The organism is Mycoplana ramosa (genome assembly GCF_041930185.1).
Taxonomy (GTDB): Bacteria; Pseudomonadota; Alphaproteobacteria; order Rhizobiales; family Rhizobiaceae; genus Mycoplana; species Mycoplana ramosa.
Genome location: NZ_JBHEEW010000009.1, coordinates 168723 through 223882 on the forward strand (window position 1 = coordinate 168723; position 55160 = coordinate 223882).

Sequence of the window (55160 nt, forward strand, 5' to 3'; positions counted from 1 at the left end):
TGCACCTGACCGGCACCGGGCTGACCCATCTCGGTTCGGCGGCCACGCGCGATGCGATGCACAAGAAGGTAGGTGAGGCGGCCGAGGAGACGCTGACCGACTCGATGAAGATGTTCCGCATGGGGCTGGAGGGCGGCAAGCCGAAGCCGGGCGAGAGGGGCGTCCAGCCGGAATGGTTCTATAAGGGCAACGGGACGCAGGCGGTCGCGCCGGGCGCAGCGCTGACGTCGCCCGCCTTCGCCGAAGACGGCGGCGAGGAGCCGGAAATCGCCGGCATCTACGTCATCTCTTCGAAGGGCACCCCGTTCCGCCTCGGCTTTGCCGTGGCCAACGAGTTCTCCGACCACGTCACCGAGCGGGTGAACTATCTCTGGCTCGCCCACTCGAAGCTGCGGCAGGCGAGCTTCGGCCCGGAGATCCGGATCGGCGAAGCACCGGACGACATTCGCGGCTTCTCGCGTATCCTGCGTGACGGCAAGGTGCTGTGGGAGAAGCCGTTCCTCTCCGGCGAGGCGAACATGTCGCATACGTTCGCCAACCTCGAATACCACCATTTCAAATACGCGCTGTTCCGCCAGCCCGGCGAGGTGCATGTTCATATGTTCGGCACGGCGACGCTGTCCTTCGGTGATGGCATCCGTACCCAGGAGGGCGACGTGTTCGAGATCGGCGCCGATGGCTTCGGCTTGCCGCTGCGCAACCCCCTGGCAATTGCCAGGGAAGACGAGGTCGAAATTCGTCAATTGTAATCAGGTGGGGCCGGCGCTTTCGTGTCGACCCGCTCCGATGACAGGAGGCATGCCCATGACCATCCACCAGAACCTGATCGCCGGCGAATGGGTCGGCACGGACGCGGTGAAGAACATCAACCCGTCGAACACCAACGACGTGGTCGGCGACTATGCGCGCGCTTCGGCCGAGGACGCAAGGGCGGCGATCGCCGCCGCCAAGGCCGCCTTTCCGGCCTGGTCACGCTCCGGTATTCTCGAACGCCACGCGATCCTGAAGAAGACCGCCGACGAGATCATCGCCCGCAAGGACGAGCTCGGTACGCTGCTCGCCCGCGAGGAAGGCAAGACGCTGCCCGAGGCGATCGGCGAAACCGTGCGCGCCGGGCAAATCTTCGAGTTTTTCGCCGGCGAAACCCTGCGCCTTGCCGGCGAGGTGCTGCCGTCGGTCCGCCCGAACATTGGCGTCGAGATCACCCGCGAGCCGGTCGGCGTTGTCGGTATCATCACGCCGTGGAATTTTCCGATCGCCATTCCCGCCTGGAAGATCGCCCCGGCGCTCTGTTACGGCAACACCGTCGTCTTCAAGCCGGCCGAGCTGGTGCCGGGCTGCGCCTGGGCGATCGTCGACATCCTCCACCGCGCCGGACTGCCGAAGGGCGTCCTCAACCTCGTAATGGGCAAGGGCTCGGTCGTTGGACAGGCGATGCTCGACAGCCCAGATGTGCAGGCGATCACCTTCACCGGCTCGACGGTAACCGGCAAGCGGGTCGCCGCAGCCTCCATCGAGCATAACCGCAAGTTCCAGCTGGAGATGGGCGGCAAGAACCCGTTCGTCGTGCTCGACGACGCCGATCTCACCGTCGCCGTCGAGGCCGCCGCCAATTCCGGCTTCTTCTCGACCGGCCAGCGCTGCACCGCGTCGTCGCGGCTGATCGTGACTGAGGGCATCCACGATCGGTTCGTCGCGGCGCTCACCGAGAAGCTGAAAAACCTCGTCGTCGACGACGCGCTGAAGGCCGGCACCCATATCGGCCCTGTGGTCGACGCGTCGCAACTGAAGCAGGACACCGACTACATCGAGATCGGCAAGCAGGAAGGGGCGACACTCGCCTATGGCGGCGATCTCCTCAAGCGCGACAATCCGGGCTTCTATCTGCAGCCGGCGCTGTTCACGGACGCCACGAACGACATGCGCATCAGCCGCGAAGAAATCTTCGGGCCGGTCGCCTCCGTAATCCGTGTGCGGGATTACGACGAGGCGCTGGCGCTCGCCAATGACACGCCGTTCGGGCTCTCCTCCGGCATCGCCACCACCAGCCTGAAGCACGCCACCCATTTCAAGCGCAATTCGGAGGCGGGCATGGTGATGGTCAACCTGCCGACCGCCGGCGTCGACTTCCACGTTCCCTTCGGCGGTCGCAAGGGCTCCTCCCACGGCCCGCGCGAGCAGGGCCGATACGCCAACGAATTCTATACCACGGTCAAGACCGCCTACACGCTGGCCTGACCAAGTGCGCCGGCATTGGCCGGGGCGTCTTACGCAAGGACGACAGGAAATGACGAAGAAAGCTGAATGGCCGCGCAAGCTGCGCTCGCAGGATTGGTTCGGCGGGACCGGCAAGAACGCCATCATGCACCGCTCCTGGATGAAGAACCAGGGGTTGCCGGCGGATACCTTCGACGGGCGGCCGATCATCGGCATCTGCAACACCTGGTCTGAGCTGACGCCATGCAACGCGCATCTGCGCGACCTCGCCGAACGCGTTAAGCGCGGCGTCTACGAGGCCGGCGGCTTTCCGGTCGAATTCCCGGTCTTCTCCTGCGGCGAGAGCACGCTGCGCCCGACGGCGATGATGTTCCGCAATCTCGCGGCGATGGACGTCGAGGAGGCTATCCGCGGCAATCCGGTCGACGGCGTCGTGCTGCTCGGCGGCTGCGACAAGACCACGCCGAGCCTCTTGATGGGCGCGGCTTCGGTCGACATTCCGGTGATCCTCGTCTCCGGCGGCCCGATGCTGAACGGTAAGTGGCGCGGCAAGGATGTCGGCTCGGGCACCGCCGTCTGGCAGTTCTCCGAGATGGTGAAGTCCGGCGAGATGACGCTGGAAGAATTCATGGATGCCGAGCAGGGCATGGCCCGCTCGGCAGGCAGCTGCATGACGATGGGCACGGCCTCGACCATGGCCTCGATGGCCGAGGCGCTGGGCATGACGCTGCCCGGCAATGCGGCGATCCCCGCCGTCGACGCCCGCCGCCGGGTGATCTCGCAGCTGTCCGGTCGGCGCATCGTCGACATGGTCAAGGAAGACCTCAAGCCATCCGACATCCTGACCAGGCAGGCGTTCGAGAACGCCATCCGCGTCAACGGCGCCGTCGGCGGCTCGACCAATGCCGTCCTGCACCTACTGGCGCTTGCCGGTCGGGTGGGCGTCGACCTGACGCTCAACGACTGGGACCGACTCGGGCGCGACGTGCCGACGATCGTCAACCTGCAGCCGTCCGGCAAGTACCTGATGGAAGAGTTTTATTATGCCGGCGGCCTGCCGGTGGTCATCAAGGCGGTCGGCGAGATGGGGCTCTTGCACAAGGACGCCATCACCGTCACGGGCGAAACGATCTGGAATAACGTCAAGGATGCGGTCAACTACAACGACGACGTGATCGTGCCGCGCGAAAAGGCGCTGACGAAGTCGGGGGGGATTGCCGTGCTGCACGGCAATCTCGCGCCGAAGGGCTGTGTGCTGAAGCCGTCCGCGGCCTCGCCGCACCTGATGCAGCACAAGGGCCGCGCCGTCGTCTTCGAAAGCATCGAGGACTACCACGCCCGCATCAACCGCGACGATCTCGACATCGACGAGACCTGCATCATGGTGCTGAAGTATTGCGGGCCGAAGGGCTATCCGGGCATGGCCGAGGTCGGCAACATGGGACTGCCGCCGAAGGTGCTGAAAAAGGGTATCACCGACATGATCCGCATTTCCGATGCGCGCATGTCGGGCACTGCCTACGGCACCGTTATCCTGCACACCGCGCCGGAAGCCGCCGACGGCGGACCGCTGGCGCTGGTCGAGAACGGCGACATGATCGAGGTCGACGTTCCCGCCCGCACGATCCACCTGCACGTTTCCGACGAGGAACTGGAGCGTCGCCGCAGCGCCTGGGTCAATCCGGTCAAACCGCTGGTCGGCGGCTATGGCGGCCTATACGTCAAGACCGTGATGCAGGCCGACACCGGCGCCGACCTCGACTTCCTCGTCGGCGCACGCGGGGCGGGCATCCCGATGGACCGCGACAGTCATTGAGAACAGCGGCGGATTAAGGGACGCGCTGGCCGCGTCAGCGTCCACCTGCCTGGTGATTTTCGCGTCGACCCCGTTGACCGGCTGACCATCGCCACGGCCCGCGAACTCGGCGCGATGCTCTTGACCGTGGATCGCGAAGGGGGCCACGTGGTCGCAAAGCACAGCGCAATAGCGACCGCCGCCGCGAACGTGCCATTCGATCTTTGCCTAGGTTGCCGATGCGCCTTCAGCCGGCTACCCGCAACCGCGTTGAACCTGAGCATCAGGATTATTGCTTTGACCGCGGTGCTGGCCGGGCCTATCGGTCGTCCCCCGTGCGAATGATCTGCCCACCGGAGTTCCCATGTCTCTCGACCGTCTGGCTCCGGCCATCTTCGTCCTGCTCTGGTCGACCGGCTGGGTGGTGGCGAAGTTCGGCGCCATCTACTCCGATCCGCTGACCTTCCTCTCCGTGCGCTATGCGGTCGCGGCGGTGCTGTTTGCCATGCTCTGCCGGCTTGCCGGGGTACGGTGGCCGCAGGACCGCGCGACTTCTACCTGGCGGCGGTCTGGTGGGCGGTGGGGCAGGGCGTGCCGGCGGCGCTGTCCGGCATCATCGCGGCGCTGCAGCCGCTGATGACCGCACTGGCGGCGCCCTACATGATCGGCGAGCGGCTGTCGCCGATGCAGAAGATCGGAATCGTGCTGGGCTTTGCCGGCGTGGCGATCGCCATCCTTCCGAAGTTTTCCGGCGTCGGCGGCGCCGATATTCCGGCCCTGGCGCTTGTCGTCAACATCCTTGGGATGACCTCGGTGACCTACGGCACCATCTACCAGAAGCAGCACCTGCATACCGGCGACATCCGCGCCATTGCCATGCTGCAGTACCTCGGGGCGCTGGCCGTAACCCTGCCGTTCGCCTTCCTGCTGGAGCCGGTCGAAATCCGTCTGTCCTGGGGTTTCATGGCCCTGCTGGGCTGGTCGGTGCTCGGTATCTCGATGGGGGCGGTGATGGTGCTGCTCTACCTGATCCGCAGGGGCCAGGTGTCGCGCGCCGCCTCGCTCATCTACCTCGTGCCGCCGCTTGCCGCGATCGAGGCGGCAATCGTCTTCGGAGAGGAACTGACGGTGCCGATGCTCGTCGGCACCGCGATCGTCGTTGCCGGCGTCTATCTCGCCAATCGCAAGGAGACGCGAGCAGCGCCCGCCGAATAGAGGGCATCTTGCCAGATACAAAAATGGCGGGCCGAAGCCCGCCATCGTCATGCACGACAGAAGCAAATCTACGCGTGTTCGCGGCGCTGGCCGTTCGGCCGGCGCGACTGGCTGCGATTGCCGCCATTGCTCGGTCCGTTGCGGCCGCCACCGTGGTTGCGGTTGCGGTGATCACCCTGCTTCTGGGCGGGGCGGCCGGGGGCGTGCCGGTTCGGCGCGCCGTCATGAGCGGCGAGCTCGCCGCGATCCTGGCGCGGCTCGTGCCGCTTCTGCGGACGGTCGGAGAAACCACGATCGACAATCTGGCCATCCATTCGGGCGGCGGCAGGACGTTCGCCACTGCGCTGCTGGCCATTGGCGCCGCGTGCGCCCTGGCCCTGCGGCCGGGGCTGGCGATGCTGGCCGGCGTTGCGCTGGCCGCCGCCATTGCCGCCGCGACCCTTGCGCGACTTGCCGCCGGGACCTGGCATGTCGGCCGGGGCCTCGCCGCTGGCAACCGCAATCGAAATGCCCATCAGCCTTTCGATATCACGCAACAGGCGAATGTCGTCGGGTGCGCAGAAGGCGATGGCAATGCCGTCACGGCCGTTGCGGGCGGTGCGGCCGATGCGGTGGACATAGGCGTCCGGTACTTCCGGCAGGTCGTAGTTGTAGACGTGGGTGACGCCCGGAATGTCGATGCCGCGGGCGGCAACGTCGGTCGCCACCAGCACGCGGATCTCCCCGTCGCGGAACGCCTTCAGCGCCCGCTCGCGCTGGCCCTGACTCTTGTTGCCGTGGATGGAAGCCGCCTTGAAGCCGACGTGGTCGAGATGCTTCATCAGCTTCTCGGCGCCGTGCTTGGTGCGCGAGAAGATCAGCGACAGGCCGTCCGGATTGTCGGTCAGGGTCTGCTTGAGGATCTGCGTCTTGTGGTCCTTGCCCGGGACGAAGTGAACATACTGCTCCACCTTGTCGGCGGCCTTGCCGGGCGGCGTCACTTCGACCTTCATCGGGTTGGTCAGGTATTCGCCGGCAAGTTCGGCGATCAGCTTCGGCATGGTGGCGGAGAACAGCAGCGTCTGCCGGTTCTTCGGCACCAGCTTGGAAATCTTGCGCAGGTCATGAATGAATCCGAGGTCGAGCATCTGGTCGGCCTCGTCCAGGACAAGATAGCGGCCCTGCGTCAGCGTCACCGACTTGCGGGCGACGAGGTCGAGCAGGCGGCCGGGCGTGGCGACAAGAATGTCGGTGCCGCGGCTTAGCATTTCCGATTGCTTGTTGATCGAGGCACCGCCGACGACGGTGACGACGCGCAGCGGCGTCTTCTTGACGAAATCGCGCAGGTTGTCGGCGATCTGGTTGACCAGCTCGCGAGTCGGGGCAAGCACGAGGGCGCGGATGTTGCGCGGATCGGGGCGGCGGCCCTCGGCGAGCAGGCGCTCGATCATCGGCAGGCCGAAGGCTGCCGTCTTGCCGGTGCCGGTCTGGGCCAGGCCGATCAGGTCGTTGCCGGCGAGTACCAGTGGGATCGCCTTTTCCTGGATGGGGGTGGGCTTGTCGAAGCCGAGCGCAGCAAGCGCGTCAAGGACGTTCTTCGACAGGCCGAGGTCATGAAAAGTGGTCAAGTCAATATGCCTTTCGGGGCGCCAAACGCGTCAGCCGGACAGGCACCATGCCGATCCGGTTTCGTCTGGCGTCAAGAACCCCGCGTGATTTGGGAACTTGTGGTTGATAGAGGCGTGTGGCGCAGTCTTCCACGCGGTGGCGGAACAGTTCACTTGCGCGCATCCTTCTTCAGCGATCCAATCGGGGATATCGCAGGGCTCGCTCACGCGGCGGCCGGAAGGCAACGCAGATTTCCATGTCGTGGTTTTGGGCTGGAAAGTCAAGCGCTAGTTTTCGCAGGTGCAGCATCTTTGCATGGCCGTAGCTGGAGGAACGCCGGCCAAAAACTCGCGTTTGCATCAAGACGACACACCGCATCGAGATGTCAGAAGACCGCGGACAGGACGTCGCGGTCAGGATCCGCAAGGAGTGGTGAACGATGACAAGCACTTGGATTCTCGCCGCCGATGGTAATCAGGCCCGCCTTTTGAAAGGCATCAACTTCCTCAAGGATGGGCAGAAAAGCCCGGAGCAGGAGATTTTCCGGAGCGAGCCGAAACGGACACAGGACATCATGAGCGATCGGCCGGGGCGCAGCTATTCGTCGCACGGACCGGGGCGCTCGGCGATGGAATATACGAGCGATCCGGTGCGCGACGAACAGCAGCGCTTTACCGCCGAAGTGGCGGACAAGTTGGAGTGCTATGCCGAAGCTGGCGCCTTCGATCGTCTGATCGTCTGCGCAGCGCCGCAAACCCTTGGCGCCTTGCGCTCGATGCTCGGCGCCAGGTGCCGGGAAAAGACAACCGCGGAGATCGACAAGGACTTCACGAACCTGCCCACGGAGAAGCTGCTTTCGTCCGTGCGTTCGATCATGTTCGAGTAGCGGCTACCACCTTTGCCTGAGTTTCGTTGGGTAACGAAGCTTGCTATCGTCTCGCAGCCCTTTCGGGGAGGCCACGCATGCGCCTGCATCATGTCTTTATGCTGTTCTTGTTGTCTCTTGGTCCGGTCGGCATTGCGCAGGCGGAAACGCCTGTCGAGCGGGGCAAGTATCTCGTGCAATTCGGTGGCTGCAACGATTGCCACTCGCCGGGATATTTCTTCGGCAAGACGACGCCCGAGACTTTTCTTTCCGGGTCCGATGTCGGCTTCCAGCTGCCACAGGGAACGTTCGTCGGCCCGAACCTGACGCCGGATGGCGAAACGGGGCTCGGGAAGTGGACCGAGGCGGAGATCGTCACCGCCCTGCAGACAGGCGTCAGGCCCGATGGCCGTGTGCTTGCTCCGATCATGCCCTGGCACGCCTTCGCAAAGCTGACGAAGCAGGATGCCGCAGCGATCGCCGCGTTCCTGAAATCCATGAAACCGGTTCGCCACCAGGTTCCCGGCCCGCTTGGTGTCGGCGAGAAGCCAACCTTCCCGGTGATGACGATCATTATGCCGGAAGGCGCGCCGTCCCAATCGAAGTGAGCGGTCGCGGTCGCGCTCAGGAGGCTGTCGGCGCGCCGATTTCCTCCTTGCGTTTGGAGACGAACGTGGCGAGCTCCTCCTCGATCGCCGGGTCCAGCAACGGCCGCTCGTAGGCGTTCAGCTTCTCCTGGTACACCCGGTTGGCGTGGTCATAGGTGGTTGGGCGCCCCGCTTCCGACCACGCCTCATAATTGCGCCGGTCGGAAAGGATCGGCGAATAGAAGGCTGTCTCGCACCGGACCAGCGTGTGTGGCATCACGAAATAGTGCCCGCCGGGGCCAGCCTCGCGTATGGCGTCGAGAGCCAGCGCATCGTTGCTGGTGTCCAGCGGCCGGAGAAACTCCGCCACCATCTGCAGCATGTCGACGTCGAGGATGAACTTCTCGAACGACGCCGTAAGCCCGCCTTCGCTCCAGCCAGCGGCATGCATGATGAAGTTGCCGCCCCCCTGGGTCAGCGCCCAGAGCGAGAAAGCCGATTCATAGGCGGCCTGGGCGTCGAGCGCGTTGGAGGCGCTGGTGTTCGAGCTGCGATAGGGAATGCGGTATTTGCGCGCCAACTGGCCACCGGCGATCACGGCCTGCATATATTCCGGCGTTCCGAACGCAGGGACGCCGGTTCGCATGTCGACGTTGGATGTGAAGCCGCCATACATGACCGGCGCGCCCTTCCGCACCATCTGCGTGAAGGCCAGCCCGCACAGTGCCTCGGCGTTCTGCTGGGCAAGTGCGCCGGCAATCGTCACCGGGGCCGTGGCGCCCGCAAGCGTGAACGGTGTGACGACGACCACCTGGTTACGCGAGGACATCTCGATGATGCCCTGTAACATTGGCTCGTCGAGGCGCAGGGGGGAGGACGTGTTGATGTTGGTAAAGACCGATGGCTGCTGCTCCATCTCTTCCATGGTGATCCCGCGCGCGATGCGGGCGATCTCGATGCCGTCGATGGTGCGCTGGCGGTCGAGCGGGTAGACGTGGAACACCTTGTCGGTCAACGTCACCAGGTCGGCCAGACAATCCAGGTGGCGCACCGAGGCGTGCAGGTCGACCGGGTCCACCGGATAGCCACCGGTCGTGTGGATCACGTCGTAGCACTGGGCAAGCTTGACCAGCTTGCGAAAGTCCTCCTGGTTTCCGGCGCGCCGGCCGCCTTGCCGATCGGTCACGAATGGAGCGGAGGCGACCGGTGCGAAGACGAGGTTGTTGCCGCCGATCTCGACGTTGCGCAGCGGATTGCGCGCATAGATCGTAAAGTCCGGCGGCGCGGAGGCGATCATCTCCATGATCAGCCCGCGATCGAAGCGTACGCGATCGGTGCCGGGCGTCACATCGGCGCCGGCCGCTCGCATTCGCTCCCTGGCCTCCGGCAGGATGATGTCCATGCCGATGTCTTCGAGGATGGTGAGCGATGCCCTGTGGACGGCCTCAAGCGCATCGTCGGAAAGGACGGTCGATCTCGTCGTCGCGTTGGTGATGTTCAGGTATTTCGCACTTCCGGACGCCTTGCGCTGGCGCTCGGAAACGCGGTTCTGGCGTCTGCGTTGCCTGGCCGTGGAATCCGACCCCTGCTGTGCGAGATGCAGATCCAGATTTACAACGTCACCCATGGTGTGGTCCCGATTGTCCATTGATACTGGATATCCTGTCACACGAAAGAGGCAAGCAGCCGGTCGTTTGCGACAATGAAACGTGCAGACGGACATGCGTTTTGTCAGTTGTGTGACGCTTCCTCGCAACCAGTGGACGATCTGCAAGGTTCTCTTAACTATCTGTTCAAATTGTGCGTGCTAACTCGGCCAATGGGAATTCCCGCCCCTGTTTGAGAAGCGTCAGAGTGGCTGAAATACAAGACGATTTGCTGTTAGCCGCCTGCGAGCGGATTCACTCGCAGACATCACCGGCCTACATCAAAGGCAGCGAGATGCGCTACCTCGCCGTCAACGCCGCGTTTTGCGAACTTTTCAACATCGGCCAGGAAACAGTCGTCGGACTCAGCGACGAAGAGATCGGTAAAGGCGACGGTCACCACGATAGGCACGAGCATGAGCGTCGCTGCCTTGTATTCGGCAGCGACGAGACGGTGCGCTACTGTCATGCGCAAAGCGGCCAAAACTTCATCATCTCGATGCGGCGCCAGCGCATTTCCGCTGAGCTGTCCGTCCTGATCGGCACGTTCATTCCGGCCCACGGCACGCTTGCCGTTCGCGCCGATGCACTCGCCCATGGTGCCGGGATCTCCTTCAGCGGCAATTCGGCGCCGGAAGGACGCGACAAGAGCGTCACCGGGTCGGAACCCGTCGTGGCGGACCCGTCCACCCAGGAAGCGTCGGCGGAGCATGTTCTCGACGCCATCGGAACGGGTGTCGCGATCTTTGACCGAGCCGGGCGCCTGACGCACGCCAATCGTGTCATGCGCGAATTCTACCGGGCCCTTGTCGGTGACGTCCCGGATGCGGATCTCGACATCCGCCGGCTTCTCTGCGCCCTCCACGAGGTGGAGACGTCGGACGATGATCCGGTGGAACGCGAAAGCTGGATCGAGCAGCGCCTTGCCGAATACGAGTTGCCGCTGTTCGAGCGCGTCAGCCGGACGGTTGCCGGCGGGTGGATGCGGCTTGTGACGCAACGTCGTCCCGACGGCACGCTCGTCGCCCTGCGCTCCGATGTGACCGCGCTGAAGGAAAACGAGGCGCGGTTGCGCCAGCAGGGCCAGGAGATCGCCCTCTACCGCGCGCTTCTCGACGAGTTGCCGGTGGCGACCTACGTGCGTGACGAGAAACAGCAGTTGATGTTCGCAAACCGGGTCTTCCTCGATCTGATCGGGTCGACCGCCGCGGACATCATAGGAAAGACCACGCTTGAGATGTTTCCCCTTCAAGGTGAGCAGCTTCACGCCGAAAACCAGAGGGTGCTCGACACCGGCGAACTCATCGAGTCCGAGTTCGATTTCCGGCGGCCCGACGGAACGATCGTGCCGACCATTTCTCGGGCCTACCGCGTCACCTCGGCCGACAATCGCAATTATCTCATCAGTTCGATCACAGACACGACGCTTCTCAAACGGCGTGAGGACCAGTTGATCGAAGCCCGTCAGCAGGCCGAGGCGATCAAGTCGGATCTGGAGAGCATTGTCGCGTCGCTTCATGTCGGGATCGTCGTCGTCGATGAAAACTCGACGATCGAACTGGTGAACGAAGCATTCGAGAGCCTGTGGGATGGCGATCTGCCGCCGCTGCAGCAAAGGCCGATCGCCGAATTGCACCGCTTCAAGCGCGAGCATGGCGAGACGATCGAGGCTCAAGCGGGCGTCTGCGACACCGACCACGAGTCTTGGCTGCGCAGCGTGCGCGACGGCCGCTTCCCCACCCGCGAGGTGAGTTATGCCAATGGGCGCACGCTGATCGAATCCGGCCAGCCCATATCGGGCGGCCGCTGCCTGCTGACCTATATCGACATCACCGAGCGACGGGAGCGGGAACGCGAGGTGCTCCAGACGCGCAGCGCGCTGGAAGAGGTCGGCAGCCTGGTGAAGGACGCCATGTCGGCGATGGGCCAGGGTCTGCTGATCATCGACAACGGTCGCATCGAGCTTGCCAACGAGGCGCTGATTTCGATGTTCAGCGCGCCGCCCGCCTTGCTTCAGCCGGGGGCTCCGATTGCCGACCTGATCGAGGACAGTGCCCGGCGAGGCATCTTTGGCTACATCGGTGAACAGCGGGTGGAGGCGCGCGACTTCCTCGCTACATTGATGAGAGACCGACCGATGCCGATCGTCTTCCGCAGCGGCCGGGGCATTTGGCTGCAAATGGAAGCGCGGCCCACCGAGCACGGTCGCATCGTTCTCGTCTATTCCGACATCACCGAGCTAAAGGCGCGCGAGGACGAGTTGCGCCGGCTTGTCCTGCGGGCTGAAACGGCCGACAAGGCGAAGTCCGAGTTCCTTGCCAATATGAGCCATGAGATCCGCACGCCGATGAACGGCGTCCTCGGCATGGCCGAACTGCTGGCGAAATCCGACCTCGACACGCGTCAGAAGACCTTCATCGACATCATAGTGAAGTCAGGCAATGCGCTCCTGACGATCATCAACGACATCCTCGACTTTTCCAAGATCGACGCCGGACAGATGAGCCTGCGCAAGGCGCCGTTCAATCTGGTGGAGGCCGTGGAGGACGTGGCGACGCTGCTTTCGTCGAAGGCAGCGGAAAAGGATCTTGAACTTGTCGTGCGCGGCGCGGCCGACATTCCGGTCGTCGTTGTCGGCGACGCCGGGCGGTTCCGCCAGATCGTAACCAACCTCGTCGGCAATGCCGTGAAGTTTACTGACGTTGGCCACGTTCGGATCGACATGTCGGCGACCGGAATTGAGGACGGCAAGGTCGCGATCACGCTGCGCGTCGAGGATACCGGTGTCGGCATTCCCGAGGACAAGCTGTCGGCGGTGTTCGAGAAGTTCTCCCAGGTTGATGCGTCTTCCACCCGGCGTCACGAGGGGACCGGGCTCGGCCTTGCGATTACCGATGGGCTGGTCACGCTTTTCGGCGGATCGCTTTCAGCGGAAAGCGTAGTCGGTAAAGGCTCGGTGTTCACCGTCACGCTTCCGATGGAGGTCGAGCACGCAGATGCATTGAATGTCGCGGTTCCAGTCAACCTCCGCGGCGCCCGGGTGATCGTTGTTGATCGCAACGAGGCCACCCGAAGCGTCACTCGCGAGCTGCTGACGGAATGGGGCTTCGACGCTACCGCAATTGCCGATGCCGAGGAGGCGCTTGCACTGCTCTCCGCAGCCAGCGCAATCGATATCACCGTGGAGGCGGCGATCGTCGACAAGAGCCTGCGTGATGCCCAGGGGCGTAATCTGATCGAGGCGATCCGCCAGGATTTCCCGTCGACCGCGCTGATCGCACTTTCCGCCCTGGGAGCACCGGCACAGGACAGCGGCCTTGATGGCCTCGAGATCGACGCTCATCTGATGAAGCCGATTCGCGCGGGGCTTTTGCGCGAAACGGTGTGCGAGGTGATACGCACCCTTCGCCATCGCCAGCAGAGGCCTGCCGGCGCAAACGGGCCGCGGGCTGACGGTTCGTCCGTCATCTCCCTTACGCGGCCTATCGCCGCCTTGGATGCGGAACCGATCGACGTGCTGGTGGCCGAGGACAACGAGGTCAATCAGATCCTTTTCCGCCAGTTGCTCGAGGCTTCGGGTGTCAGCTACACGTTGGTGGCCGATGGCGAGCAGGCCGTCGAATGCTTCAGGACGCTGAAGCCGCGCATGATTTTGATGGACGTGTCGATGCCTGTCATGAACGGGCATCAGGCGGCGCGTGCTATACGCCGAATCGAGGCGGGAACCGGCGAACGGGTGCCCATCGTTGCGGTCACGGCGCATGTGCTTGATGGTGATCGCGAAGCCTGCCTCGCGTCCGGCATGGACGATTACCTGGCGAAGCCGATCAGCACCGACAGGTTGGAGGAGATGGTGCAGCGCTGGCTGAAGACGGACAAGCGCGACGCCAGAGGTTCGACCCTGCACTGATCCCTGCAGCATCTCTCCCGAAAGTGGAAACCGATTTCGGGAGAAATGCGAAAGAGCAAAGCCCTCAAGCGTAGCGAGACCGAAAGATCGAGACGCGCTCTACGTCTACCGGCGCCGCCCGCACAACATCTCGCGCTTGCCCGCAAAGCCGGGCCGCCGTTCCACCTCGAAGCCGGCAGCAGCGAGGTTGCGCCGGACGAAGCCGGCGGCGGCATAGGTGGCAAAGGTGCCACCGTCGCTCGTGTGGGCAAACACCTGCTGCATCAGTTCAACCGACCACATGTCCGGGTTGCGCGACGGTGCGAAACCATCGAGATACCAGGCGTCAAAGGAGAACGGGCTGTCCGCAAGCCGTTCGAGCGCCGCACCGCAAACCACGGTCAGCCGCGTCTGTTCATCGAGAACGAGGGCAATTTCACCTTCGTCCGGGGGCGAATCCGGCCACAGCGAGGCAAGGGTCTGTCGCTCCGGGTCGATCTCCGGCCAGTGCGAAAGCGCACGGTCGATGGCAGCGCCTGCGAGCGGAAAGCGCTCGAACGAGACGAAATGCAACAAGCCATTGGCCGGCCGGGCAGCGCGCCATTGCCGCCAGGTCTCACACAGGTTGAGGCCGGTGCCGAAGCCGAGTTCACCGATGACGAAGTCGCCACCTTCGGCCCAGCGTTGGGGCAGGCCGTTCCCGTGGAGGAACACGTGGCCGCATTCCAACCGCCCATCCGTGCGGCAATAAAAATGATCGCCAAAGGCCTGGGAATAGGGCATATCGCCCTCGTGCCAGTCCAGCGTCAATCCGTGCGCCGCGGAGGCGGTATCAGGAGCGTTCTCAGCCATGCCAACAGTCGATAGTCGCGCGCGCCCCGCCGGTCAACCGACACCGGACGTGCTGATCGTCGGCGCCGGGGTCATGGGGCTGTGGGCGGCGGTCATGGCGGCCCGTGCCGGCCATTCCGTGCTCGTCCTGGAGCGCGACCGCGTGGGCGCCGGCGCCAGCGGCGGGCTCCTCGGGGCATTGATGCCGCACCAACCGGATCGCTGGAACGCCAAGAAGCAGTTTCAGCTTCAGGCACTGGTCTCGCTGGAGGCGGAGATCGCGGGACTGGAAGCAGCAAGCGGGCTTTCTGCTGGCTATCGCCGGACCGGGCGCCTGATACCACTCGCTGCCGATCATCATCGCGCGCGTGCGCTCAAGCATGCCCAGGATGCGGCCGCAGCCTGGGCCATCGACGGAAAGCGCTTCTCGTTTGCCGTTCGCGACACCGGCCCGGTGCAGGGCTGGCCCGCCGCCGCGGCGATGCCGGCGGGCGTCGTGTTCGACAGCCTTTCCGGCCACATCTCGCCGCGCCGCTATCTGCACGTGCTTCGTGCCGTCTTGGCGGGGATGCCGCGGGTGGACATTCGGGAGGGAGCGAACGTCGATTCGATCGACCCGGCGACCCGCACGGCACTGCTTGCCGATGGCGGGCGTATTGGTTTCGGCCATGTCGTTCTTGCCGCTGGTGTTTCCACTTTCGACCTCTTTTCCAGCCTAGGGCTGGCGCCGGCGCGCATGATCGGAACCGCCGTCAAAGGGCAGGCAGCGCTTTTCCGGGGCGACATCGATCCGGGCCTCCCGATTGTCTTTGACGGCGGCATCTTTGTCGTTCCGCATGAAGACGGCTATTGCGCCGTCGGCAGCACCAGCGAGGACAGCTTCGACGATCCCATCTCCACCGACAGCCTCCTCAACGACGTCGTCGCCAGCGCCTATCGCCTGGCGCCGGTTCTGCGCACGGCCACGCTCGTCGAGCGCTGGGCCGGCTTGCGACCGAAGGCGATCGGGCGGGATCCGATGATCGGGCGGCACCCGGATTTTACCGCGGTCAGCCTGATGACCGGTGGATTCAAGATTAGCTTCGGCATCGCCCACGAACTGGCCCGCCTTGTCGTCGGGGAGATCGGCGGCAGCCAGGTAGAGCTGCCGCCGTCCTTCAAGGTGGAAGCGCATTTGAATTCTGCGTGTGGCAAGGGAGCTGAGCGCCACATCCACTAGGGCGGAACGCCGTGGTGGCCTTGGTTCCAAAGGGGCAATGCAAGGGGGAGGCGCTGCGGTTCCGGGCGAACGCGATCCTTCAGCCGACTGTTTCGACATCGAGCATTGGAAACGTTGGATTTTGCCTCGACTTTCCGCCCGCGGATGCTACCGTTTGCCCGAAGATTCAAGGGTGAAATCATGTCCGAATTGACCTATCCGCGCGATTTCGTGGGCTATGGCCGCGCGTCGCCCAATCCGCTATGGCCGGGAGACGCGCACATTGCCGTCCAGTTCGTCGTCAACTACGAGGAGGGGGGCGAAAGCTGCGTGCTCGACGGGGATCCGGCGTCCGAATGCCTGCTGTCGGAAATCGTCGGCGCGCAGGCCTGGCCCGGCCAGCGCAACCTCAACATGGAGTCGATCTATGAGTACGGGTCGCGCGCGGGCTTCTGGCGGCTGTGGCGGCTCTTCACCAGCCGCAACGTGCCCGTCACCGTCTATGGCGTGACGCTGGCCATGGCTCGCAACCCGGAAGCGGTCGCGGCGATGAAGGAGGCGAACTGGGAGATCGCCAGCCACGGTTACCGCTGGCTGGAGTACAAGGATTTTCCGGAAGAGATCGAGCGACAGCACATCCGCGACGCCGTGCGGCTGCACACCGAACTGACCGGCTCCCATCCGCTCGGCATGTACCAGGGCAAGCCGTCCGCCAACACGCTGCGGCTGGTGATGGAGGAGGGCGGCTTCGTATATTCCTCCGATTCCTATGCGGACGACCTGCCCTACTGGGTGAAGGGGCTGAAGGACGAACCGTTCCTGATCATCCCCTACACGCTCGAGACGAACGACATGCGCTTCGCCACGCCGCAGGGCTTCAACTCGGGCGACCAATTCTTCACCTACCTGAAGGACGCCTTCGACGTGCTTTACCAGGAGGGCAAGGAGGGCAGCCCGAAGATGCTGAATATCGGCCTGCACTGCCGTCTCGTCGGTCGCCCCGGCCGGGCCGCCGCGCTCGCCCGTTTCGTCGACTACGTGATGTCGCATGACAAGGTCTGGGTGCCGCGGCGCATCGATATTGCCCGCCACTGGCACGAACATCACAAGCCGAAGGCAGGCGAGCTATGACGGCACGCGAGGATTTCATCACCCGCTTCGGCGGCGTGTTCGAGCACTCGCCCTGGATTGCCGAGCGCGCGTTCGACGCTGGAACCGTCATCGAGCCGCTGACGGCATCCGGCGTACATCGGACCCTGACGGCACAATTCCGTGCTGCCACGCCGGAGGAACAGCTTGGCGTTCTGCGCGCTCATCCCGATCTTGCCGGCAAGCTGGCGATTGCCGGCGAATTGACGGAAGACAGCCGCAAGGAGCAGGCTGGCGCCGGGCTCGACCGTCTGAGCACCGAGGAGCATGCCCGCTTCACCGCGCTGAACACGGCCTATGTCGAGAAATTCGGCTTCCCCTTCATCATCGCCGTCAAGGGGCTGACCAAGGACGATATCCTCGCCGCCTTCGAGATGCGCATCGGCAATAGCCGGGAGCAGGAGTTTGAGACGGCAAAGGCGCAGGTCGAGCGCATCGCTCGTCTGCGGCTTGAAGCCCAGCTTCCCGGAGACGCGAATGCCTGAGACCGCCCCCACCACCGCGCCGATCGGCCTTCCGATACGTCCGCTCACGAAGGCGGCGTTTGCGCCCTTCGGCACGGTGATCGAGGCCGATCCGGCAAGGATGCGGCTGATCAATAGCGGCGCGACGGAGCGCTATCACGCTCTCGCCGAGGCCGAGGCGGTGGGCGAGGGCGCGCACGTCATCATCAACATCTTTCGCGGCAGCCCGCGGGCGTTCCCCTATGCGGTGACCATGATGGAGCGCCACCCGTTCGGCAGCCAGAGCTTTTCGCCGATCGACAACCGCCCCTGGCTTGTCGTCGTCGCCGAGGACGAAAACGGCCGGCCGGGCACGCCGCAGGTGTTTCGCGCCGGCGGACGGCAGGGCGTGAACTACCACCGCAACGTCTGGCATCACCCTTTGATGACGGTCGGCGCGGTCAGCGATTTCCTCGTCGTCGATCGCAGCGACCCTGGCGGCAACCTCGAGGAATTTTTCTACGACAGGCCGTTCATCATCGAAGATCCCGGAGCAAGCGCATGACAAAGGCTGGACGCCTCACCACCCACGTCCTCGATACCGCTCTCGGAAAGCCGGCTGAAGGGCTGACGATCGACCTCTTCTGGCTTGAAGGCGAGGAGCGGCAGCGGATCACGACCGTGAAGACCAATGCCGACGGCCGCGTCGACAGGCCGCTGGTCGAAGGCGTCGGCTTCATGGCCGGCACCTACGAACTCTTGTTCCATGCCGGTGACTATCTGCGGCGAACGGGGGTCGACCTGCCCGACCCGGCCTTCCTGAACCTTATACCGCTGCGCTTCGGCATCGCCGATCCATCGACGCATTACCACGTGCCGTTGCTGCTCTCGCCCTACGGCTATTCGACCTATCGGGGCAGCTGAGTGTTGATGTGCGGGCGGGTGATCGGAGAATGCCTATCATCCTCCAATGCCGCTTCCATTATTGAGGTTGCCGCTGCCCCTCAAATCACGGTCTTCATCGGCTTGCCCGCAACATAGGTCTCGCGCACCGCGCGGTCGTCCCCGAGCGTCTGCAGCAGGAACAGCTCGTCGGCGAGGGAGCGCACGATCTCCATTCGGAGCGCCATCGCCGGGGTGGCGGCGGCGTCGAGGACGGCGAGGTCGGCATCCGTGCCGGGCTCCAGCGTGCCGATCCGGTCGGCGAGCGACACGGCTTCGGCGTTGCCGAGCGTCATGTGGTAAAAACTCTCGAACGGGTTCAGCCGTTCACCGAGCAACTGCTGGATCTTGTAGGTCTCGTCCAGCGTCTTGAGCATCGAATAGCTCGTGCCGCCGCCGACATCGGTGGCCACCCCGATGCGCACCGGCTTGTCGCGCCGCACAAGCGATTTCAGCGGAAAGAGGCCGGAGCCGAGGAAAAGGTTCGAGGTCGGGCAATGGACGGCGACGGCGCCCGCCTCGCTCATCGCATCCGCCTCGCGCTCCGACAGATGGATGCAGTGGCCGAACAGGCTTTTTGGCCCGAGCAGGCCGTAATGCGCATAGACGTCGGTATAGTCGATCGCGTCGGGGTAGAGCTGGGCGGTGAAGCGGATTTCCTCGTCGTTCTCCGACAGGTGCGTCTGGATGTGGAGGTCGGGAAACTCACGCGCCAGCAGCGCGGTCGCTTCCATTTGCGCCGGTGTCGAGGTGATGGCGAAGCGCGGGGTGATCGCGACGTGGTTGCGGCCCTTGCCGTGCCATTCCGCGATCACCGCACGGGTCTCGTCATAGCCCATCTCAGGCGTATCGAGCAGCCCTTGCGGCGCGTTGCGGTCCATCATCACCTTGCCGCCGATCATGCACATGTTGCGTCGCAGCGCCTCGGCGAAATAGGCGTCGGCCGAGGCCTTGTGCACCGAGCAATAGGCCGCCGCCGTCGTCGTGCCGTGGCGGATCATCTCGTCGTAGAAATGCCGGGCGATGCGGGCGGCATGCGCCGGCTCGACGAAGCGGCACTCCTCGGGGAACGTGTAGGTGTGCAGCCATTCGAGCAGATTGGCGGCATAGGCGCCGATCACCTGCATCTGCGGGAAATGCACATGCGTGTCGATGAAGCCCGGCAGGATCAGGTGCGGCCGGTGGTCGATCTCTTCGGCGTCAGCGGGCGCATTGCGCCTGACGTCGGCGTAATCGCCGATTGCGGCGATCCTGCCGTCCTCGATCAGCAGGCCGCCGTCGCTTTCGTATCGATAGCTGCCCGTGTCGTCGATGCCTTCGGGCCTGCGAACGAAGCTCAGCAGGCGCCCGCGCAGGAGAGTGGCCGTCATCGTGTCTGTTCTCCGGAGACCGCATTCTCGTACCAGGCGGTCAATAACTGGCGTTCCTCCGGCGTCACGCCGGTGAGGTTGCCGGGCGGCATGGCATGGCTGCGGCCCGCCTGCAAATAGATTTCGCGCGCCAGGCTGGCGATCGCCGCGTCGTTGTCGAGGATCACCCCTTTGGGTGCAGCCTGCAAACCCTCCCAGACGGGCTCTGCCGCATGGCACATGCTGCAGCGACTGGCGACCACGTCGCGCGCGGCGGGGAAATGCGCATTGGAGGCAAACTTCTCGAAGACCGGAGCCGGGGCTGCGGCCTGGGCCGTCTCGCCGGTCAAAACCTTCGGTTCCGTCGACAGCCACATGATGACGATGAAAAGCAGCGCGGTCGCAAGCCAGGTCCAGGTGGGTCGGCCCTTGCGGGCGTGGGTGGTGTTGAACCAGTGCCGGATGGTGACACCCATCAGGAAAACCAGCGCCGCGATGATCCAGTTGAAGGCGGTGGCGAAGGCCAGCGGATAGTGGTTCGACAGCATGAAGAAGATGACGGGCAGCGTCAGGTAGTTGTTGTGCAATGAACGCTGCTTGGCGATCACGCCGTATTTCGGATCGGGCGTGCGGCCGGCAATCAGGTCGGCGACGACGATCTTCTGGTTGGGGATGATGATGAAGAAGACGTTGGCCGACATGATGGTTGCGGTAAAGGCGCCGAGATGCAGGAAGGCGGCGCGGCCGGTGAAGACCTGCGTGTAGCCCCAGGCCATCGCCACGAGCAGCGCATAAAGTATGATCATCAGTCCCCAGGTGTTTTTCCCGAGCGGCGACTTGCAAAGCAGATCGTAGAGGATCCAGCCGAGCGCCAGCGAGGCAAGCGAGATCGCGACGGCTGTTGGCGCGGACACATCGAGCACGTGGCGGTCGATCAAAAAGAGTTCGGCGCCGCCGTAATAGACGAGGCAAAGCATGGCAAATCCGGAAAGCCAGGTGACATAGCTCTCCCATTTGAACCAGGTCAGGTGCTCCGGCATCGTCGCGGGCGCCACCAGATACTTCTGGATGTGATAGAAACCGCCGCCATGCACCTGCCATTCCTCGCCATAGGCGCCGAGCGGAAGGTGGGGGCGCTGCACGAGGCCGAGATCGAGAGCGATGAAATAGAACGACGAACCGATCCAGGCGATCGCCGTGACGACGTGCAGCCAGCGCACGGCAAAGGCGATCCACTCCCAGGCTATGGCGTATTCATACATGCGTTGCCCCTCTCAAGTCTCGTTGCGGGCACTCTGCGAAAAAATCGAGGGCGAGGGAAGGGGAGCTTTGGCGGGTTCCACCGTTGTCGCGTCAATCGACGAAGGTGGGAATTTCGGACCGCAGCCAGTTGCGAAACAGCTTGATCTTCGGAACGTTGCGGCGGCTCGCCGGATAGACGAGCCAGTAGGCCTTGCCATCGGTACAGGCGATGTCAAACGGCCGGTAGAGACGTCCGAGCGCGATCTCGGTGGCATAGAATTCCGGATTGAGCATGGCCACGCCGTGGCCGGCCATGACCGTGTCAGCCTCCAGCGTCTGCGTTCCCAGATAGGTGTACGGCCGGTCTCCGAGGTCGACATCGGGAACGCCGGCTTCGGCGAACCACTGGCCCCACCAGGGGTCGGTGGGATCGAAGATCGGCAGCTTCAGCAGGTCCGCCGGCTTATGGATGCCGCCGACACTTTCGGCGAGCCTGGGGCTGAGCATCGGCGTGAAGGTCAGTTCCATCATCCGGTGTTTGGCCAGCCCCGGCCAGTTGCCGTCGCCATAGCGGAGCGCGACGTCGACCGCTTCGCGTGAGAAATCGAGCAGGTGCTGGTCGGTCAGAAGGCGCACGGCGATCGTCGGATTCTGCAGGTGGAAGGAGCCCAGATGCGGCGCCAGCCACTTCGAGGAGAACGTGTAGGTCGAACTGATCACCAGCGTGCCCTCGGCATCGTTCTGAATGGAGGCGAAGGCATCGCTGAGGATGCCGAACGCTTCGGCGACCTTCGGCGCGAGGCGCTGGCCGATCTCCGTCAGCACGATCTGGCGCGGGCGGCGCAGGAACAGCGGCTCGCCGAGCAGGTCCTCCAAGAGCTTGATCTGGTAGCTGACGGCTGTCTGCGTCATGCCGAGTTCTTCGCCGGCTCTTGTAAAACTGCCGTGGCGGGCGGCGGCGTCGAAGACGCGCATCGCGTTCAGCGGGAATTGCCGCGCCAGTTTCATGGATAAGCTCTCTTGATGCGTCCAGTCGGAGGTTCGATTGGAATTCGAGCACGTCGCGACGCAAACTGCAAGCAAGTTCAACATTCATCCATGAGGTGTCATTATGGCTTGCCAGGATTCAGACCGTGCTTCTCACACGCTTCCAACGCCGTTCAATTGGTGGGTCGGCACCCTTGTCGATGCGCTCCTCCCGCCCATGGGACGTCGCTTGCCCCGGCTCGACGTCAATGCACTGCCGGACCATCTGAAGCGGGATCTCGGGTTTCTCGATGGCCGCGTGTCAAGGAAGGGATGTGATTTTTGAGTCCTGAGCGCACGGCAGCATATGATGCCGTGCGCTTATCGCACCTTCGATCGGTCAGAGGTGCTTTAGTCGCTCCACCGCCATCAAAACCCGCTCGGGCGTTGCCGGCGCATCGAGGCGCGGGCAGTGACGATAGTCAGCGATGCTTGCGACCGCCATCGAGAGCGCTTCCAGCACCGAGATCGCCAGCATGAACGGCGGTTCGCCGACCGCCTTGGAGCGGCCGATCGTCTGCTCGGCATTTTCCGACCACTCGGCCAGTTGCACGTTGAAGATCTTCGGCCGGTCGGAGGCGAGCGGGATCTTGTAGGTCGAAGGCGCATGCGTGCGCAGGCGCCCCTTGTCGTCCCACCACAGCTCTTCCGTCGTCAGCCAGCCCATGCCCTGGACGAAGGCGCCTTCGACTTGCCCCATGTCGATCGCCGGGTTCAGCGAGCGGCCGACGTCATGGAGGATGTCGACGCGGTCGACCTGGTATTCGCCCGTCAGCGTATCGATCGACACCTCCGAAACGGCGGCGCCGTAGGCGAAGTAGTAGAACGGCGAGCCGATGCCCTTGGCGCGATCCCAGTGGATCTTTGGCGTCTTGTAGAAGCCGGCGGCCGAAAGCTGGACGCGGGCGAGATAGGCCTGCCGGATGAAATCGGCAAACGGGATCAACGTCTCGCCGACGCGGACATGATGCGGCACGAAGGCGATCTCCTCCGGCGGCAGGTTCCACTTTTCCGCGGCAAAGGCGACGAGACGCTCCTTGATCTGGCGGGCCGCGTCGAAGGCGGCCATGCCGTTGAGGTCGGAGCCGGAGGACGCGGCCGTGGCCGAGGTGTTCGGCACCTTCGCCGTCGTCGTCGCGGTGATCTTCACCTGCGTGATGTCGACCTGGAAGGCATCCGCCAGCACCTGCGCCACCTTGGTGAACAGACCCTGGCCCATCTCCGTGCCGCCGTGGTTCAGGTGGATCGAGCCGTCCTGGTAGACATGCACCAGCGCACCCGCTTGATTGTACCAGGTGGCGGTGAAGGAAATGCCGAACTTGACCGGCGTCAGCGCGATCCCCTTGCGGATCACCCGGCTCTTCGCGTTGAAGTCGAGGATGGCCGCGCGGCGGGCCTGGTAGTCCGATGAGCGTTCCAGCTCGTCGACGATGCGGCCGACGATGTTGTCCTCGACCGGCTGATGATAGGGCGTCAGGCTGCGCGCCGAGCCCGCCTCGCCATAGAAATTGGCCTTGCGGATCGCCAGCGGGTCCTTGCCGAGCGCATAGGCAATTTCCTCGATGATCCTCTCGCCGCCGACCATGCCCTGCGGCCCGCCGAAACCGCGGAAGGCGGTGTTGGAGACGGTGTGGGTTTTCAGCGGCTGCGAGGTCAGTTGTACGTGCGGATAGAAATAGGCGTTGTCGGCGTGGAACAGCGCACGATCGGTGACCGGACCGGAGAGGTCGGAGGAAAAGCCGCAGCGGGCGGCATAGTTCGCCTTTACCGCGTGGATCCGGCCGTCGTCGTCGAAGCCGGCCTCGTAGGAGACGAGGAAGTCGTGCCGCTTGCCGGTCGCCGTCATGTCCTCGTCGCGGTCGGGCCGGAATTTTACCGGGCGCTTGAGCCTTTTGGCGGCAATGGCGGCAATGGCCGCAAACTGGTTCGATTGCGTTTCCTTGCCACCGAAGCCGCCGCCCATGCGGCGCACCTGGACGGTGACCGCGTTGGAGGGCACGCCGAGCGCATGGCCGACCATGTGCTGCACCTCACTCGGATGCTGGGTCGAGGACCAGACGGTGACCTCGTCGTCCTCGCCGGGGATGGCAAGCGCAATGTGACTTTCGAGATAGAAGTGATCCTGGCCACCGATCCGCATCTGCCCACCGAGGCGGCGGGGGGCGTTTGCCAGTGCCGTGTCGGCATCGCCGCGCGATAGCGTCAGCGGGTCGGTCACGAGTTGAGCGCCGTGCGCGAGGGTGTCGGTCACATCGGTCCAGTGCGGCAACTCGCGATATTCAATCTTCGCGAGCCGGGCGGCCCGGCGCGCGGCCTCGCGCGTGTTCGCGATCACCGCGAAGACCGGCTGGCCATGGAACTCGACCTTGCCCTCTGCCAGGACCGGCTCGTCGTGCCGGCCGGACGGGCTGATGTCATTGACGCCGGGCACATCTGCGCCGGTCATCACCCAGACGACGCCGGGGGCGGCGCGCACGGCGGAAAGGTCCATCGACACGATCTCGGCATGCGCCCTGTCGCTCATGCCAAGTGCCGCATGCAGCGTGCCCTCCGGCTCCGGCATGTCGTCGATGTAGTCGGCGGTGCCGGCCACGTGCTTGTGCGCCGAATCGTGCCGGAGCGGCGCGTGCATCGGCGCGGATATCGTCTTGCGGTCCTGGAAGGTGGCGCGATCCATCAGTGTTCGCCTCCGGTATTTTCGTTTGTCGTCCGTGGCGCGCCCCTCATCCGTCTGCCGGCACCTTCTCCCCGCAAGCGGGGCGAAGGAAGGTTGCCGCGCCCGCGCCAGTTCCCTCTCCCCGCTTGCGGGGAGAGGGTCAGGGTGAGGGGCCGGTCGCAATGCGGCCGTGATCGTTTCAGCGCAGCCGCCATCACGCCAACTCCTCGAAGCGTGCCAACCGTGCCGGTTCGCCGGACGATTCCAGGAGGAACCGGGTCAAGAGGTTCTTTGCCGCCAGCATGCGGTAGTCGGCGCTTGCGCGCCAGTCGGTGAGCGGGGTGTAGTCCGTCTCGAAGGCAAGGCGGGCAGCCGAGACGGTTTCTTCCGTCCACGGCCTGCCCTTCAGAAACGCTTCGACATGGCTTGCCCGTTTCGGTGTTCCGGCCATGCCGCCGAAACAGAACCGTGCCGCGCTGACGCGCCCATTTGCATCGAGCGCGATCCGGAAGGCGCCGCAGAGTGCCGAAATGTCCTCGTCGCGCCGCTTCGAAACCTTGTAGACGGCAAAATGCTCGCCCGCGGGCGGCGTGGGAACGAACAGGCTTTCGACGAACTCACCGGGGAGGCGGTCCTGCTTGCCGTAGGCGATGAAGAAGTCTTCGAGCGGCAATTCACGCCGGCCGGCGGTGGAGCGCAAGGTCAGCCGCGCGCCGAGCGCAATCAGCGGCGGCGGCGTGTCGCCGATTGGCGAGCCGTTGGCGATGTTGCCGCCGATCGTGCCCATGTTGCGGACCTGCTCGCCGCCGATGCGGCCGATCAGTGGCCGAAGGGCTGGCACGAGACCGGCCAATGCGTCGCAGGCCTGCGTATAGGTCACGCCGGCGCCGATCGTCAGTCCCTCGGGGCTGAGGGAGATCGTCTGCAACTCGGGCAGGTGATTGATGAAGACGACCGGATCGAGGTCGCGCATCTGCTTGGTTACCCACAGACCGACATCGGTGGAGCCGGCAACCACCGTCGCTTTCGGTTCCTGCGCCAGCACCTCGGCCAGATCGTCGACGCAGGCGGGCACGATGACCCGGTCCCCCGGCGCGCCGAGCCGGATCGTCTCTTTCGGCGCCAGCGCGGCAAGCTTCTCCGTCACCTTTTCGCGCATGCGTTCGATCGGGTCGAAGACGGCACTGGGACGCGCTGCGGCCATCGCTTCGGCCGCCTTCACGATCGGCTCGTAGCCGGTGCAGCGACAGAGGTTGCCCTGCAGCGCCCGTTCGATCTCCGGCCGACCGGGCCGGTCGTCGGCCAGCCACAGCCCGTAGAGCGACATGACGAAGCCGGGTGTGCAGAAACCGCATTGCGAGCCGTGGTGATCCACCAGCGCCTGCTGCACCGGATGCAGCGCGCCGTCGGCGGAGGCGAGATGCTCGACGGTGACGACATGGGTCGCATTCATCGAGCCCAGCAGCCTGATGCAGGCGTTGACGCTTTCATAAACGAGCGCCCCGTCGAGCAGCCGGCCGACCAGCACCGTGCAGGCGCCGCAATCGCCTTCGGCGCAGCCCTCCTTGGTTCCCGTCAGCCGGCGATGCAGCCGCAGCCAGTCGAGCAGCGTGCGCGTCGCCGGAACGTCGGCAAGCGCGATTTCCTCATCATTGAGAACGAAACGGATGGTGTTGGACTGAATTTCCATGAAATCTGATCTCGCGTAGCTACTGCGCCGTCCAGCCGCCGTCGATGGAGATGTGTGTGCCGGTGATCGAGCGGGCGGCGTCGCTGGCCAGGAACAAGGTGGTCGACGCCACTTCCTCCACGGACACGAATTCCTTGGTCGGCTGGAATTTCAGCATGACGTCCGACTTGACCTGCGCCTCGCTGATGCCGCGCGCGCGTGCCGTGTCGGGGATCTGCTTTTCGACAAGCGGCGTCAGCACGTAGCCGGGGCAGATGGCGTTGACGGTGATGCCGTTTTCGGCGACTTCCAGCGCGACGCTCTTGGTCAAGCCCATGATACCATGTTTGGCCGCCACATAGGCCGCCTTGAACGGCGAGGCGATAAGCCCGTGGGCCGAGGCGATGTTGATGACGCGGCCCCAGCCTTTCGCCTTCATGCCGGGGATCGCCGCGCGGATCGTGTGGAACGAGCTCGACAGGTTGATCGCGATGATCTGGTCCCACTTCTCGACCGGAAAATCCTCGATCTTCTCGACGTGCTGGATGCCGGCATTGTTGACCAGGATGTCGACGCCGCCGAATTCGGAGGCGGCAACCGCCATCAGGTCGGCGATCTCGGCGGGTCTGGTCATGTCGGCCGGATGGAAGATCACCTTGCCGGCGCCGAGGCCTTCGAGCCGCTCGCGAAGGGCTTCCACTTCCGTCAGGCTGCCCAGGCCGTTGATGACGACATTGGTCCCGCTCTTTGCAAAGGCGGTGGCGATGGCCAGGCCGATGCCGCTGGTGGAGCCGGTGACGACGGCTGTTTTCATGTCTGCTTCTCCCATTTCTATCCAGCAGCCTTCGCGGTAGCCTACGCGCAAAGACTGGACGGTTGCAATCGGCTATTCGGCCTCAAACATGCCATTAGTTGTGAGTCCTGATTTGCGCTTTACTTTCTTTTGGCATTCGTTTTGATGTCATGCTGAAGAAATCCGAAGGGCCGTCGGGAGCGGCCGTCGACGCTGGGAGGATTATATGGGCGGCCACATACTCGCGATCGACCAGGGAACGACATCGAGCCGGGCGATCGTCTTCGACGACAGCCAGAAGGTCGTGGGTGTCGGACAGCGCGAGTTTGCTCAGCATTTCCCCCGTTCCGGCTGGGTCGAGCACAATCCCGAGGACATCTGGGAAAGCGTGATCTGGTCGGCGCGCGTGGCGCTCGAACAAGCCGGGATCGGTGCCGCCGACCTCGCCGGCATCGGCATCACCAACCAGCGGGAGACCGTGGTGGTCTGGGAGCGCGACAGCGGCCGATCGATCCACAACGCAATCGTCTGGCAGGACCGGCGGACCGCAAGCCATTGCGAAGACCTGAAGAAACAGGGGCTCGAAGAGATCTTTACCGCGAAGACCGGGCTGCTCCTCGATCCCTACTTTTCCGGCACGAAGCTCGCCTGGATCCTCGATAACGTCGAAGGGGCCCGGGCGCGGGCCGCGCGCGGCGAACTGTGCTTCGGCACCGTCGACACGTTCCTGATCTGGCGGTTGACCGGCGGCAGGGCCTTTCGGACCGACGCGACCAATGCCAGCCGCACGCTGATGTACAACATCGCGACCGATGGCTGGGACGACGAACTCCTCGATATCCTGAAGGTGCCGAAGGCCGTCTTGCCGGAGGTGCTCGACTGCGCGGCCGATTTCGGCGTCACCGTAAGGGAGCATCTCGGCGCCGCGGTGCCTATCCTCGGCGTGGCCGGCGACCAGCAGGCGGCGACGATCGGCCAGGCCTGCTTCGAGCCCGGCATGATGAAATCCACGTACGGTACTGGCTGCTTTGCGCTTTTGAACACCGGCGCGGACATGGTGCGCTCGAAGAACCGGCTGCTGACGACGATCGCCTACCGGCTGAACGGCGAGACCATATATGCCCTCGAAGGCTCGATCTTCATCGCCGGCGCGGCCGTCCAATGGCTGCGCGACGGGTTGAAATTGATAGGTGCGGCTCCCGAGGCCAGCGAACTCGCGGCGAAGGCCGACCCGATGCAGGAGGTCTACCTGGTGCCTGCCTTCACCGGCCTCGGCGCGCCGCATTGGGATGCGGAGGCGCGCGCGGCGATCTACGGCATGACCCGCAACACCGGCCCGGCCGAGTTCGCCCGCGCGGCCCTGGAAGCCGTCTGCTACCAGACGCGCGACCTGCTGGACGCCATGCATGGCGACTGGAAGAACGGCGGCAGTGAGACCGTCTTGCGCGTCGATGGCGGCATGGTCGCTTCCGACTGGACGATGCAGCGGCTCGCCGACATTCTCCATGCCCCCGTCGATCGTCCGACGATCCTGGAGACGACGGCGCTCGGCGCTGCCTGGCTGGCCGGGCACCGCGCCGGGGTGTGGCCGGACAAGGCGGGGTTTGCGAAATCCTGGGCGCGCGACCGGCGGTTCGAGCCGAAGATGGACGAGAAGGCGCGCGCCGCCAAGATCGCCGGCTGGCGGGACGCGGTGCGGCGGACGTTGAGCGCGGGGTAGGGGACGAGCTCCCGTCCTGGAAAGACCGGTCAGCAATTCGGCCAGTAGGTCCAGACATTAGCTGCCAACGGATTTGACGCACTTTTGCCTGAGCAGAGACCGAAGGGGCCGACAATCCGGAACCAGTGGGCTCTTCTGGACCTCGCTTGCAAATGCTATGAGCGTCGGCCATGCACCCATCCCCGACCCCTGTTGCAGGCCGATCCTGCGGAACCTGCACGCTCTGTTGCCGGCTGCCCGAAATCGACCTCTTCGATAAACCCGCGAATGCCTGGTGCCGGCATTGTGTCGAGGGCAAGGGCTGTTCGATCTATGCGGATCGGCCTTCGGTCTGCCGGGATTTTCTCTGTCTCTGGATGACTGACGAAGGGCTCGCGGAAGCGTGGGAGCCATCTCGCTCGCACATGATGATCTACCGGCAGGGGCCTCAGATTACGGTGCTCGTCGACCCTGACCATCCCGACATCTGGCGGAGTGAGCCATACCATCCCCAATTGCGAGCGTGGGCCAATGAGGCCGAGCCCACCGGCGGCTATGTCATCGTTTTCTCGCCGGACGACGTGGTCAAGATCTGATCCAGCAGCGCCTTCTGTCAAAAATCAAAAATAATCCGGTGCGCCCCGTCGGCATCGGCGCTACTCCTACGTCTTTCCAATGACGGGAGGGATCGATGCTTTACGCCGTGCTTTGCTACAATTCCGAGGAAGCCGTCTCTGCCTGGAGCAAGGACGAGGAGGACAAGGTGATGTCCGACCTCGCCGCAGTGGAGAAGAAGTACGCCGCCGCCGGCAAGCTTGGACCAGTGGCGCGGCTGATGCCGACGACGGCGGCGACGACGCTGCGCAAGGCGCCCGGCGAAAGCGTGGTCATCGACGGTCCGTTTGCCGAGACGAAGGAACAGTTCCTCGGTTTCTTCCTTGTCGACATGGAGACGCTCGACGAGGCGATCGCGTTTGCCAAGGAACTCGCTGTCGCCAATCCCGGCGTCGGAGCCTATGAGATCCGGCCGCTGCGGGTCTTCAAACCGGGTGGAGCACTGAAACCGCTGTGAGCGAACTTGGCTGGATCGACCTCGCCCTGACCTCCGCCCGTCCGCAGGCGATGGGCGCGCTGCTGCGCTATTTCCGCGATCTCGACCTTGCCGAGGAGGCGTTCCAGGAGGCCTGTCTGCGGGCGGTCCGAACATGGCCCGAGAAGGGGCCGCCGCGCGATCCGGTTGCCTGGCTGATCCTGGTCGGGCGCAACAGCGGCATCGACCATTTGCGCAAGCGCGCCAGACAGCAGCCGCTGCCGCCCGAGGAGATGCTGTCCGATCTCGACGATGCCGAGAGCGATCTCGCCGAGCGGCTGGACGGCTCGCATTATCGCGACGACATCCTGCGGCTTTTGTTCGTCTGTTGCCATCCCGACCTGCCGGCGACGCAGCAGATCGCATTGGCGCTGCGCATCGTTTCGGGCCTGTCGGTGCGCCAGATCGCCCGCGCCTTCCTCGTTTCGGAAGCGGCGATGGAACAGCGCATCACGCGGGCGAAGGCGAAGATCGCCGCGGCCGGTGTGCCGTTCGAGACGCCGGATTCGGTTTCGCGCGCCGAACGTCTCGGCGCCGTCGCGTCGATGCTCTACCTCGTCTTCAATGAAGGTTATTCGGCGGGCGAGACCGGACGTGCAGACAAGCCTTTCTGTGAGGAGGCGATCCGGCTGGCCCGGCTGCTGTTGCGGCTTTTTCCCTCCGAACCGGAAATCATAGGCCTGACCGCCCTGCTTCTCTTGCAGCATTCCCGCCTCAAGGCGCGCTTCGACGCGAATGGCCAGATCGTGCTGCTGGAGGACCAGGACCGCAGCCTGTGGGATGGCCGAATGATCCGCGAGGCACTTGCTCTGCTCGACAAGGCGATCCGGCACCGTACGCCCGGCCCGTTTCAGGTCCAGGCGGCGATTGCCGCTCTTCATGCGCGCGCGGCGCGGGCCGAAGACACGGACTGGACCGAGATCGACCTGCTTTACCAGTCGCTCGAACGCCTCCAGCCTTCGCCTGTGGTGACGCTCAATCGCGCGGTGGCGGTGTCCAGGCTGCAAGGACCGGAGGCCGCGCTGGCGCTGATTGCGCCGCTGGAGGAACGCCTCGACGGCTATTTCTATTTCCACGGCCTGAAGGGCGGATTGTTGAAGCAACTCGGCAGGGGGCGCGAGGCGCACGAGGCGTTCGAGCGGGCAATCGCGCTGGCGACGACGCCGGCCGAGGCGGCGCATATCCGCCAGCATCTCGATTGCCTGACGGGCGACATAGCGGCGGGCGCATCGTAATTTTCTGGCGACGATGTCGGATGGCCGATGTGCCGCTCGTCCTTGCCGCGAACCATGCAACCGAAAACGAAACGAGGAACCGACCATGGATCAGACTGCCGAGACCATGCCCGCAAACGAACGCGAACTGGTGCTGACCCGCATCCTGAACGCCACGCCCGCCCAGCTCTTCAAGGCGTGGACGACGCCGGAGCTGATGACGCAGTGGTTTGCGCCGAAGCCCTACGAGACGCCTGTCGTCGAGATCGAGCCGCGCGACGGCGGCAAGTTCCGCACGGTCATGCGCGGGCCGAACGACTTCCACATGGATTCGACCGGCGTGCTGCTGAAGGTCGAGAAGGACAGGCGCCTGATCTTCACCGACGCGTTCGGGCCGGACTGGAAACCGACCGAGAAGGCGTTCTTCGCTGCCGAAATCCTCTTCGAGGATGCCGGCAACGGCAAGACCCGCTACACCGCGATCGCCCGCCACTGGACCGCGGAAGACTGCCAGGCGCACGAGAAGATGGGCTTCCACGAGGGATGGGGCAAGGTCGCCGAGCAGTTGGAGGTGGTGGCTTCGAAACTCTGATGAGCTAAGAGGGGGGTGAGGACTGCCGCCCAACGGGGCGAAGACCAACCCATCCAGCCGTAATCCCGGCCTTGAGCCGGGATCCAGCCGCGTCTGCTCCGCAAAGTGTTTTGCGCGCAAGGAATTTGTGCGCGCTGGATGCCGGATCAAGTCCGGCATGACGGACATTTTTTCGGCCGCCAGACGCCAATGGTGGTCTACTGATCCGCAGGCGGAAACTCTACGTCCAGATGCCGAAACGCTGCTGCATGTAGGCGAGGCTTCGCCGGTTTGCATCCTTGCGGTTGAAGCCCCCGATGGTCGAGCGATAGAGTGATGCGATGTCGTGCGCGGCCGTCGTCGCCGGTTCCTCGATGCCGGCCGGCAGCCAGATGGGGATGCCTTTCCAGGCCAGGAGCCCCGAAAGCCATATGTCGTCGACGGTCCAGACCTCGTCGGGAATTGTGTAGGCGGTGTCGTCGAAGAAGTCGGGGCGCACGACGACGCCGCCGAGCCCTTGCAAGATATCGACATAGCCGGCCTTGGCGATCGGGCGACGCATGGGCTTCGGCCGGTCGAGGCGAAAGACGCTCGAGGCGAGCTTGTGCTGGATCCGGCGCATCCGAAGCTTCAGGTCGAGCTTGGAGGTGCGTTCGGCCTTCGGTTGGAACGGCCCCGGCTTGCCCCTGCCGACTGGCACGTGCTTTCCGTTAAGTGCCACGCATTCACCGGGACGCGCTTCCTGCGCCGCAAGGAGATCGCCGGCCCAGGTCGGGGAAAAGACCTTGTCGTCGTCGCAAAACAGGATCTGCGCCGGCCGCCCGCGCAGTCCTCGCGCGGCAAAGAGCACCTTTGACGCTGGCCCCAGATCCTCATCGGTCCGGACGATGGTGACGCCCTCGGGGACCTCCGGGACATGGCCGTCATAGTCCGGAAACCGGCGGTAGCGATAAGGTACATAAAGCCGGATTTCGTCGACCGGCCCGCGCTGCCGGACGAGACTGTCCAGCGTCGGTCCCAACGAGCCGAAGCGCGGCGGGATGGTGGAAAGCGAGACGATGCGCACGACAGCCCCCCGCGAAGAACGGTCTGGCGATAGAAACAACCATTTGCAGCTTATTTTGGAGGCACTTTCGCTCGTGGAGCGCTTCAGGAACGGATTGTTTCCTAGTTCCGCCCTTTCCAGCGCCCGTTTGCGCCCATATCTCTAGCGCAATCGACAATCCGGAGCGCATCCATGGAACTTGGCCTTCACACCTTTGCCGACGTAGATCCCGCAGCCGCCGACAGGGGGAGGGAAGGCGAACGCCGGCTGCGGCAGCTTCTCGAGGAGATCGAGCTTGCCGATCAGGTGGGGCTCGATGTGTTCGGTCTCGGCGAGCATCACCGGCCGGACTATGCCGCTTCGGCACCGCCCGTCATCCTCGCCGCGGCCGCCGCGCGCACGAAGCGGATCCGGCTTTCCAGTTCCGTCACCGTGCTGTCTTCGGACGATCCGGTGCGCGTGTTCCAGCAGTTTGCCACGCTCGACCTTCTGTCGGGCGGGCGGGCGGAGATCATGGCGGGCCGCGGTTCCTTCATCGAATCCTTCCCGTTGTTCGGTTACGATCTGAAGGACTACGACCAGTTGTTCGAGGAAAAGCTCGACCTGCTTCTGGCGATCAACGACAATGAGAAGGTGACCTGGCGCGGCGAGTTGCGCGCTCCGATTCCGGGGCTGGGCGTCTATCCACGGCCGTTGCATGGCAAGCTGCCGATCTGGATCGCGGTCGGCGGCACGCCGCAATCGGTCGCCCGCGCCGGCGCCTACGGTCTGCCTTTGGCATTAGCGATCATCGGTGGCACGCCCGCGCGCTACGCGCCGCTTTTCGATCTCTATCGCGAGGCCGCAAGCCGCGCCGGGCAGGACGCCTCGAAGTTGAAGACGAGCATCAACGTGCACGGCTTCATCGCCGACACGTTCGAGGGCGCGGCGGACCAGTTCTACGGACCGCAGTCGACGGTGATGAACCGGATCGGTGCCGAACGCGGCTGGGGGCCGACGAGCCGGGCGCAGTTCGATCTCGCAACCGGACCCGAGGGGCATCTCTTTCTCGGCGATCCGGAGACGGTGGCAAACAAGATCGTCGCGCATCACAGGATTTTCCGCAACGACCGGTTCGTGCTGCAGATGGCGATCGGGATGATGCCGCATGACCAGCTCCTGCGCGGGATCGAGCTTTACGGCACCAAGGTGTCGCCGCTGGTGCGCAAGGCGTTGGCCGGGGACGCAGCCGGCAATGCCGCGGGCTGAGCAAATGGCATTCTGGGTCGGCCCATGATAAGCACCCTGCCGAAAGCGAGACGAGATGACCTTGAACAATGATGACGATCTGCGCGGCATGCAGGCGATCGGCCGCCTTTGCGGCAATGTGCTCCAGCACATGGGCGCTTCCATCCGACCGGGCATGACGACGGCGGAGCTGGACCTGATCGGTCGGCGCATGCTGGAACAGGCCGGCGCCCGCTCGGCGCCGGAGACCTGCTACAAATTTCCCGGTGCGACCTGCATCAGCGTCAACGAGGAAATCGCCCACGGCATTCCCGGTGACCGGGTCATCGCCGAGGGTGACCTCGTCAACATCGACGTCTCGGCCGAACTCGACGGTTACTTCGCCGATACGGGCGCCTCGTTCACCGTCGGCCGCGTCGCGCCGAATGTCGATCGTCTCTGCCGAGACGGCAAGCGTGCCATGTGGGTCGGGCTGAAGGCGGTCAAGGCGGGCGGGCCGTTGTCGACGATCGGCAACGCGATCGGCGCCTTCGCCCGCAAGAACCGCTACACGCTGGTGAGCAATCTGGCGAGCCACGGCGTCGGCCGCTCCCTGCACGAGGAACCCTCGGAGATCGCCACCTGGCCGGATCCGCACGAGAAGCGGATGATGACCGACGGCCTCGTCTTCACCGTCGAGCCGTTCCTGTCGCTGGGCGCGAACTGGGCGGAAAACGGGGACGACGACTGGACGCTCTACAGCGAACCGCGCGCGCCGACGGTGCAGTTCGAGCACACCGTCGTGGCGACGAAGAACGGCCCGTTGATCCTGACGCTGCCCGGCTAGAACCCGCGGGCCGGCCACCGTTCAAGAAGAATTGGGCAACCCTTCAGAAATTGTCGTTTGCACGGGCCGTGCTGCACTGCAATAACCTGTCGCCATGCTGCACGTCTCCAAACCGTCCGTCGCCCATCCGCTGCCCGTCGCACTTGCCGGTGCGGTAACACTCGCTGCCGTCATGGGGTTCGGGCGGTTCTTCTACACGCCGGTGCTGCCGGCGATGATGGCGGACCTCCACCTCGACCCGGCCCAGAGCGGTCTGATCGCCGCTGCCAACTTCGCCGGCTACCTCGCCGGCGCCATACTCGCCGGCTATGGCTGGGCGGCAGGGCACGAGCGGCGGCTTGCGCTTTTGGCACTGGCCGCGAATGCCGCCCTGCTTGCCGTCATGGGCTTTGCCAGCACCTTGCCGGCCTTCGTTATCATCCGCTTCCTTGCCGGACTGGCCAGCGCCTTCGGGCTGGTGTTCACGTCCGGCATCGTGCTTTCCCACGGGCTTGCGGCCGGCGACACACGCGTTCCCGTCATCCACTTCTCCGGCGTCGGGGCCGGAATAGCGCTCTCGTCGTTGCTGGTGATGGAACTGTCCTCGTTCGAGCATGGCGGTTTCGCCGCCTGGCGGCCGGACTGGATCGTTGCGGCAATTTTCACCAGCCTTGCGCTCGTGGCGGTGAGCCTGCTCCTGCCGCGAACCGGCGCCGGGGTGTCGGCCCGGCCAGAGCCGGCGCTTTGCTGGACCCGTCCGCTGGCTGCGCTGGCATTGAGCTACGGCCTGTTCGGTATCGGCTATGTCGTGACCGCAACGTTCATCGTCGCAATCGTCCGCGACGGCGGGGCCGATCCGTTGCTCGAAGCACTGACCTGGTTCGTCACCGGATTGACGGCGGCGGTCTCGCTCGCCTTGTGGAAGTGGCCGCAGCGCAGGCTTGGCCTGCTGGGCGGGTATCGGGCCGCCCTCCTGCTGGAAGCGCTGGGGGTTGCCGCCACTGTAATCCTGCCGATGCCGGTATCGGTTCTGGTGGGCGGCGTGCTGCTCGGCGCGACCTTCATGGTCATTACGGCCTACGGGCTGCAACTCTGCCGCGCCATGGCGCCGGAAAGTCCGCGCCGGTCCCTGGCGACGATGACCGCGGCCTTCGGCGTCGGGCAGATCGTCGGGCCACTGGCCGCCGGATGGCTCGCCGCAGAAAGCGGCAGCTACGGACTTCCGAGCCTGATGGCGGCTGCAATCCTGACGGTTGCGGCACTCGTTACGCTGCTCGCGAAAGGCGAGGGTTCGATTAAATCTCGGTAATGGACAGTGCCGCCGATTGTTGCCGTTGGTAAACTGCTCTAGTTTCCAGCCAAATCGGAGCGCATGAGCCGTTCCTGTACAGAGAGACGATCACCTTGTTTCATTCCTTCTTCCCCGAGCCGAAAAAGTTCTTCTTGTCGGCGCTTCTTTGGACGGCCGTGACGGTGGCCTTCTGGTATCTATTCGGCGACAGCCTGGGCACCGCGCTTGGCCTGCCGCCTTTGGCGGAGGGGCAGCAGCCGCCGATCGGCCTCGGTCACTTCTTCACCACGGCCTCGATCTGGTTCTACATCTACTTCCTCGCCGCGATGGCGATATTCTGCGCCTTCTGGCAGGTCTACGCCGCGGACCATCCCTGGCGGACGTGGTCAGTGTGGGGGTCGGCGTTCATCATTTTCACCGTCTATTTTTCCGTCGATATCAGCGTGGCGCTGAACAACTGGCGACGTCCGACCTATGACCGCATCGTGGAGGCGTTGAAGGCTCCAAATACGGTCGGCTACGCGGAAATCTACGGATATGTCTTCACGTTCTTCCAGTTGGCGACGGTCTATATCGTTTCGGCGGTTCTGATCAGCTTCTTCACCAGCCATTATCTGTTCCGCTGGCGGACGGCGATGAACGATTTCTACTATTCGGTCTGGCCCAAGGTGCGCCACATCGAAGGCGCCTCGCAGCGTATCCAGGAAGATACGATGCGCTTTGCCACGACCGTCGAGGGCCTTGGCGTGCGCCTCGTCGATTCCTTCATGACGCTGATTGCCTTCCTGCCGGTCCTGCATGCGCTCTCTGCGAGCATCAAGGAGTTGCCGGTGGTCGGCGCCATTCCCTATCCGCTGGTGACGGCCGCGATCTTCTGGTCGCTGTTCGGCACCGTCATGCTCGCCATCGTCGGCGTCAAGTTGCCGGGACTGGAGTTCCGCAACCAGCGCGTCGAGGCGGCCTACCGCAAGGAACTCGTCTATGGCGAGGATCACGCGGACCGCGCCCAGCCTCTGACGATCCGCGAGCTCTTCGCCAACGTGCGGAAGAACTATTTCCGCCTCTACTTCCACTACATGTATTTCAACGTCGCTCGCTACTTCTACCTGCAGACGGACAACATTTTCCCGCTGTTCCTGCTGGTGCCCTCGGTCGTCGCCGCGACGATCACCTTCGGCCTGATGCAGCAGATCCAGGGCGCGTTCGCACAGGTTACGAGTTCGTTCCAGTACCTCGTCAATTCCTGGCCGACCGTGATCGAGCTGATCTCGATCTACAAGCGCCTGAAGGCCTTCGAGGCGGCGATCGACGCAAAGCCGCTGCCCGATATCGACGAGCAGTTCATCGCCGCCGGCGGCGTCGAGGAACTGGCCCGCTAAAGCATGTCGCGCAAAAGGTGCGCAGCGGTTTTGCGACAACGACACGCGATGAAACAATACCTAAAGCGCGGGAAGCGCGCGCTTTAGAAGCTCAGAGCCCTTCGGAGGCGGTCTTCTCCGTCTCCGAAGTCTTGACCAGCCTGTTCATTGCCTCGCGGTGGCTGACGCAGGCGACGTCGGGCTTGCCGCACACCTCGCTCAGAAAGCGGTCGAGCGCGCGCCAATAGGCGCCGGCGTTCATCTCGACGAAATGGAAACCAAGTTGCAGCGGGATGCGGTCGCCGGAATACTGCGTCTCGAATGCGGTGCGGTAGGCCGCGAGCGTCCGCTCTTCGTAAGCCGCGCTGTTGCCGGCGTCCTCCTTGCCGCGCGAGTGACGTACGTAGAGGTTGTAATCCATCGCCACCACCGGCTTGGCCGAGGGTCCCTCCGCGATCAGGGGCAGGGCGAAGCGAACAAGGTCGTCGCTTACCGCTGGAACTGCCGGCCCTTTCGAAACGGTACTGGCGTCATAGCGGAAACCGAAGTTTCGCAATGCCTTGCCCAGCGCCGGGCTCGATGACAGATAGGGCGCGCGAAAGCCGACGATCTCATTTTCGGCGAAATCCCTCCATTCGAGAGGCTCGCGCTCGGCGGCTCCGGCATTCTGCCAGGCATCGCGCAGCGTGTTGCGGAAAAAGTCGAACTCCTGCGCCCAGTCCTCGGCGCTCCACTTGGCACCGTCGAAATGGCCGCAGGCGTGATTGCCGATCTCGTGCCCCTCGCTGCGGGCGCGCCAGATCTGGTCGAGCCGTGCGACGACGTCGGCGTCGTCCGGCGCAAAGCCGACATTCGACTTGCCGCGCTTCTCGTGCGGCGCCTGGTAGCCCTTGCGGTTTTCCTTCGTCATCACGAAGGTGCAGGAAAGGAAATAGGTGAAGCTGGCCCCCGTGCGCTGCGCGATCGCCCGGCTTCGCTCCCACAGCGCGTTGTCGTGTGCGCCGTCGAACGAGACGATCACGAGCTGCTCCGGCTTGACGCCCGTTTGCTGCGCGTCGCTTGCAAGAACCGGAATGCTGGTGAGGGAAAGGGCAAGAAGGGAGGAAAGGCTTGGACGTATCATGACTACCGCGGCAATTTGCAAAGGGGCCTAATCCTTTGCGAATGCGGCAAAGCCATGTTCCCACTGGAAATTGCCTGTGGGGAACGCTATCCCATGGCCAGGGTTGCATCGGATCTCATGACGGAAGGCGGATTTCCATGACTTTGTTGGTTGCCGGTATCATTGTTTTCATCGCCACGCATCTGTTGCGCCCCTTTGCGCCCGACCTGCGGGCGCGAGCAATTGCCAGCCTCGGCAAGTCCGGATTCATGGCGGTCCATGGCATCGTCTCGCTGCTCAGCCTGGTGATGATGGCCTATGGTTTCGTCCTGGCGCGCGAGAACGGCGGCAGCGTCCTTTACCAGCCGCCCGTCTTCATGGGCCACATCACGCTGACGTTGATGCTGATTTCCTCCGTCTGCCTCGTCGCCGCCTTCCTGCCTGCCGGCTACATCCGTACGAAACTGAAGTTTCCAGCGCTGGCGGCGATCAAGCTCTGGGCATTCTCGCACTTGCTGGCGAACGGCGAGAGCTATTCGGTGCTGCTCTTTGGCGCGATGCTCGCCTGGGCGGTGATCCTGCGCATCACGCTGAAGAAGCGGATTGCCTCCGGGGAGGCGACGCTGCCGGTTTTTGTTTCGGTTACCTACGACCTCATCGCCATCGTGCTCGGCGTGGCGCTCTATGGTGTGATCGTGCTGAAGCTGCACGAGTGGCTGATCGGCGTCGCGCCCCTGGTGATGTGACCGGAAGGGCCGGAGGCTGAATTCGCCGCTGCCCCCTTACAACGCGTCAAAAATCGGGTAGAAGCGCGAAATCCGATCATTTGTGAAAGCCGGACCGAGAATGGCAAACCAAGACGACAGCTTTATCCGCGAGGTCAATGAGGAACTCCGCTCCGACCAGATGCGTGCCATCTGGCAGAAGTTCGGCCGTGTCCTGATCGGCGCGGCGGTCCTGCTCGTCCTCGGCACCATCGGCAAGGTGGGCTATGAGTACTGGCGGGAGACCGAAGCCTCCGCCGCCGGCGACCGGTTCCTTTCCGCCCTGACGCTGATCCGCGAGGATAAGAAGGAAGAAGGGCAGAAGGAACTCGCTGCCCTGGAAAAGGACGGCTTCGGTGCCTATCCGGTGCTGGCGCGCATGCGCTCCGCCTCGCTGCTGGCGGAGAACGGCGACACGGCCGGTGCGGTCGCGGCGTTTGCCGCAATCGCCAAGGACGGCTCCATCCCGCAGGCGCTGCGCGATGCCGCCCGCCTGCGTGCAGCCTATCTCCTGGTCGATAGCGGATCGTATGAGGACGTATCGGCCGAAGCCGAGCAATTGACGAACCCGGCCAGTGCGATGCGCCATTCCGCCCGCGAAGTGCTTGGCCTCTCCGCCTACAAGCACGGCGACTTCACGCGTGCGAAGGAGTGGTTCGAAGCGATCACCGGCGATGCGGAAAGTCCGCGTAACCTCGCCAACCGTGCGCAGATCATGCTGGACCTGATCGCCGCCAGCGGCAAGGCCTCCTGAAGCCGCGTGCGCGCGGCTCAATCGGAACGGAACAGGTCATGAGTTTCACCGTCGCCATTGTCGGGCGCCCCAATGTCGGCAAGTCCACGCTGTTCAACCGGCTGGTGGGCAAGAAGCTCGCCCTGGTCGATGACACGCCTGGCGTAACCCGCGATCGTCGTCCGGGCGAGGCCAGGCTCGTTGACCTGCGTTTCCGCGTCGTCGACACCGCCGGTCTCGAGGAGGCGGCACCCGAGACGCTGCAGGGGCGCATGCGGGCGCAGACGGAAGCGGCGATCGACGAGGCCGACCTGTCGCTGTTCGTCGTCGATGCCAAGACAGGGCTTACACCGGTCGATCAGGCGCTGGCGGAGATGCTGCGCCGGCACGGCAAGCCCGTCGTGCTTGTCGCCAACAAGTCCGAGGCGCGCGGCTCCGATGCCGGCTTCTACGACGCATTCACGCTCGGTCTTGGCGAACCGACGCCGATTTCCGCCGAGCACGGGCAGGGGATGCTCGATCTGCGCGATGCGATCGTCGCGGCCCTCGGCGAGGAGCGCGCCTTCCCGCGCAAGGACGATGAGGCCGTCACCAATGTCGACGTTCCCCAGGTCGCCGGCGATGGCTCGGACGAGGAGGAGCCGGCCTATGACGAGACGAAGCCGCTGCGGGTTGCCATCGTCGGCCGGCCGAACGCCGGAAAGTCGACGCTGATCAACCGCTTCCTCGGCGAAGACCGGCTGCTGACCGGCCCCGAGGCCGGCATCACCCGCGATTCCATTTCGGTCGAATGGCAGTGGCGTGGCCGCACCATCAAGATGTTCGACACCGCCGGCATGCGGCGCAAGTCGAAGGTGCAGGAGAAGCTGGAAAAGCTGTCGGTGGCCGACGGCCTGCGCGCCATCCGCTTTGCCGAAACGGTCGTCATCGTCTTCGACGCCACGATACCGTTTGAGAAGCAGGACCTGCAGATCGTCGATCTGGTGTTGCGCGAGGGACGTGCGGCCGTGCTCGCCTTCAACAAGTGGGACCTGATCGAGGACCCGCAGGCGGTGCTGGCCGACCTGCGCGAGAAGACCGAGCGGCTGCTGCCGCAGGCGCGCGGCATCCGCGCCGTGCCGATCTCCGGCCAGACCGGGCGCGGGCTGGACAAGCTGATGCAGGCGATCATCGACACGGACCGGGTCTGGAACCGCCGCATCTCGACGGCGCGGCTCAACCGCTGGCTCGAATCGCAGCAGGTTCAGCATCCGCCGCCGGCCGTTTCGGGGCGCCGGCTGAAGCTGAAATACATGACGCAGGTGAAGGCCCGACCGCCCGGCTTCATGATTTCCTGTACGCGGCCCGAGGCGCTGCCGGACTCCTATGTGCGCTATTTGACCAACGGCCTGCGCAACGACTTCGATCTGCCGGGCGTGCCGATCCGCATTCACTTCAAGGCCTCGGAGAATCCGTTCGAGCCGAAGAAGCGGAAGAGGTAGAGATGAAAAGATTGCACCGGCTCGCAAGGCCAGCCGGTGCAACTGCGGTAACGAAATGGTTCGCCCGTCATTCTCCGACGGATTGGATCACGGGGTGACGGTGAGCTTCGCAGCCATTCCTGCCTCGTAATGCCCTTTCAGATTGCAGAACAGCAGGTAGGTCCCGGCCTTCAGATCGGCGTCGAGCTTGCCGTCTGCGCCCGGCTTGAGGTCCTCGACTTCGCCGAGGCTCTCGAGGTCCGTTTCGTCGACTCGATGCTTGCTGGCGATCAGCGGGATCTTCTGGTCGCTGGATTGAAGCTTCACCAGGATCACCTCGTGCTCTTCGCTCATCGCATCGTTGTGGACCACGAGTGTTACGGGTCCGGCTGCAACACGCGTCTTGTCCAGCGTGAGGGCCATCGATCCGCCACCCTCACCGGTTGCGGTGACGTTGATGGTGTTGGCCGCTAAGAGGGGCGTTGCTGAGAGCGCCAGTGCGATTGCGGCAGCGTTGGCGGCAAGCATGCGCGTGAAACGAGGCATGGCATTTTCCTTCGGTTGAGGACGTTTGCGCAGCCTTTCTGCCGATCCTTCCTGACGGCAGCCTGAAAGAGCGGGGCGGCGCTACCTCTTCACCGGACAGGCCGGCAGCTTGTCGCGGGCGACAAGCGCGCCGTGATGCCGGATGACGGCTGCCGCCAGTTCCGCGGCGAAACGGGCGGAAGAGGCGGCGTCCGCGGTCAAGATATAACGGGCGAGGAAGCCGCCATTGAAGCTGTCGCCGGCGCCGGTCGCATCGATGACCAGCCCGACTGCCGCCGAGGCTACGTGGGTTTTCGCTTCGCCAAAGGCGACAGTGGCGCCGTTTGCGCCGTCCTTGACGACGACATCGGCAACGCCGAGCGCCTGGTAGCGTGCAATCGTCTCGTCGATCGAGGCGTCGCCGAAGTGGGCGGCCTCGTCATCGAAGCTCGGCATGACCAGCGTGGCGGCGCGGGCTCCGTCGCTGATCGTCGCACGCATCCGCTCGGCGCTGTCCCACAATTGCGGGCGGATGTTCGGATCAAAGGCGACGAGCTTGCCGGACGCCTTGGCGCGGCGCAGTTCGGCAAGGAGCGTGTCGACATCCTCCAACGGCAGGATGGCGAGCGTGATGCCGGAGAAGACAACGATCTCCGCCGCCTCGATCGCCTGGCGCAAGCGGTGCGGATCGCGCGCGAGGAGCTTTGCCGCGGAGACCGATCGCCAATAGGAGAAGCTGCGCTCGCCGTTGTGGAGGTGGATCATGTAGAGGCCCGGTGCGCCGCCTTCGATGCGGGCGATGTTGGCCGTGCCGATGCCATGCCCATCCATGAAGGCCAGCATCTCGTCGGAGATCGTATCGGTGCCAACGGCGGTCAAGTAATCGACCGACCAGTCGGATGGCAGGAACAGGCGGGCGTAGTAGGCGGCGTTGAAGGTATCGCCCGCGAAGCTTTTTCGCATCAGCCCGTCATCCGCCTGCATCAGTTCCACCATGCATTCGCCGATCGACAGCAGTCGCCTCGCCATTCTTGCCGCTCCTCAGTTGAGCCGGAACGAGGCGATGCCGTCTATGATGCCGCGGGGCACGGTGATGCCGGCGCTGCCTGCCCGCCATCGGGCAGTGGCGCGGGACTTCCCTGGAACATGCACGCCGTAGTCCCGGGAAAGGCGTTCCAGCTGTCTATCGAGGCGCTCTTCAAAATCGGCTGCGAGAAACTGCGGCGCAATCGCAAGGACGAATAGGCCGGCACCCGGGCTTTCGCTTCCGCTGCGGAAATCCGGTCCGTCGAGTGACCAGTTGGCGCCGGTCAGTCCCGCCGCCAGTATCTCCACCATCAACGCTATGTTGGCGCCGCGGCTGCCGCCAAAAGCGAGCAGCGCCCCCTTCAGCGCCGCGTTTGCGTCGGTTGTCGGGCGACCCGTAGAATCGAGCGCCCAGCCTTCTGGAATTGGCTCACCGCGCTCGGCCGCCTGCCTCACCTTGACGTAGGCGGTCGCGCTGGAGGACTGGTCAATGACAAGCGGCAGGCCGTTCGCGCGCGGCGCGGCAAAGGCAAGCGGATTGGTGCAGTAGACCGGCTTGGTGCTGCCGCCGCCCGCGATCAGGGCGGAGCCGTTCGTCGCTGCCAGCGCAACCAGGCCGGCATCGGCGAGCCGAGCCGCATACCAGCCAAGTTCGCCCGTGGTGAAGCTGTTCTGCGAGGCGTAGAGCGTCAGGCCGAAAGTGCTCGCCTTCATCACCAGCTCGTCAAAGGCGGTGTCGAAACCGAGCTGTGCGATACCGCCGTGACAATCGCATTTCACCAGGGCCGGTATCGGCGAGGTGATCAGCGGTTCGGCATGGCCGTCGATCCGGCCCGAGGCGAGCGCCTCGAGGTAATCCATCAGGTGGGCCAGGCCGAGTGCCGGCTTGCCGGCGGCTTCCGCGTCGACGGTCGCCTTCGCGAGCGAGCGCGCCAACGCCTCGCTTGCGCCGGCCCGCAAGAGCGCCGTGGAGGCCAGCACCGAGACTTCAGCCAGGGTCAGGACGACGGTGTGTTCAGGCATTTCAAGTCTCCCGCTGCCAAGCGGTTCCACCAGTTCGGTGCAGGGATTCGATTGCCGGCATCATCGGGTCCGTGCTGCCGCGCGTCAACCGCAAGACGCGCCCCGGCGGGCCGTGCGGGCTCGACAGCGTTCGGGTCCGATGCATCCGACCGTTTACCCGTTCAATCGTTCCCGCTACAGATTGTCGACGATCATGACCGGGGAACTCTCCATGACCACTTCGCAGACAATCGCCGCCGAATGGTGGCGCGGCTCCGTGATCTACCAGGTCTATCCGCGCTCCTTCCAGGACACGACCGGCGATGGCGTTGGCGATCTCAAAGGCGTGACGGAGCGGCTTGCCCATATCGCTTCGCTCGGTGCGGATGCGATCTGGCTGTCGCCTTTCTTCACCTCACCGATGGCGGACATGGGCTATGATGTTTCCAACTACTGCGACGTCGATCCCATGTTCGGGACGCTCGCGGATTTCGACGCGATGCTGAACGAGGCGCATCGGCTCGGGTTGAAGGTCATCATCGACCAGGTGATCTCGCACACGTCCGACCAGCATCCGTGGTTCAGGGAGAGTCGTTTCAGCCGCGACAACGCCAAGGCCGACTGGTACGTCTGGGCGGAGCCGAAGAAAGACGGTACGGCGCCGAACAACTGGCTCGCGGTCTTCGGCGGGCCGGCCTGGGAGTGGGACGGTGTGCGTCGGCAATACTACATGCACAATTTCCTGGGCTCGCAGCCTGACCTCAACTTTCACAACCCCGAGGTTCAAGCGGCGTTGCTGGAGGCGATGCGGTTCTGGCTTGATCGCGGCGTCGACGGCTTCCGGCTAGACACGGTGAACTACTATTTTCACGACGCGAAGCTGCGGGACAACCCTCCGCACGTGCCGGACCCGGAGGCCACCGGCTTCGACGCGCCGGAGAGCAATCCCTACGGCATGCAGGCGCACCTGCATGACAAGACGCAGCCGGAGAACATCGCCTTCCTGCAGCGGGTGCGGGCGCTGCTCGACCTATACCCGGATCGCACCTCGATCGGCGAGGTGGGGGACGGCGACCGGTCGCTGAAGACGGTGGCGGACTATACCAGCGGCGGCGACAAGCTGCACATGTGCTACACCTTCGACCTGCTCGGGCCGGACTTCACCGCCCAGCACATCCGCCGATGCGTGGAAAATTTCCAGAAGGCGGTCACGGACGGCTGGGTGTGCTGGGCCTTTTCCAACCACGATGTCGAGCGCCACGTCAGCCGCTTCATCGCGGCGCCGGAGGAACGCGACCCTGTCGCCAAGCTGGCGATCACGCTGCTTGCGACGCTGTGCGGCTCGATCTGCCTGTACCAGGGCGAGGAACTCGGCCTGCCGGAAGCGGAATTGGCCTTCCAGGATCTGCGCGACCCTTACGGCATCCGCTTCTGGCCGGCCTTCAAGGGGCGCGACGGATGCCGCACGCCGATGCCCTGGCAAGCGGGCGCCCCGCATGCGGAGTTTTCTGTTGGCACGCCCTGGCTACCGGTGCCCGAGGAGCACGCACGGCTTGCTGTCGATGCGCAAGAAGCGCTGGCGGGTTCGGTGCTGAACCACTATCGCCGGACGCTCGCCTTCCGCAAGGCGCATCCGGTCCTGCGCGACGGCGACATGACCTTCGTGAAATCGCACAAGGACATCCTTGCCTTCACCCGCGAGAAGGATGGGGAAAGTCTGCTTTTCGTCTTCAACCTGACGCGCAAGCCTGCTGCGTTCTCGCTACCGAAGGATATGGCGGACTGCGAAGCAGTGTCTCTGCCGGGTTTTGCCCCGGCACTGGACGGCGGCGTGGCCAAGCTCGGCCCGCTCGATGCATTTTGCGGCCGGCTGATGTGACTTGAGCCTCAGGCGGCCGGGCGTTTGCGAGCGGCGGGAAGCAGGTAGCGCAGTTATTTCACCAGTCGGTCGTAGTCTGCATGGCTGCCGATCCAGAACCAGATCAGGTCGTCTCCATCGCTGACCGCAAGCGCACGCCACGAAAGGCTGACGCGTACGGACCAAAAGCGGCCGACTTGCTTCAGATGCAAGGACGGATGCTTCGGTTCGGCTTTTAGAAGCTCAAAGTTCTGATCGGCCAGTTTTTGGACACGTGCGGGGAGAGTATTGTACGCGCGCCAGAATGAAGGGCTCGCGTGATGCTTCAAAGGCGGCTCGTTCGTCCGGCGCGGTGGTCTTTCAACGCCTTGTCTGCAAGGCGGTCCAGTGCCTGGCTGTTGCGCGCGTCATGCTCGAACTGCTGATCCCAGCGCGCCGCCTGCAGCTTCTCAAACCACAGCGCAAATGCCTCGAACTCTTCTGCTTCGAGTTCCGCCACGCTTTTCTCTATCTGCTCAAGCTTGGACATTCGGCAAACCTCCATCCCCTAGATACGCCGTCGTTAATGGCCTGCCAAGATGGCGCTCACCCGATCAGCGCGAACTGGTCGACATCCACCATGCCGCGATCCGATATTTTCAGATGCGGAATGACCGGAAGCGGCAGGAAGGCGAGTTGGAGGAAGGGTTCCTCCAGTGTCGCGCCCAGCGCGAAGGCAGCCTGTCGCAAGTGATGCAGCGTGTCGCGCACCGCCTCGTAGGGTTCGAGACTCATCAGGCCCGCGACCGGCAGCGCCATCTCGCCGGTGACCTTGCCGCTCTCGACGACGACGAAGCCGCCCCGGAGCTCGCCGAGGCGGTTTGCGGCCAGCGCCATGTCGTCCTCGTCGACGCCGACCACGCAGATGTTGTGGCTGTCGTGACCAACAGTCGAGGCGATCGCCCCCCTCTTGAGGCCAAAACCCTGGACGAAGCCGTTGGCGTGGTTGCCGTTCCTGCCGTGACGCTCGATGACGGCGACCTTGATGATGTCGCGGTCGAGGTCCACCGCCGTCTCGTTGCCCTTCGCCGGCAGCCGGTAACGCCGATGCTCGGTGATGATCTTGCCGGGCATCACACCGATCACCGGCATCTCGCCCTCGCTGACGGGGACGGCGAAGTGCGCGGCCTTCACGGGCCGCGCCTTGACGCTGTCGAGGCCGACCGGAGAAACGGGCTTGCGATTCGCGAAGAGAGCGTCGCTGACGCGACGCCCACCGGCAAACACCATCTCCGCGCGGCAGTCCTCCAGCGTGTCGATCACGACAAGATCGGCGCGCCAGCCGGGGGCGATCAGCCCGCGGTCCCGTAGGCCAAAAGCCTTGGCGGCAGAGATCGAGGCGGCGCGATAGACGGCGAGCGGTGCGCGACCATGAGCGATCGCGGTGCGGATCATGTGGTCGAGATGGCCCTGCTCGGCGATGTCGAGCGGATTGCGGTCGTCGGTGCAAAGCGCGATGAACGGCGACAACCGCTCGGTGAACAGCGGCAACAGCGCCAGCAGGTCCTTCGATACCGACCCTTCGCGGATCAGGATGTGCATGCCCTTGCGGATCTTTTCCAGCGCCTCGTCTGCGGTCGTGCACTCATGCTCGGTGCGGATGCCGGCGGCCAGATAGCCGTTCAGATCACGGCCGGACAGAAGCGGTGCATGGCCGTCGATATGCTCGCCCTGGAAAGCCTCCAGCTTCGCCATGCAGACCGGATCCTTGTGGATCACGCCTGGGAAATTCATGAACTCGGCGAGCCCGATCACCTTGGGATGATCGCGGAACGGCAGGAGCTTTTCAACGGGCAGGTCGGCGCCCGAGGTTTCCAGATGCGTCGCCGGCACGCAACTGGAGAGCTGTATGCGGATGTCCATGATCGTCTGCTCGGCAGAATCCAGGAAGAACCGAATTCCCTCAACGCCGAGCACGTTGGCGATCTCGTGCGGATCGCAGATCGCCGTCGTCACGCCGAGCGGCAGCACGCAGCGGTCGAACTCGTGCGGAGTGACGAGCGAGCTTTCGATGTGCAGGTGCGTGTCGATGAAGCCGGGCACGACGATGCGCCCGGAAATATCGATCGCCTCGCGCCCCTCGTAGCCCTCGCAGGTGCCGACGATGCGCTCGCCGCAGATGGCGATGTCGGAGGTCACCAGCTCGCCCGTGACGAGATCGAAGAACCGTCCGCCCTTCAGCACGATGTCGGCGGGGGCGCGGCCGGTGCCCTGGTCGATGAAGCGTTCGAGATGATGCATGGCGGGCTCCGATTCTGTGCTGAAGCCGAGTGTAGCTGCGCAGTGTTCGAGTAGATCACCTTCCCGGTGCGAGGCGGCTTCTTAGCTGCTGGTCAAACTATCGAAGCAACCGGCACCGTCAAGCCGGTCCAGAGGTGGCCGGCAAAAGAAGAAGGCGCCCGGCGGGGTATCCGTCGGGCGCCTCTTTGTGGCGGGTACATTCAAGCGTAGCGCCGCTGCCTGATATCTTGCGGTTGAGCGTCGCCGAAAATGCTGTCGATCGCTTCCAGCATCGTCAGGACGGCCTCCGACTTGCTGGAATAATAAATGGTCTGCGCGTCACGCCGCGTGGTGACGAGGTTCTGTGCTCGCAGTTTCGACAGATGCTGCGACAGCGCCGACTGGCTAAGGCCCACCCGCTGGGCCAAGGCGCCGACTGCGATTTCCCCGCGGACCAGTACTTTCAGGATGAGAAGCCGTTTCGGGTTGGCCATTGCGGAAAGAAAGTTGGTTGCAACTTCGGCCTGAGCCTGCTCGTCTTCGGTAAAAGGGTCCATTCACAACTCCGTCGGCGCAATCACTTAAAATATGTGCGGTTCCGTACTGTATGACTGTTAGCATATAAACAAAACCGCACACATCAAGTGGCAAGAAATGGGGGTAGGCTACCGTTTGGTCGCCCCAGGTCCTCAGCCTTCGGTGGACCGCGCCTTCTTCAAGAGGTCGGCAAGCACAATCCGAAGATCCGCTGAATTCTGCAATTCGCCTGCAAATTCAAGGCGTTCTAGCCTGTCTCCGGCGGAAAGATCCAAACCGGCGGCGTCGATTCCCGAGATGGACCAGTTTCCGTCTTTCGCATCACAGTAGAAGCGCGCGTAGATGCCCGCCGCCTCGGCGTGATCGGTATTCATGTGCTCGATGGCGTCCGCCTCTTGCAGTGCCAGCGCTTCGCGGGCGGGAGAGCGAATCAGCAAATCGTCCGCCGTCAGCACGTAGGCCTTGCCGAAGCCTCCGTTCAGGTTGGCGCGAAGCGGCACGAGCCGGAAAAAGGTGAAGTCGGGAAAATCGACGTAGAGCTTGGCCTTGGGATGGCGACGGACGAAACGCTCGCGCAGCCGAGCATGCTGCTCGCTGCCGCGATCGACTTCGCCGGCCTGGGTGATGATGGTCAGTCGCGGATGGGCGAGGGGGTCGCCCTTGCCAGGTTCCCCGGCCAGCAGCGACGCGCGCGGATCGCGGCGAAGGGCCTGGGTATGGACGGAGAGCGCCGAGACGAGGATGACCGGCGCGCCGTCAATGTCCAGACCGGTCAGAACCCGGCTGGCGTAGGGAACGCCCGTGTCCGGCTCCAGGACGGCCAGAGCAGCGCTGCGCGACGAACGCAGCAACACCCGGGCGAGCTTGCGGGCATCGTCGTCCGTATCACGCAAAACCTTCGGCGCGTCCTTCGGTTCTCCCGTCACGGCAATTCCTCGCATGACTGTCGTACCCGTCTGGAAACGGCGAACGGCTCCGAATGTCAAGCCGTCATGCCGGGATTGGACGCCTCAAAGGCGGGTGCGCGCTCCAGATCACTCGCGACGGCGATGCCGTGTCAGGCTTTCCACCACATTCTGGGCGTTGATCATGCCGACGATCGCACCGTTCTCGACCACGCCGATGCTGCCGGGCTGGCGCGCCATGGCATCGAGGATGTCGACCAGCGGCGTTTCCGGCCGGGCCGTGGCCGTGACGCCGACAGCGGGGCCGCTCAGGCCGGGGAGCATGACGTCGCCGGCCGTCAGCATGTTGATCGGGTTCATGTTCTGCACGAAGTCGGCGACATATTGATTGGCCGGGCTCTTCACGATGTCCGCCGGCGTGCCGCACTGGATGATGCGCCCGCCTTCCATGATGGCGATGCGGTTGCCGATGCGGAAGGCCTCGTCGAGATCGTGGCTGACGAAAATGATCGTCTTCTTCAGGCGCCGCTGGAATTCGAGCAGTTCGTCCTGCAGGCGCGTGCGGATCAAGGGATCCAGCGCGGAAAACGGCTCGTCCATCAAGAGGATCGGCGCGCCGGTGGCAAAGGCCCGCGCGAGACCGACGCGCTGCTGCATGCCGCCGGATAGCTCGTTGACCTTGCGGTTTGCCCATTGCGTCAGGTTGACGAGATGGAGCTGCTCCTCGACGCGTGCCTTGCGCTCGGCGTCCGGCATGCCTGCCAGTTCGAGTCCGAAGCCGACATTGTCCGCGACCGTACGCCAGGGCAGCAGGGCGAACTGCTGGAACACCATGGAAACCGTGTGCATGCGGAAGGCGCGCAGCGCCTTCGGGGAGCAGTCGTAGGGGTTGAGCGCGGTTCCCGAGGTCTTGACCTGGACCTCGCCGCGGACGACCGGGGCCAGGCCGTTGACAGCGCGCAGGAGCGTCGACTTGCCCGACCCGGACAGCCCCATCAGCACCAGGATCTCGCCCTCGTTGATCGTGAGCGAGGCGCCGGCGACGCCAACCACGAGGCCTGTCTCCTTGCCGATCTCGTCGCGGCTCTTGCCGGCATCGATCATGGCGAGGGCGCGCTCCGGCTTCTCCCCGAAGACAATGTCAACGTTGCGGAAAACGACGGTCTCGCTCATTTGCCTTCTCCTTCATCGGAGGTGCGGAAAAGGCGGTCGAGGATGATGGCGAGGATGACGATGCACAACCCGGCCTCGAAGCCCATCGAGATGTTCACGGAGTTCAAGGCGCGAACGACCGGCACGCCGAGCCCCCTGGCACCGACGAGTGCGGCAATGACCACCATCGACAGCGACAGCATGATCGTCTGTGTCAGGCCGGCCATGATCTGCGGCGTGGCGAAGGGGAGTTCGATCTTGCGTAGGACCTGCCTCGGTGTGGCGCCGAAGGCCTGCGCTGCCTCGACCAAAGAGGGCGGCGTCGAGATGATGCCGAGCCGGGTCAGGCGGATGGGCGCGGGAATGGCAAAGATCACCGTCGCGATCAGTCCCGGAACCATGCCGAGGCCAAACAGGATGAGCGCGGGGATGAGGTACACGAAGGTCGGGATCGTCTGCATCAGGTCGAGTACCGGACGCAACACCGTATAGAACCAGGGTCGGCGGGCGGCAGCGATACCGAGCGGAACGCCGACGAGCATGCTGACACTGGTCGCCGCCAGAACGAGGGCAAGCGTTTCGGTCGTTTCTTTCCAGTAGCCCTGGTTGACGATCAGAAGAAGGCCCAGGAAGGTGAACAGCGCCACACCGAATGACCGGCGAAGATACCAGCACAGCGCGGTGATCAACGTGATCAGCGCCAGCGCATAGGCGAACTTGCCCGCATCGCTGGTAAACGGCCCCTGCAACAGAAACAGGATGGCGTCGATGCCGCTCTGCAGCACCACCTTCAACATATCGAAAAGGCCCTTGCCGTTGGTGGTCAACCAGTTGACCGCCGTTTTCGCCCAGGGGCCGATGGGCAGTTTGATGTTCGTCAGCCAGTCCACGGGATTGCACCACCTTCCAAGGGTGTTGACACCTTTTCCGTGCGCCCATGCGACGCCTGCCTGAAGCAGTGGTCGCAAGAAGGGCGCGGCGGATCAGATAAAGACGATCAAGCGACAGCATGCCATCCTGATGCACGCCGAGAATGTCGCGATCAGAAGGGGCGGGAGGTTGCCCTGCCGCCCCCGCTCCGAGCCATCAAAGGCCCAGTGACGCCTTGACGGCGGCCAGACCGTCGCTGCCGTCCTTTGCCGTCACGCCAACCAGCCAGGGCTCGACCACCGACGGATTGGCCTTCAGCCACTCGGTTGCGGCCGTATCGGGCGCCTGACCGTCGTTGAGGATCTTGCCCATGATCTCGTTTTCCATCTGGAGCGAGAACTTGAGGTTCTTGAGGAATTGGCCGACGTTCGGGCACTCGGTCGTGTAGCCCTTGCGAACGTTGGTCAGCACGGTCGCGCCGCCGAAATTGGGCCCGAAGACGTCATCGCCACCGGAGAGATAGGTGAGCTTGAAATTGGCGTTCATCGGATGGGGTTCCCAGCCGAGGAAAACGATCGGCTTGCCGTCCTGCTCGGCGCGGGCGACCTCGGCGAGCATGCCCTGCTCGGACGACTCGACCACCTCGAAGCCTTTCAGGTCAAACGTTCCTTTCTCGACCATGTCGATGATCAGCCGGTTGCCGTCATTGCCGGGTTCGATGCCATAGATCTTGCCGTCGAGCGCGTCCTTGTGGGCGGCGATATCCTTGAAATCCTTGATGCCGAGTTCCACGCCCTTGGCATTGGTGGCCAGCGTATACTTGGCGCCTTCGAGGTTCTCGCGAACCGTCTCCACCGTGCCGGCGTCGCGGAACGGCTTGATGTCGTTTTCCATGGTCGGCATCCAGTTGCCGAGGAAAACGTCGATGTCGTTGTTGGCGAGCGACGTATAGGTCACCGGAACCGAGAGCACGGTCGTTTCGGTCTCGTAGCCGAGACCCTTCAGGACGGCCGATGCGGTTGCCGTGGTCGCGGTGATGTCGGTCCAGCCCACGTCGGAGAAGCGGACCTTGCCGCAGCTTTCGGGTTCTGCCGCCATTGCGCCGGACAGGCCGAATGCAAACAGCGAGACGGCCGCGAGGGCGGACATCCTAAAAGTTGAGTTGGATTTCATGTTTCCTGCTCCCCAAAACTTGTTCTGATGTGCAAGCCAAGCATCAAAAACGTCATTGTTCAAGCACTTTACCATGTTTGAACCGGTGACACGCGCCTAGATTATTTCACGCCGGTTCGCAATCACGCGCGAGAATGTCGCTGTCAACGGTGCACGTGGAATTCTGTGATTTTTGTCAGTTCGCCACTGGAAATCCCGCCTCGTCCGCGCCAGAACGAGGCTGGAGACCATCATGGCCAAGCTATACTTCCATTACGCGACAATGAACGCCGGAAAGTCGACGATGCTGCTGCAGGCATCGTACAACTACCAGGAGCGTGGCATGCGCACGGCGATTTTCATCGCCGCCCTGGACGACCGCGCCGGCAAGGGACGCATATCCTCACGCATCGGCCTGCAATCGGATGCCATCGCCTTCGATGGCGACGACGATCTCCATGCCATGGTCGAGGGGCTGAACGCCGACGGCACGGGCCCGATCGCCTGCGTGTTTGTGGATGAGGCCCAGTTCCTGACCGAGGGACAGGTGTGGCAGCTTGCCCGCATCGCCGACCGTCTCGGCATCCCCGTCATGGCCTATGGCCTGCGGACGGATTTTCAGGGTCGGCTGTTTCCCGGCTCCTACGCGTTGCTGGCCATTGCCGACGAACTGCGCGAGGTGCGCACCATCTGCCATTGCGGGCGCAAGGCGACCATGGTGGTTCGCCTGGATGACAAAGGCAAGGCCGTCAAGCAGGGCGCACAGGTCGAGGTGGGCGGGAATGAGAAATACGTCTCCTACTGCCGGCGTCACTGGGAAGAGACGATGCGCGGCGACTGAGCCACGGCGCAAGCTTTCAAATGTGCCCGAGCGCTCTGCGCTTCGCTTGCCGCATGTATTCCTCATGAAACCGTCTGCGGCTCTGACGCACATCCTTTACGCGCCGCTAACCAGACGACGCTTTGCCGCATCGCCTGCTGTGCAGATTTCGGTTTAACTGATTGCCGAGATTTGAACTGAAAGGAAACAACGTGAAATTCACTTTAGCTTCCGCCCTTTTCATCCTCGCAACCGCGTCCGCCGCTCATGCTGACGGGGACGCAACCGCGGGCAAGACTGTTTTCAAGAAGTGCATTGCCTGCCACGCCATCGATCCGGTCAACCGCGTCGGTCCGTCCCTCGGCGGCGTGATCGGCCGACCGGTGGCTTCGGTGGATGGGTTCAAATACTCCAAGGCGATGCAGGAGTTCGGCAAGGACAAGGTCTGGGACGAAGCGACCCTTACCCAATATCTTGCCGAGCCGCGGAAGGTGGTCAAGGGAACAACCATGGTATTCGTCGGCCTGAAGAAGCCGGAGGATATCGAAAACCTTCTCGCCTACCTCAAGGATCCGGCGGCAGCACAATAAGCGTTCCGCCGTCGCGCCAGCCGTGCCGGCGGTAATGCATGCCCGCAAAGGAAAAATACATGGCTACCGGGGCTTGCACGCTCCGTTCGGCTCCCCACATCATGGTTTCCGCGGCAACCAGGTGGTCGTTGCGAATGGCGACGGCACATCTGTCTGCCGCGATTAAGGGGAGCAGGTATGGCCACATTGCAGAACTTCGACGCGGAGATCGAAAAGACCCGCCAGGTCGTCGATCAGGTGCGCGGCAAGATGGAGCAGACCGGTGTCGTGCTCGACCAGTTCGCCAAGGCAGACACCAGGCTCGGTGACGTCAATTTCGACATCGAAAACGCCCGCATCCAGGACGTGCTCGCCCAGCAGAAGGTGATGGAGGCCAACATCGCCGACCTGATCATCGGGCTGGAGGACGCCACCAACGTCTTCGGCGCCGAGTTCGAGAGCATGAAGAGCTATACAGGGTACGAGAAGTTCATCGGCATCTTCTCCCGGCAGAAGATGCAGCGCATGCGCACCGACCGTGTCCGCAACATGTCGCTTGCCGGCAATCTGCAGGAATTGCTCGCCAAATCCGATACGATCGTCGGCATCCTCAAGGAACAGAAATCCATTCTCGACGGCCGCTACAAGACCTCCGAGGCGAGCCTCGTCCAGGTGATCGAGCGGCGCAAGCAGACGATGACCAATCTCGAGGCCACGCAGAAGCGCATCGAGGAACTGAATCCGCGTCTGCTCGACATCGAAAACCGCATCGCCGTCTCGACGGACCAGAAGACGCGCACGCAATTGGAAGGCGAGCGCTCGAAGCTTGCCACCGAATACAACGAGAAGCAGGCGAAGGAACAGGAACTTCTGGCCGAGAGCCAGACGCTCGAGCGCTACACCTCGATGTTCCAGACCTTCGTCGATTCGCTCAATAACCAGATCGCCGCTGTTGTTTGACACGAAGGACCGGAATTACCGGGAATATCTGGGATAAGGCGGGAACTGGCGCTAAAGCCCCGGAAAT

At 64.0% G+C, this 55160-nt stretch carries 48 protein-coding genes and 2 pseudogenes (1 of these 50 only partly in view); 28 read left to right on the forward strand and 22 right to left on the reverse strand.

From position 1 onward, the window contains the following. The 4 genes and pseudogenes from araD1 to JNC62_RS13575 form a co-directional block, all read left to right on the forward strand. Positions 1 to 749, forward strand: partial view of an AraD1 family protein gene (gene araD1 / locus JNC62_RS13560; RefSeq protein WP_374839540.1) — the 3' portion only. Its footprint begins 247 nt before the window's first position; the window shows 749 of its 996 coding nt (coding positions 248-996); its start codon lies beyond the left edge, outside the window; it ends in the stop codon at positions 747 to 749. A gap of 55 nt (positions 750 to 804) precedes the next feature. Further along, a complete protein-coding gene (locus JNC62_RS13565; RefSeq protein ID WP_374839541.1) occupies positions 805 to 2238 on the forward strand; it encodes an aldehyde dehydrogenase family protein in 1434 nt (477 codons plus the stop codon). Between the two features lie 49 nt (positions 2239 to 2287). Further along, on the forward strand, positions 2288 to 4033 hold the full coding sequence (gene araD / locus JNC62_RS13570; protein ID WP_374839542.1) for an L-arabinonate dehydratase: 1746 nt from the start codon (positions 2288 to 2290) through the stop codon (positions 4031 to 4033). Positions 4034 to 4376: 343 nt separating this feature from the next. Beyond that, positions 4377 to 5227 (forward strand): annotated as a pseudogene (locus JNC62_RS13575) (DMT family transporter). Between the two features lie 68 nt (positions 5228 to 5295). Here JNC62_RS13575 and JNC62_RS13580 read toward each other — a convergent pair. Further along, positions 5296 to 6834, reverse strand: coding sequence for a DEAD/DEAH box helicase (locus JNC62_RS13580; RefSeq protein WP_374839543.1), 1539 nt, complete (start codon positions 6832 to 6834; stop codon positions 5296 to 5298). Positions 6835 to 7253: 419 nt separating this feature from the next. Here JNC62_RS13580 and JNC62_RS13585 point away from each other — a divergent pair, with 419 nt between their 5' ends. Together JNC62_RS13585 and JNC62_RS13590 are read left to right on the forward strand one after the other, a co-directional pair. After that, positions 7254 to 7700 carry a host attachment protein gene (locus JNC62_RS13585; RefSeq protein ID WP_374839544.1) on the forward strand — a complete coding sequence of 149 codons (447 nt, stop codon included), beginning with the start codon at positions 7254 to 7256 and terminating at the stop codon, positions 7698 to 7700. A 77-nt stretch (positions 7701 to 7777) separates the two neighbouring features. Beyond that, the gene (locus JNC62_RS13590) at positions 7778 to 8287 is read left to right on the forward strand and encodes a c-type cytochrome (RefSeq protein WP_374839545.1); all 510 of its coding nucleotides are present in this window, start codon (positions 7778 to 7780) and stop codon (positions 8285 to 8287) included. A gap of 16 nt (positions 8288 to 8303) precedes the next feature. On the opposite strand, the gene JNC62_RS13595 is transcribed toward JNC62_RS13590, so the two are convergent. Beyond that, complete coding sequence (locus JNC62_RS13595) at positions 8304 to 9893, reverse strand: trimethylamine methyltransferase family protein (protein WP_374839546.1); 1590 nt, start codon at positions 9891 to 9893, stop codon at positions 8304 to 8306. Positions 9894 to 10120: 227 nt separating this feature from the next. Here JNC62_RS13595 and JNC62_RS13600 point away from each other — a divergent pair, with 227 nt between their 5' ends. Next, positions 10121 to 13822, forward strand: coding sequence for a PAS-domain containing protein (locus tag JNC62_RS13600; protein ID WP_374839547.1), 3702 nt, complete (start codon positions 10121 to 10123; stop codon positions 13820 to 13822). A 105-nt stretch (positions 13823 to 13927) separates the two neighbouring features. Here JNC62_RS13600 and mnmC2 read toward each other — a convergent pair whose 3' ends face one another. After that, positions 13928 to 14653 carry a tRNA (5-methylaminomethyl-2-thiouridine)(34)-methyltransferase MnmC2 gene (mnmC2, locus tag JNC62_RS13605; RefSeq protein WP_374839548.1) on the reverse strand — a complete coding sequence of 242 codons (726 nt, stop codon included), beginning with the start codon at positions 14651 to 14653 and terminating at the stop codon, positions 13928 to 13930. Between mnmC2 and JNC62_RS13610 the strand changes: the two genes are divergently transcribed. From JNC62_RS13610 to uraH, 5 genes are all read left to right on the forward strand, one after another. Further along, entirely contained in the window at positions 14652 to 15851 is a 1200-nt protein-coding gene (locus JNC62_RS13610; RefSeq protein WP_374839549.1) for an NAD(P)/FAD-dependent oxidoreductase, read from the forward strand. The genes mnmC2 and JNC62_RS13610 overlap by 2 nt on opposite strands. A 180-nt stretch (positions 15852 to 16031) precedes the next feature. Continuing rightward, a complete protein-coding gene (puuE, locus tag JNC62_RS13615; protein WP_374839550.1) occupies positions 16032 to 16961 on the forward strand; it encodes an allantoinase PuuE in 930 nt (309 codons plus the stop codon). Next, positions 16958 to 17464, forward strand: coding sequence for a 2-oxo-4-hydroxy-4-carboxy-5-ureidoimidazoline decarboxylase (gene uraD, locus JNC62_RS13620; protein WP_374839551.1), 507 nt, complete (start codon positions 16958 to 16960; stop codon positions 17462 to 17464). Before puuE ends, uraD begins: the two co-directional genes overlap by 4 nt. Further along, entirely contained in the window at positions 17457 to 17987 is a 531-nt protein-coding gene (locus JNC62_RS13625; RefSeq protein ID WP_374839552.1) for an ureidoglycolate lyase, read from the forward strand. Before uraD ends, JNC62_RS13625 begins: the two co-directional genes overlap by 8 nt. Continuing rightward, positions 17984 to 18346 (forward strand): hydroxyisourate hydrolase, encoded by a 363-nt coding sequence (uraH, locus tag JNC62_RS13630; protein ID WP_374839553.1) that lies wholly within the window; start codon positions 17984 to 17986, stop codon positions 18344 to 18346. Before JNC62_RS13625 ends, uraH begins: the two co-directional genes overlap by 4 nt. 80 nt (positions 18347 to 18426) lie before the next feature. Here uraH and guaD read toward each other — a convergent pair whose 3' ends face one another. The 6 genes from guaD to JNC62_RS13660 all read right to left on the reverse strand — a co-directional run bounded on the left by guaD (position 18427) and on the right by JNC62_RS13660 (position 27120). Continuing rightward, positions 18427 to 19734, reverse strand: coding sequence for a guanine deaminase (guaD, locus tag JNC62_RS13635; RefSeq protein ID WP_374839554.1), 1308 nt, complete (start codon positions 19732 to 19734; stop codon positions 18427 to 18429). Continuing rightward, complete coding sequence (gene puuD / locus JNC62_RS13640; RefSeq protein WP_374839555.1) at positions 19731 to 20975, reverse strand: urate hydroxylase PuuD; 1245 nt, start codon at positions 20973 to 20975, stop codon at positions 19731 to 19733. The genes guaD and puuD overlap by 4 nt, the downstream gene beginning before the upstream one ends. A 91-nt stretch (positions 20976 to 21066) precedes the next feature. Continuing rightward, positions 21067 to 21963 (reverse strand): LysR substrate-binding domain-containing protein, encoded by an 897-nt coding sequence (locus tag JNC62_RS13645; protein WP_374839556.1) that lies wholly within the window; start codon positions 21961 to 21963, stop codon positions 21067 to 21069. Positions 21964 to 22321: 358 nt separating this feature from the next. Then, positions 22322 to 24658 (reverse strand): xanthine dehydrogenase molybdopterin binding subunit, encoded by a 2337-nt coding sequence (gene xdhB / locus JNC62_RS13650; RefSeq protein WP_374839557.1) that lies wholly within the window; start codon positions 24656 to 24658, stop codon positions 22322 to 22324. A gap of 193 nt (positions 24659 to 24851) precedes the next feature. After that, positions 24852 to 26327: a xanthine dehydrogenase small subunit gene (gene xdhA / locus JNC62_RS13655; RefSeq protein ID WP_374839558.1), complete on the reverse strand. Its 1476-nt coding sequence runs from the start codon at positions 26325 to 26327 to the stop codon at positions 24852 to 24854. 19 nt (positions 26328 to 26346) lie between these two features. Next, a complete protein-coding gene (locus tag JNC62_RS13660) occupies positions 26347 to 27120 on the reverse strand; it encodes a 3-hydroxybutyrate dehydrogenase (protein ID WP_374839559.1) in 774 nt (257 codons plus the stop codon). 205 nt (positions 27121 to 27325) lie between these two features. Here JNC62_RS13660 and glpK point away from each other — a divergent pair, with 205 nt between their 5' ends. The 5 genes from glpK to JNC62_RS13685 all read left to right on the forward strand — a co-directional run bounded on the left by glpK (position 27326) and on the right by JNC62_RS13685 (position 31694). Further along, the gene (glpK, locus tag JNC62_RS13665; RefSeq protein ID WP_374839560.1) at positions 27326 to 28819 is read left to right on the forward strand and encodes a glycerol kinase GlpK; all 1494 of its coding nucleotides are present in this window, start codon (positions 27326 to 27328) and stop codon (positions 28817 to 28819) included. A 356-nt stretch (positions 28820 to 29175) separates the two neighbouring features. Further along, positions 29176 to 29394 carry a hypothetical protein gene (locus JNC62_RS13670; protein WP_374839561.1) on the forward strand — a complete coding sequence of 73 codons (219 nt, stop codon included), beginning with the start codon at positions 29176 to 29178 and terminating at the stop codon, positions 29392 to 29394. A 95-nt stretch (positions 29395 to 29489) separates the two neighbouring features. Continuing rightward, the gene (locus JNC62_RS13675; protein WP_374839562.1) at positions 29490 to 29870 is read left to right on the forward strand and encodes a YciI family protein; all 381 of its coding nucleotides are present in this window, start codon (positions 29490 to 29492) and stop codon (positions 29868 to 29870) included. Then, positions 29867 to 31123: an RNA polymerase sigma factor gene (locus tag JNC62_RS13680; protein ID WP_374839563.1), complete on the forward strand. Its 1257-nt coding sequence runs from the start codon at positions 29867 to 29869 to the stop codon at positions 31121 to 31123. Before JNC62_RS13675 ends, JNC62_RS13680 begins: the two co-directional genes overlap by 4 nt. Before the next feature lie 85 nt (positions 31124 to 31208). Then, a complete protein-coding gene (locus tag JNC62_RS13685) occupies positions 31209 to 31694 on the forward strand; it encodes an SRPBCC family protein (RefSeq protein ID WP_374839564.1) in 486 nt (161 codons plus the stop codon). 220 nt (positions 31695 to 31914) lie between these two features. Here the strand turns inward: JNC62_RS13685 and JNC62_RS13690 are convergent, their stop codons facing one another. Beyond that, on the reverse strand, positions 31915 to 32739 hold the full coding sequence (locus tag JNC62_RS13690; protein ID WP_374839565.1) for a glycosyltransferase family 2 protein: 825 nt from the start codon (positions 32737 to 32739) through the stop codon (positions 31915 to 31917). A gap of 171 nt (positions 32740 to 32910) precedes the next feature. On the opposite strand from JNC62_RS13690, the gene JNC62_RS13695 reads away from it, so the two are divergent. From JNC62_RS13695 to sbmA, 4 genes are all read left to right on the forward strand, one after another. Continuing rightward, entirely contained in the window at positions 32911 to 33966 is a 1056-nt protein-coding gene (locus JNC62_RS13695; RefSeq protein ID WP_374839566.1) for an LLM class flavin-dependent oxidoreductase, read from the forward strand. A 55-nt stretch (positions 33967 to 34021) separates the two neighbouring features. Further along, positions 34022 to 34771, forward strand: coding sequence for a type I methionyl aminopeptidase (map, locus tag JNC62_RS13700; protein WP_374839567.1), 750 nt, complete (start codon positions 34022 to 34024; stop codon positions 34769 to 34771). Positions 34772 to 34865: 94 nt separating this feature from the next. Next, positions 34866 to 36059, forward strand: a complete 1194-nt coding sequence (locus JNC62_RS13705) for a YbfB/YjiJ family MFS transporter (RefSeq protein ID WP_374839568.1) — start codon at positions 34866 to 34868, stop codon at positions 36057 to 36059. A gap of 95 nt (positions 36060 to 36154) precedes the next feature. Next, positions 36155 to 37420, forward strand: coding sequence for a peptide antibiotic transporter SbmA (gene sbmA / locus JNC62_RS13710; RefSeq protein ID WP_374839569.1), 1266 nt, complete (start codon positions 36155 to 36157; stop codon positions 37418 to 37420). A gap of 91 nt (positions 37421 to 37511) precedes the next feature. Here sbmA and JNC62_RS13715 read toward each other — a convergent pair whose 3' ends face one another. Beyond that, positions 37512 to 38522 carry a polysaccharide deacetylase family protein gene (locus tag JNC62_RS13715; protein WP_374839570.1) on the reverse strand — a complete coding sequence of 337 codons (1011 nt, stop codon included), beginning with the start codon at positions 38520 to 38522 and terminating at the stop codon, positions 37512 to 37514. Positions 38523 to 38659: 137 nt separating this feature from the next. On the opposite strand from JNC62_RS13715, the gene JNC62_RS13720 reads away from it, so the two are divergent. From JNC62_RS13720 to der, 3 genes are all read left to right on the forward strand, one after another. Then, positions 38660 to 39247, forward strand: coding sequence for an NnrU family protein (locus tag JNC62_RS13720; RefSeq protein ID WP_374839571.1), 588 nt, complete (start codon positions 38660 to 38662; stop codon positions 39245 to 39247). Between the two features lie 100 nt (positions 39248 to 39347). Then, a complete protein-coding gene (locus tag JNC62_RS13725) occupies positions 39348 to 40019 on the forward strand; it encodes a tetratricopeptide repeat protein (RefSeq protein WP_374839572.1) in 672 nt (223 codons plus the stop codon). Positions 40020 to 40057: 38 nt separating this feature from the next. Next, the gene (gene der / locus JNC62_RS13730) at positions 40058 to 41479 is read left to right on the forward strand and encodes a ribosome biogenesis GTPase Der (protein WP_374839573.1); all 1422 of its coding nucleotides are present in this window, start codon (positions 40058 to 40060) and stop codon (positions 41477 to 41479) included. 87 nt (positions 41480 to 41566) lie between these two features. On the opposite strand, the gene JNC62_RS13735 is transcribed toward der, so the two are convergent. From JNC62_RS13735 to JNC62_RS13745, 3 genes are all read right to left on the reverse strand, one after another. Further along, positions 41567 to 42004, reverse strand: coding sequence for a sulfocyanin-like copper-binding protein (locus JNC62_RS13735; protein ID WP_374839574.1), 438 nt, complete (start codon positions 42002 to 42004; stop codon positions 41567 to 41569). Between the two features lie 81 nt (positions 42005 to 42085). Then, positions 42086 to 43012, reverse strand: coding sequence for a sugar kinase (locus JNC62_RS13740; protein ID WP_374839575.1), 927 nt, complete (start codon positions 43010 to 43012; stop codon positions 42086 to 42088). A gap of 12 nt (positions 43013 to 43024) precedes the next feature. Next, complete coding sequence (locus JNC62_RS13745; protein WP_374839576.1) at positions 43025 to 44032, reverse strand: Ldh family oxidoreductase; 1008 nt, start codon at positions 44030 to 44032, stop codon at positions 43025 to 43027. Positions 44033 to 44243: 211 nt separating this feature from the next. On the opposite strand from JNC62_RS13745, the gene bglA reads away from it, so the two are divergent. Then, positions 44244 to 45890 (forward strand): beta-galactosidase BglA, encoded by a 1647-nt coding sequence (gene bglA / locus JNC62_RS13750; RefSeq protein WP_374839577.1) that lies wholly within the window; start codon positions 44244 to 44246, stop codon positions 45888 to 45890. Between the two features lie 53 nt (positions 45891 to 45943). On the opposite strand, the gene JNC62_RS13755 is transcribed toward bglA, so the two are convergent. The 8 genes from JNC62_RS13755 to JNC62_RS13790 all read right to left on the reverse strand — a co-directional run bounded on the left by JNC62_RS13755 (position 45944) and on the right by JNC62_RS13790 (position 52741). Further along, positions 45944 to 46198, reverse strand: coding sequence for a ParE family toxin-like protein (locus JNC62_RS13755; RefSeq protein ID WP_374839578.1), 255 nt, complete (start codon positions 46196 to 46198; stop codon positions 45944 to 45946). Continuing rightward, positions 46195 to 46398 (reverse strand): hypothetical protein, encoded by a 204-nt coding sequence (locus JNC62_RS13760; protein ID WP_374839579.1) that lies wholly within the window; start codon positions 46396 to 46398, stop codon positions 46195 to 46197. The genes JNC62_RS13755 and JNC62_RS13760 overlap by 4 nt, the downstream gene beginning before the upstream one ends. A 56-nt stretch (positions 46399 to 46454) precedes the next feature. Next, on the reverse strand, positions 46455 to 48149 hold the full coding sequence (gene ade / locus JNC62_RS13765) for an adenine deaminase (RefSeq protein ID WP_374839580.1): 1695 nt from the start codon (positions 48147 to 48149) through the stop codon (positions 46455 to 46457). A 200-nt stretch (positions 48150 to 48349) separates the two neighbouring features. Then, complete coding sequence (locus JNC62_RS13770) at positions 48350 to 48685, reverse strand: ArsR/SmtB family transcription factor (protein WP_374839581.1); 336 nt, start codon at positions 48683 to 48685, stop codon at positions 48350 to 48352. Positions 48686 to 48817: 132 nt separating this feature from the next. Continuing rightward, a complete protein-coding gene (locus JNC62_RS13775; protein WP_374839582.1) occupies positions 48818 to 49591 on the reverse strand; it encodes a HugZ family pyridoxamine 5'-phosphate oxidase in 774 nt (257 codons plus the stop codon). 108 nt (positions 49592 to 49699) lie between these two features. Then, the gene (choV, locus tag JNC62_RS13780) at positions 49700 to 50743 is read right to left on the reverse strand and encodes a choline ABC transporter ATP-binding protein (RefSeq protein ID WP_374839583.1); all 1044 of its coding nucleotides are present in this window, start codon (positions 50741 to 50743) and stop codon (positions 49700 to 49702) included. Beyond that, on the reverse strand, positions 50740 to 51612 hold the full coding sequence (choW, locus tag JNC62_RS13785; protein WP_374839584.1) for a choline ABC transporter permease subunit: 873 nt from the start codon (positions 51610 to 51612) through the stop codon (positions 50740 to 50742). Before choW ends, choV begins: the two co-directional genes overlap by 4 nt. Before the next feature lie 196 nt (positions 51613 to 51808). Further along, on the reverse strand, positions 51809 to 52741 hold the full coding sequence (locus JNC62_RS13790) for a choline ABC transporter substrate-binding protein (RefSeq protein WP_374839595.1): 933 nt from the start codon (positions 52739 to 52741) through the stop codon (positions 51809 to 51811). A gap of 256 nt (positions 52742 to 52997) precedes the next feature. On the opposite strand from JNC62_RS13790, the gene JNC62_RS13795 reads away from it, so the two are divergent. The 3 genes and pseudogenes from JNC62_RS13795 to JNC62_RS13805 form a co-directional block, all read left to right on the forward strand. After that, positions 52998 to 53585 carry a thymidine kinase gene (locus JNC62_RS13795; RefSeq protein WP_374839585.1) on the forward strand — a complete coding sequence of 196 codons (588 nt, stop codon included), beginning with the start codon at positions 52998 to 53000 and terminating at the stop codon, positions 53583 to 53585. 191 nt (positions 53586 to 53776) lie between these two features. Beyond that, positions 53777 to 54154, forward strand: coding sequence for a c-type cytochrome (locus JNC62_RS13800; protein WP_374839586.1), 378 nt, complete (start codon positions 53777 to 53779; stop codon positions 54152 to 54154). 177 nt (positions 54155 to 54331) lie between these two features. Continuing rightward, a pseudogene (locus JNC62_RS13805) lies at positions 54332 to 55084 on the forward strand (hypothetical protein); the annotation flags it as partial. Positions 55085 to 55160: the final 76 nt, after the last annotated feature.

Coding starts and splice junctions, on each gene's coding strand:
- JNC62_RS13565 (WP_374839541.1), top strand. CDS start 805: ATGACCATCCACCAGAACCTGATCGCCGGCGAATGGGTCGGCACGGAC.
- araD (WP_374839542.1), top strand. CDS start 2,288: ATGACGAAGAAAGCTGAATGGCCGCGCAAGCTGCGCTCGCAGGATTGG.
- JNC62_RS13585 (WP_374839544.1), top strand. CDS start 7,254: ATGACAAGCACTTGGATTCTCGCCGCCGATGGTAATCAGGCCCGCCTT.
- JNC62_RS13590 (WP_374839545.1), top strand. CDS start 7,778: ATGCGCCTGCATCATGTCTTTATGCTGTTCTTGTTGTCTCTTGGTCCG.
- JNC62_RS13595 (WP_374839546.1), bottom strand. CDS start 9,893: ATGGGTGACGTTGTAAATCTGGATCTGCATCTCGCACAGCAGGGGTCG.
- JNC62_RS13610 (WP_374839549.1), top strand. CDS start 14,652: ATGCCAACAGTCGATAGTCGCGCGCGCCCCGCCGGTCAACCGACACCG.
- mnmC2 (WP_374839548.1), bottom strand. CDS start 14,653: ATGGCTGAGAACGCTCCTGATACCGCCTCCGCGGCGCACGGATTGACG.
- puuE (WP_374839550.1), top strand. CDS start 16,032: ATGTCCGAATTGACCTATCCGCGCGATTTCGTGGGCTATGGCCGCGCG.
- uraD (WP_374839551.1), top strand. CDS start 16,958: ATGACGGCACGCGAGGATTTCATCACCCGCTTCGGCGGCGTGTTCGAG.
- JNC62_RS13625 (WP_374839552.1), top strand. CDS start 17,457: ATGCCTGAGACCGCCCCCACCACCGCGCCGATCGGCCTTCCGATACGT.
- uraH (WP_374839553.1), top strand. CDS start 17,984: ATGACAAAGGCTGGACGCCTCACCACCCACGTCCTCGATACCGCTCTC.
- guaD (WP_374839554.1), bottom strand. CDS start 19,734: ATGACGGCCACTCTCCTGCGCGGGCGCCTGCTGAGCTTCGTTCGCAGG.
- puuD (WP_374839555.1), bottom strand. CDS start 20,975: ATGTATGAATACGCCATAGCCTGGGAGTGGATCGCCTTTGCCGTGCGC.
- JNC62_RS13645 (WP_374839556.1), bottom strand. CDS start 21,963: ATGAAACTGGCGCGGCAATTCCCGCTGAACGCGATGCGCGTCTTCGAC.
- xdhB (WP_374839557.1), bottom strand. CDS start 24,658: ATGGATCGCGCCACCTTCCAGGACCGCAAGACGATATCCGCGCCGATG.
- xdhA (WP_374839558.1), bottom strand. CDS start 26,327: ATGGAAATTCAGTCCAACACCATCCGTTTCGTTCTCAATGATGAGGAA.
- JNC62_RS13660 (WP_374839559.1), bottom strand. CDS start 27,120: ATGAAAACAGCCGTCGTCACCGGCTCCACCAGCGGCATCGGCCTGGCC.
- glpK (WP_374839560.1), top strand. CDS start 27,326: ATGGGCGGCCACATACTCGCGATCGACCAGGGAACGACATCGAGCCGG.
- JNC62_RS13670 (WP_374839561.1), top strand. CDS start 29,176: ATGACTGACGAAGGGCTCGCGGAAGCGTGGGAGCCATCTCGCTCGCAC.
- JNC62_RS13675 (WP_374839562.1), top strand. CDS start 29,490: ATGCTTTACGCCGTGCTTTGCTACAATTCCGAGGAAGCCGTCTCTGCC.
- JNC62_RS13685 (WP_374839564.1), top strand. CDS start 31,209: ATGGATCAGACTGCCGAGACCATGCCCGCAAACGAACGCGAACTGGTG.
- JNC62_RS13695 (WP_374839566.1), top strand. CDS start 32,911: ATGGAACTTGGCCTTCACACCTTTGCCGACGTAGATCCCGCAGCCGCC.
- map (WP_374839567.1), top strand. CDS start 34,022: ATGACCTTGAACAATGATGACGATCTGCGCGGCATGCAGGCGATCGGC.
- JNC62_RS13705 (WP_374839568.1), top strand. CDS start 34,866: ATGCTGCACGTCTCCAAACCGTCCGTCGCCCATCCGCTGCCCGTCGCA.
- JNC62_RS13715 (WP_374839570.1), bottom strand. CDS start 38,522: ATGATACGTCCAAGCCTTTCCTCCCTTCTTGCCCTTTCCCTCACCAGC.
- JNC62_RS13720 (WP_374839571.1), top strand. CDS start 38,660: ATGACTTTGTTGGTTGCCGGTATCATTGTTTTCATCGCCACGCATCTG.
- JNC62_RS13725 (WP_374839572.1), top strand. CDS start 39,348: ATGGCAAACCAAGACGACAGCTTTATCCGCGAGGTCAATGAGGAACTC.
- der (WP_374839573.1), top strand. CDS start 40,058: ATGAGTTTCACCGTCGCCATTGTCGGGCGCCCCAATGTCGGCAAGTCC.
- JNC62_RS13735 (WP_374839574.1), bottom strand. CDS start 42,004: ATGCCTCGTTTCACGCGCATGCTTGCCGCCAACGCTGCCGCAATCGCA.
- JNC62_RS13740 (WP_374839575.1), bottom strand. CDS start 43,012: ATGGCGAGGCGACTGCTGTCGATCGGCGAATGCATGGTGGAACTGATG.
- JNC62_RS13745 (WP_374839576.1), bottom strand. CDS start 44,032: ATGCCTGAACACACCGTCGTCCTGACCCTGGCTGAAGTCTCGGTGCTG.
- bglA (WP_374839577.1), top strand. CDS start 44,244: ATGACCACTTCGCAGACAATCGCCGCCGAATGGTGGCGCGGCTCCGTG.
- JNC62_RS13760 (WP_374839579.1), bottom strand. CDS start 46,398: ATGTCCAAGCTTGAGCAGATAGAGAAAAGCGTGGCGGAACTCGAAGCA.
- ade (WP_374839580.1), bottom strand. CDS start 48,149: ATGCATCATCTCGAACGCTTCATCGACCAGGGCACCGGCCGCGCCCCC.
- JNC62_RS13770 (WP_374839581.1), bottom strand. CDS start 48,685: ATGGACCCTTTTACCGAAGACGAGCAGGCTCAGGCCGAAGTTGCAACC.
- choV (WP_374839583.1), bottom strand. CDS start 50,743: ATGAGCGAGACCGTCGTTTTCCGCAACGTTGACATTGTCTTCGGGGAG.
- JNC62_RS13790 (WP_374839595.1), bottom strand. CDS start 52,741: ATGTCCGCCCTCGCGGCCGTCTCGCTGTTTGCATTCGGCCTGTCCGGC.
- JNC62_RS13795 (WP_374839585.1), top strand. CDS start 52,998: ATGGCCAAGCTATACTTCCATTACGCGACAATGAACGCCGGAAAGTCG.